General features: G+C 65.0%; 49 protein-coding genes and 4 pseudogenes (1 of these 53 cut by a window edge). 27 read left to right on the top strand and 26 right to left on the bottom strand.

The window, feature by feature from the left end:
• From QGN32_RS21500 to QGN32_RS21445, 12 genes and pseudogenes are all read right to left on the bottom strand, one after another.
• Window positions 1-512 carry the start of a YVTN family beta-propeller repeat protein gene (locus tag QGN32_RS21500; RefSeq protein ID WP_326546233.1) on the bottom strand. It extends 565 nt beyond the left edge of the window, so the window shows 512 of its 1,077 coding nt (coding positions 1-512); it begins with the start codon at window positions 510-512; its stop codon lies off the left edge, out of view.
• Window positions 513-659: 147 nt separating this feature from the next.
• The gene (locus tag QGN32_RS21495) at window positions 660-938 is read right to left on the bottom strand and encodes an SHOCT domain-containing protein (RefSeq protein WP_326546232.1); all 279 of its coding nucleotides are present in this window, start codon (window positions 936-938) and stop codon (window positions 660-662) included.
• 313 nt (window positions 939-1,251) lie between these two features.
• Complete coding sequence (locus QGN32_RS21490; RefSeq protein ID WP_067393767.1) at window positions 1,252-1,812, bottom strand: DUF1942 domain-containing protein; 561 nt, start codon at window positions 1,810-1,812, stop codon at window positions 1,252-1,254.
• Between the two features lie 629 nt (window positions 1,813-2,441).
• A pseudogene (locus QGN32_RS21485) lies at window positions 2,442-2,653 on the bottom strand (heavy-metal-associated domain-containing protein).
• 168 nt (window positions 2,654-2,821) lie between these two features.
• Window positions 2,822-3,229 (bottom strand): four-helix bundle copper-binding protein, encoded by a 408-nt coding sequence (locus QGN32_RS21480; protein ID WP_067393773.1) that lies wholly within the window; start codon window positions 3,227-3,229, stop codon window positions 2,822-2,824.
• 1,061 nt (window positions 3,230-4,290) lie between these two features.
• Window positions 4,291-5,229 carry a M56 family metallopeptidase gene (locus tag QGN32_RS21475; protein ID WP_326546231.1) on the bottom strand — a complete coding sequence of 313 codons (939 nt, stop codon included), beginning with the start codon at window positions 5,227-5,229 and terminating at the stop codon, window positions 4,291-4,293.
• On the bottom strand, window positions 5,226-5,612 hold the full coding sequence (locus QGN32_RS21470) for a BlaI/MecI/CopY family transcriptional regulator (protein ID WP_326546230.1): 387 nt from the start codon (window positions 5,610-5,612) through the stop codon (window positions 5,226-5,228). The genes QGN32_RS21475 and QGN32_RS21470 overlap by 4 nt, the downstream gene beginning before the upstream one ends.
• 149 nt (window positions 5,613-5,761) lie before the next feature.
• Window positions 5,762-6,472: a L,D-transpeptidase gene (locus tag QGN32_RS21465; protein WP_326546229.1), complete on the bottom strand. Its 711-nt coding sequence runs from the start codon at window positions 6,470-6,472 to the stop codon at window positions 5,762-5,764.
• A gap of 786 nt (window positions 6,473-7,258) precedes the next feature.
• Window positions 7,259-8,500, bottom strand: a complete 1,242-nt coding sequence (locus tag QGN32_RS21460; RefSeq protein ID WP_326549196.1) for an MFS transporter — start codon at window positions 8,498-8,500, stop codon at window positions 7,259-7,261.
• Between the two features lie 50 nt (window positions 8,501-8,550).
• A complete protein-coding gene (locus QGN32_RS21455) occupies window positions 8,551-9,663 on the bottom strand; it encodes a PLP-dependent cysteine synthase family protein (protein ID WP_326546228.1) in 1,113 nt (370 codons plus the stop codon).
• 117 nt (window positions 9,664-9,780) lie between these two features.
• A complete protein-coding gene (gene lpqS, locus QGN32_RS21450; protein ID WP_326546227.1) occupies window positions 9,781-10,194 on the bottom strand; it encodes a putative copper homeostasis (lipo)protein LpqS in 414 nt (137 codons plus the stop codon).
• A 381-nt stretch (window positions 10,195-10,575) separates the two neighbouring features.
• Window positions 10,576-12,105: a multicopper oxidase family protein gene (locus tag QGN32_RS21445; RefSeq protein ID WP_326546226.1), complete on the bottom strand. Its 1,530-nt coding sequence runs from the start codon at window positions 12,103-12,105 to the stop codon at window positions 10,576-10,578.
• A 779-nt stretch (window positions 12,106-12,884) separates the two neighbouring features.
• On the opposite strand from QGN32_RS21445, the gene QGN32_RS21440 reads away from it, so the two are divergent.
• The 3 genes and pseudogenes from QGN32_RS21440 (at window position 12,885) to QGN32_RS21430 (ending at window position 14,599) form a co-directional block, all read left to right on the top strand.
• Window positions 12,885-13,319 carry a hypothetical protein gene (locus QGN32_RS21440; protein ID WP_067396623.1) on the top strand — a complete coding sequence of 145 codons (435 nt, stop codon included), beginning with the start codon at window positions 12,885-12,887 and terminating at the stop codon, window positions 13,317-13,319.
• A 379-nt stretch (window positions 13,320-13,698) separates the two neighbouring features.
• A pseudogene (locus QGN32_RS21435) lies at window positions 13,699-14,238 on the top strand (transposase family protein); the annotation flags it as partial.
• A 10-nt stretch (window positions 14,239-14,248) separates the two neighbouring features.
• The gene (locus QGN32_RS21430; RefSeq protein WP_234787830.1) at window positions 14,249-14,599 is read left to right on the top strand and encodes a tyrosine-type recombinase/integrase; all 351 of its coding nucleotides are present in this window, start codon (window positions 14,249-14,251) and stop codon (window positions 14,597-14,599) included.
• A gap of 548 nt (window positions 14,600-15,147) precedes the next feature.
• Here the strand turns inward: QGN32_RS21430 and QGN32_RS21425 are convergent.
• The 4 genes and pseudogenes from QGN32_RS21425 to QGN32_RS21410 form a co-directional block, all read right to left on the bottom strand.
• Complete coding sequence (locus QGN32_RS21425; RefSeq protein WP_326546225.1) at window positions 15,148-15,372, bottom strand: hypothetical protein; 225 nt, start codon at window positions 15,370-15,372, stop codon at window positions 15,148-15,150.
• 213 nt (window positions 15,373-15,585) lie between these two features.
• On the bottom strand, window positions 15,586-16,554 hold the full coding sequence (locus tag QGN32_RS21420) for a tyrosine-type recombinase/integrase (RefSeq protein ID WP_326546224.1): 969 nt from the start codon (window positions 16,552-16,554) through the stop codon (window positions 15,586-15,588).
• A pseudogene (locus QGN32_RS21415) lies at window positions 16,551-17,134 on the bottom strand (tyrosine-type recombinase/integrase). Before QGN32_RS21415 ends, QGN32_RS21420 begins: the two are co-directional and overlap by 4 nt.
• Before the next feature lie 348 nt (window positions 17,135-17,482).
• A complete protein-coding gene (locus QGN32_RS21410; protein WP_326546223.1) occupies window positions 17,483-18,592 on the bottom strand; it encodes a PLP-dependent cysteine synthase family protein in 1,110 nt (369 codons plus the stop codon).
• Window positions 18,593-18,980: 388 nt separating this feature from the next.
• Here QGN32_RS21410 and QGN32_RS21405 point away from each other — a divergent pair, with 388 nt between their 5' ends.
• Together QGN32_RS21405 and QGN32_RS21400 are read left to right on the top strand one after the other, a co-directional pair.
• A complete protein-coding gene (locus QGN32_RS21405; RefSeq protein WP_326546222.1) occupies window positions 18,981-19,721 on the top strand; it encodes a response regulator transcription factor in 741 nt (246 codons plus the stop codon).
• Window positions 19,722-19,780: 59 nt separating this feature from the next.
• Window positions 19,781-20,917, top strand: coding sequence for a sensor histidine kinase (locus tag QGN32_RS21400; protein ID WP_326549195.1), 1,137 nt, complete (start codon window positions 19,781-19,783; stop codon window positions 20,915-20,917).
• Between the two features lie 38 nt (window positions 20,918-20,955).
• Here QGN32_RS21400 and QGN32_RS21395 read toward each other — a convergent pair whose 3' ends face one another.
• On the bottom strand, window positions 20,956-22,950 hold the full coding sequence (locus QGN32_RS21395) for a heavy metal translocating P-type ATPase (RefSeq protein WP_442791859.1): 1,995 nt from the start codon (window positions 22,948-22,950) through the stop codon (window positions 20,956-20,958).
• Between the two features lie 102 nt (window positions 22,951-23,052).
• On the opposite strand from QGN32_RS21395, the gene QGN32_RS21390 reads away from it, so the two are divergent.
• A complete protein-coding gene (locus QGN32_RS21390; RefSeq protein ID WP_064415696.1) occupies window positions 23,053-23,424 on the top strand; it encodes an ArsR/SmtB family transcription factor in 372 nt (123 codons plus the stop codon).
• A gap of 17 nt (window positions 23,425-23,441) precedes the next feature.
• On the opposite strand, the gene QGN32_RS21385 is transcribed toward QGN32_RS21390, so the two are convergent.
• Window positions 23,442-23,690, bottom strand: a complete 249-nt coding sequence (locus QGN32_RS21385; RefSeq protein ID WP_326546220.1) for an ATP-binding protein — start codon at window positions 23,688-23,690, stop codon at window positions 23,442-23,444.
• A 389-nt stretch (window positions 23,691-24,079) separates the two neighbouring features.
• Window positions 24,080-24,736 carry a DUF305 domain-containing protein gene (locus QGN32_RS21380; protein ID WP_326549194.1) on the bottom strand — a complete coding sequence of 219 codons (657 nt, stop codon included), beginning with the start codon at window positions 24,734-24,736 and terminating at the stop codon, window positions 24,080-24,082.
• A 261-nt stretch (window positions 24,737-24,997) separates the two neighbouring features.
• On the opposite strand from QGN32_RS21380, the gene QGN32_RS21375 reads away from it, so the two are divergent.
• Window positions 24,998-25,129, top strand: coding sequence for a hypothetical protein (locus QGN32_RS21375; protein ID WP_326546219.1), 132 nt, complete (start codon window positions 24,998-25,000; stop codon window positions 25,127-25,129).
• Window positions 25,130-25,762: 633 nt separating this feature from the next.
• Window positions 25,763-26,980: a L,D-transpeptidase gene (locus QGN32_RS21370; protein ID WP_442791858.1), complete on the top strand. Its 1,218-nt coding sequence runs from the start codon at window positions 25,763-25,765 to the stop codon at window positions 26,978-26,980.
• A gap of 767 nt (window positions 26,981-27,747) precedes the next feature.
• Here the strand turns inward: QGN32_RS21370 and QGN32_RS21365 are convergent.
• Window positions 27,748-28,251: a hypothetical protein gene (locus tag QGN32_RS21365; protein ID WP_326546217.1), complete on the bottom strand. Its 504-nt coding sequence runs from the start codon at window positions 28,249-28,251 to the stop codon at window positions 27,748-27,750.
• Between the two features lie 235 nt (window positions 28,252-28,486).
• Here QGN32_RS21365 and QGN32_RS21360 point away from each other — a divergent pair, with 235 nt between their 5' ends.
• Window positions 28,487-28,612 (top strand): hypothetical protein, encoded by a 126-nt coding sequence (locus QGN32_RS21360; RefSeq protein WP_263987531.1) that lies wholly within the window; start codon window positions 28,487-28,489, stop codon window positions 28,610-28,612.
• A 60-nt stretch (window positions 28,613-28,672) separates the two neighbouring features.
• Here the strand turns inward: QGN32_RS21360 and QGN32_RS21355 are convergent, their stop codons facing one another.
• Window positions 28,673-29,044 carry a hypothetical protein gene (locus QGN32_RS21355; RefSeq protein ID WP_326546216.1) on the bottom strand — a complete coding sequence of 124 codons (372 nt, stop codon included), beginning with the start codon at window positions 29,042-29,044 and terminating at the stop codon, window positions 28,673-28,675.
• A 395-nt stretch (window positions 29,045-29,439) separates the two neighbouring features.
• On the opposite strand from QGN32_RS21355, the gene QGN32_RS21350 reads away from it, so the two are divergent.
• From QGN32_RS21350 to QGN32_RS21320, 7 genes are all read left to right on the top strand, one after another.
• Window positions 29,440-30,585 carry a tyrosine-type recombinase/integrase gene (locus QGN32_RS21350; RefSeq protein ID WP_326546215.1) on the top strand — a complete coding sequence of 382 codons (1,146 nt, stop codon included), beginning with the start codon at window positions 29,440-29,442 and terminating at the stop codon, window positions 30,583-30,585.
• Window positions 30,545-31,651, top strand: coding sequence for a tyrosine-type recombinase/integrase (locus tag QGN32_RS21345; protein ID WP_326546214.1), 1,107 nt, complete (start codon window positions 30,545-30,547; stop codon window positions 31,649-31,651). The genes QGN32_RS21350 and QGN32_RS21345 overlap by 41 nt, the downstream gene beginning before the upstream one ends.
• Entirely contained in the window at window positions 31,648-33,897 is a 2,250-nt protein-coding gene (locus QGN32_RS21340) for a tyrosine-type recombinase/integrase (RefSeq protein ID WP_326546213.1), read from the top strand. The genes QGN32_RS21345 and QGN32_RS21340 overlap by 4 nt, the downstream gene beginning before the upstream one ends.
• On the top strand, window positions 33,887-34,324 hold the full coding sequence (locus tag QGN32_RS21335) for a DUF6262 family protein (RefSeq protein WP_326546212.1): 438 nt from the start codon (window positions 33,887-33,889) through the stop codon (window positions 34,322-34,324). The genes QGN32_RS21340 and QGN32_RS21335 overlap by 11 nt, the downstream gene beginning before the upstream one ends.
• 95 nt (window positions 34,325-34,419) lie before the next feature.
• The gene (locus QGN32_RS21330; protein ID WP_442791745.1) at window positions 34,420-34,569 is read left to right on the top strand and encodes a hypothetical protein; all 150 of its coding nucleotides are present in this window, start codon (window positions 34,420-34,422) and stop codon (window positions 34,567-34,569) included.
• Entirely contained in the window at window positions 34,559-34,891 is a 333-nt protein-coding gene (locus QGN32_RS21325; protein WP_024449211.1) for a helix-turn-helix domain-containing protein, read from the top strand. Before QGN32_RS21330 ends, QGN32_RS21325 begins: the two co-directional genes overlap by 11 nt.
• A gap of 128 nt (window positions 34,892-35,019) precedes the next feature.
• The gene (locus QGN32_RS21320; protein ID WP_011856875.1) at window positions 35,020-36,354 is read left to right on the top strand and encodes a hypothetical protein; all 1,335 of its coding nucleotides are present in this window, start codon (window positions 35,020-35,022) and stop codon (window positions 36,352-36,354) included.
• A gap of 349 nt (window positions 36,355-36,703) precedes the next feature.
• On the opposite strand, the gene QGN32_RS21315 is transcribed toward QGN32_RS21320, so the two are convergent.
• The gene (locus tag QGN32_RS21315; protein ID WP_011856876.1) at window positions 36,704-37,396 is read right to left on the bottom strand and encodes a TetR/AcrR family transcriptional regulator; all 693 of its coding nucleotides are present in this window, start codon (window positions 37,394-37,396) and stop codon (window positions 36,704-36,706) included.
• Between the two features lie 102 nt (window positions 37,397-37,498).
• Here QGN32_RS21315 and QGN32_RS21310 point away from each other — a divergent pair, with 102 nt between their 5' ends.
• The 3 genes from QGN32_RS21310 (at window position 37,499) to QGN32_RS21300 (ending at window position 39,222) form a co-directional block, all read left to right on the top strand.
• Window positions 37,499-38,011, top strand: a complete 513-nt coding sequence (locus QGN32_RS21310; RefSeq protein ID WP_011856877.1) for a PaaI family thioesterase — start codon at window positions 37,499-37,501, stop codon at window positions 38,009-38,011.
• Window positions 38,008-38,679, top strand: a complete 672-nt coding sequence (locus QGN32_RS21305; RefSeq protein WP_011856878.1) for a TetR family transcriptional regulator — start codon at window positions 38,008-38,010, stop codon at window positions 38,677-38,679. The genes QGN32_RS21310 and QGN32_RS21305 overlap by 4 nt, the downstream gene beginning before the upstream one ends.
• Before the next feature lie 78 nt (window positions 38,680-38,757).
• Window positions 38,758-39,222, top strand: coding sequence for a DUF6188 family protein (locus QGN32_RS21300; protein ID WP_024449209.1), 465 nt, complete (start codon window positions 38,758-38,760; stop codon window positions 39,220-39,222).
• Window positions 39,223-39,270: 48 nt separating this feature from the next.
• Here QGN32_RS21300 and QGN32_RS21295 read toward each other — a convergent pair whose 3' ends face one another.
• Complete coding sequence (locus QGN32_RS21295; protein ID WP_011856880.1) at window positions 39,271-40,320, bottom strand: LLM class flavin-dependent oxidoreductase; 1,050 nt, start codon at window positions 40,318-40,320, stop codon at window positions 39,271-39,273.
• Window positions 40,317-40,913, bottom strand: a complete 597-nt coding sequence (locus QGN32_RS21290; protein ID WP_011856881.1) for a TetR/AcrR family transcriptional regulator — start codon at window positions 40,911-40,913, stop codon at window positions 40,317-40,319. Before QGN32_RS21290 ends, QGN32_RS21295 begins: the two co-directional genes overlap by 4 nt.
• A 73-nt stretch (window positions 40,914-40,986) precedes the next feature.
• On the opposite strand from QGN32_RS21290, the gene QGN32_RS21285 reads away from it, so the two are divergent.
• The 4 genes from QGN32_RS21285 to QGN32_RS21270 are packed head-to-tail and all read left to right on the top strand — an operon-like array spanning window position 40,987 to window position 43,759.
• On the top strand, window positions 40,987-42,183 hold the full coding sequence (locus QGN32_RS21285) for a cytochrome P450 (RefSeq protein ID WP_011856882.1): 1,197 nt from the start codon (window positions 40,987-40,989) through the stop codon (window positions 42,181-42,183).
• A gap of 28 nt (window positions 42,184-42,211) precedes the next feature.
• The gene (locus QGN32_RS21280; RefSeq protein WP_156442342.1) at window positions 42,212-42,373 is read left to right on the top strand and encodes a hypothetical protein; all 162 of its coding nucleotides are present in this window, start codon (window positions 42,212-42,214) and stop codon (window positions 42,371-42,373) included.
• On the top strand, window positions 42,358-42,810 hold the full coding sequence (locus tag QGN32_RS21275) for a PaaI family thioesterase (RefSeq protein WP_011856883.1): 453 nt from the start codon (window positions 42,358-42,360) through the stop codon (window positions 42,808-42,810). Before QGN32_RS21280 ends, QGN32_RS21275 begins: the two co-directional genes overlap by 16 nt.
• A 58-nt stretch (window positions 42,811-42,868) precedes the next feature.
• A complete protein-coding gene (locus QGN32_RS21270) occupies window positions 42,869-43,759 on the top strand; it encodes an alpha/beta fold hydrolase (protein ID WP_011856884.1) in 891 nt (296 codons plus the stop codon).
• Window positions 43,760-43,892: 133 nt separating this feature from the next.
• Here the strand turns inward: QGN32_RS21270 and QGN32_RS21265 are convergent, their stop codons facing one another.
• Window positions 43,893-44,762, bottom strand: coding sequence for a metal-dependent hydrolase (locus tag QGN32_RS21265; RefSeq protein WP_011856885.1), 870 nt, complete (start codon window positions 44,760-44,762; stop codon window positions 43,893-43,895).
• 104 nt (window positions 44,763-44,866) lie between these two features.
• Here QGN32_RS21265 and QGN32_RS21260 point away from each other — a divergent pair, with 104 nt between their 5' ends.
• The 4 genes and pseudogenes from QGN32_RS21260 (at window position 44,867) to QGN32_RS21245 (ending at window position 56,031) form a co-directional block, all read left to right on the top strand.
• A complete protein-coding gene (locus QGN32_RS21260; RefSeq protein ID WP_011856886.1) occupies window positions 44,867-45,502 on the top strand; it encodes a TetR/AcrR family transcriptional regulator in 636 nt (211 codons plus the stop codon).
• Between the two features lie 330 nt (window positions 45,503-45,832).
• Complete coding sequence (locus QGN32_RS21255) at window positions 45,833-48,955, top strand: MMPL/RND family transporter (RefSeq protein ID WP_011856887.1); 3,123 nt, start codon at window positions 45,833-45,835, stop codon at window positions 48,953-48,955.
• Window positions 48,956-49,142: 187 nt separating this feature from the next.
• Window positions 49,143-54,980, top strand: a pseudogene (gene mobF, locus QGN32_RS21250) (MobF family relaxase).
• A 727-nt stretch (window positions 54,981-55,707) separates the two neighbouring features.
• Window positions 55,708-56,031: a hypothetical protein gene (locus QGN32_RS21245; RefSeq protein ID WP_326546211.1), complete on the top strand. Its 324-nt coding sequence runs from the start codon at window positions 55,708-55,710 to the stop codon at window positions 56,029-56,031.
• Between the two features lie 199 nt (window positions 56,032-56,230).
• Here the strand turns inward: QGN32_RS21245 and QGN32_RS21240 are convergent, their stop codons facing one another.
• Window positions 56,231-57,637 (bottom strand): IS1380 family transposase, encoded by a 1,407-nt coding sequence (locus QGN32_RS21240; protein WP_326546210.1) that lies wholly within the window; start codon window positions 57,635-57,637, stop codon window positions 56,231-56,233.
• Window positions 57,638-57,671 lie beyond the last annotated feature (34 nt).

The following is a 57,671-nucleotide window of genomic DNA, read 5'->3' as shown; positions in this document are numbered from 1 at the left end:
ATCAGATCGAGCGCACCGGCCATGGTGTTGGCCACGACGATGACCGAGCCGTCGCCGGCGGGACGCAGACCGTGCGGCATTCCGCCAAGCGTGATGCGGCCGGTCGGCTGCAGTTCAGGAGACCGGTACACCGACACCGTGCCATCTGCTGCACTGGTCACGTAGACCTTGCCGTTGGCTTCGATGACATGCGCAGGGTCTGCACCGGTTGGGGCGGTTGCCCTGACCGCAAATGTCGCTGCGTCGATCGCCACCAATAGATTTTCGCTGCCGCTGACCGCGTACACGGTGTCCCCGCCAGCGCCCACTTGAACGTTGTGCGGCTCCTCGATCCCGTCGAGCGTGGCGATCACAGCGTTCGTCGACGCATCGATGACCGTGATGCTGTCGCCGTCCTCATCTGCCACCCACACCGAGCCGGTTACGCTGCCAGCTGGCTCGGGCGATGCGCCTTCCTGTCTCGCGGGTCCATCCGCTTCGCCTGAGCAACCCGTCAACGCCATTGCCAGCATCACGACTAGGGCTATCGGATGTAGCGGAACTCCCCTTTTACTCATGGTTGAAATTGGCTTCAGCCGATGCGGCACATAGTGAGTCCATCCGAAGACAGCCGGTCTCGCCGAAGGCAAAAGACTCCCCCAGCGCCAGACGAAAGCCGTTCATGGGGCTGCTCGATGGTTCCTGAGCACGCTGAGGCGCCGACGGTACTCGTCGTGATCCAATTCACCCTGCGCGTAGCGTTCGGCGAGCACATCTTCGGCCCGGCCAAAGGGTGAGTAACCAGGCGGCGAGGAAGTGCTGTTACGAGTCAGAAAGCGCATGGCCAGCACCACGACCGTGAGGATCGCCGCCAACACCAACACCATCGCGAAAACCATTAACGCCCAGCCGCCCCAGCCCCAGCCGTCATACCACATCCACCCGTCATCGCCATGCATTCTGCGGCCACCTCTCCTACTGTCTTGTTTCCTTGTGCGTTCGCGTGCTCGCTACCACGCTGTTCCGTAGTCCGATGGTCGTGGGAGTGTTGAGCTCGCCAGGTCGCGCCCCGATACGCGACCACTGCTCTCGTTGCCGGCGCTTCGATGGGCGGGCACGTGGATACTCCACCACGTAGAAGACGCTTGAGGCCGGGTCAGGCCCTGCTGATATAAAGGCCTCGGGCATTCGAGCTCGCGAATAATTCGACACGGTCCCCGATCGTCCTTGGGACTCCTCGTTTCTGGCCAGACGACGAAATGTTCCATGCGGCTAGGTCGCCTGGAGTTCGCAGCACGCACACGGCGTTGCCGATTCCTTACACTGGCAATCGCCCATCTGCATGCCCGGCCCCATTTGCATGTCGAGCATGGGTCCGCTGCAGCACCACATCATCACAGGTCGTGGCGTGCCGGTGGTATAGATCAGGGCAACAGGGTCGTCAGCGGTGACGTCGAAGTACAGTTTGCCCGTCGAGGTCTGTCCGTCTGCAAGGGTCGTACTGGGGATTCCGTTGGGGCTGGGCACCTGCCAGAGCGCCGGATACCGGACGCCGGAACGCGATACGGCCTGAAAATTGGGGATGATCGGTGTGACCGCTCCGTTCATGGCGCTCACCGACACGCCTGCCTCCCACAGCTTGCCGACTGCCGAATATCCAGGCAGGAGGTCGGCGCCTCGCTGCAGATCGATGGCTGTCCACTCTTGCACCACCGGCGCACCGGCGTCAGCCACTCGCTGTTGGGAGCCGAACATGTGAGGACACTTCGCCGCTGCAAACGCGGCTGGTATGCCGGTGCCCACCAACAGCATCATCGCTGCGGCCGCCGCCATCACAATCACGATATTTCGCACTGCCTGTCCATTCTTTACGCCGCCGCAGGCATACGCAGCTGCTACGTACTTCTACGACCATGCTTACCAGATGCGGCACCGCACGCGGAAGGCGTCCAGTAATCGGTCGCATGAACTTCGAGGCGAAGGGACCCGGTTCAGATTTGCACCGACAGGCAAGAGCGACAATGCTTCTCGTGACCTCGACGGCCCTCGCATCAGCGCCGGCTGGCATGTAAGGAACGACTGAGGCGCCACCCGAGCTAGGGAGATCGGACCGGCGCCCCAGCCGCCCCGACACATACTAACCTAAATAGTAGATAGCGAAAGTACTTCCTGAGACAGATACCGAAAGTTCGCGTATAGCCGTGTCGTTCGTGGCAAACTGCCACGGCTGCAGATACCGAGGCGGCTTTCGAAGGGCGCTGGAAGCGTCCGGAGCGTCACCCGCCCCCGGCGCCATTCGAGCGGTTGCAGCCTCCCTGAATCGCCATGGGGAGCCGTGCCAGAGAGCTGCCGTTCTCGACGCTTGTCAATAAGTAAGCGCCACCCGCGTCAGCACCTGGGCTGGTTTCGGCTGAGTGTGCCATCGTGGCGTGCCGCCGCTGTGGACACTACCTGGACGGTACTCATGTCATCCGCACGGCGGTATATCCGGACTCGTCTACGGCCGCCATTATGGCCGCATCGGCGATGGGCTCCTCACTGGTGACGACCAGTTCGCCGGTGGCAGCGCTCACCTCGACATGCTTGACGCCGCCGAGGGATCTGACTTCCTCGCGGACCGACATCTCACAGTGACCGCATGTCATCCCGGAGACGCGTATTCCGCTGTGGCCATTGGTGTATTCCTCCTCATGGGGACGATCGGCCAGCTCACTTCGTTTAGGAAACCGGGGCAGGTCAGGCTCTGCGTGTCATGCCGCAGAAGCGGGCCGGGCCCATACTGAATCACAGAAGCCAACGATGCCATCGGCAGGCTGGCTACCCTCGGGAGGCTTCGCAGCGATCAGCCCAGCGATGAGAGCAGCTGTTCGCACGCCTGCCCGCAACGCCGACACACCTCGGAGCAGATTCGGCAGTGCTCGTGGTGCTCGGCATGCCTAGCGCATTCATCGCCACAGGACTGACACGCCGTGGCGCAGGCCTGCAACACCGAACGGGTCAGATTGGCATCGTAGCCGGTGTGGCGCGAAAGCACCCGACCCGTCGTCTCACACAGATCTGCACAATCGAGGTTGGTGCGAATGCAGGTGGTCAGCTCTTGGACCGATTGTTCACTCAGACAGGCATCTGCGCATGCGGTACATGCCTGTGCGCATTCGATACACGCCTCGATGCACGCCGTCAATGCCGCACGGTCGATGCCGCCGAGATCCTGCGGGTAGGTTTCCAGCATTTCAGCCGCGGTGCTCATTTGCCTCACTCCATCACTGTTGTCAGGTGTTGTGCCGCGAGGTTTCATCAAGACGCGGCTATCCGTGTGACCGCGGCCAGCCTGACGGCACAGCCACAACTCATGGACGACAGGCGCATACCCCACACATCTACGGTGAAACTCCGTAGGCCAAGCGTAGGGCAAGGGCGTGCCGTCGACAAGTACCCCGCGCGCCGCATCGGCCTGCATCGAACGCCGGCGGCTTGGATACCGGGACGCGATACGCCAGTTAGCCTGCACCACACCGACGCGATGAACGCGACGCTGACGCGATACCGATCAGCAGCATCATCCCCGGGCGACGGACTTCAGCTCGGGCCCACCCGCCGGTGAGATAAAGGCATACCGCCGGAGACGGATAAGCGTGCCCCAGATTCGGTGCGATCCACGCGACACCACGCTGCCCGCCATCCGAGGTAGCCGAACAGTTCGGCGACCATGTGGCTGAACAGCACCACCGGTACGGACAAAATCAGGCTGCCCCAGAGAACCTGCCGCGCAACACATCCCCGGACGTCCCCGTGCCGCCATGGCGGTCATGGCCCGAGCCCGGGCTATCTTAAGCGACGTAGGCCAAGTGTTCGCCGTGTCCGGACTGGGGGTCGTGTTCGCTCGGGATAGGACTCTGTATCTGAGGGGCGTGGTGTCCGAGCCGTTCGAGGTGTCGGTCAGCATGTCCGTGCTCCGGGCGAGAGATCACAACTCCTTCTGTGGGCCGCCGTGTGGCCGGTGGCGCTGTCGCCAGCCCGTTCGCGGTCGCGTGTCCGGCGGTCGAGTCGGATACCGTGATCTTCTACTGGCCGTCTTAGTAGGACAATGTCGGACTCCGCAGAGTTCTAACTTGTCTGCATCCGAGTTGGCGATGATGTCGGCTGAACAACGCTTGACAGAGCTAAAATCGGTTGCGGGCCTGCGTCGGACGGGCCGCACATGTTCGCCGGAGCAGCCACCGGCCACGCGGTTTGCCCTACTACCAGGCCAGCGCGCGGTCGGCGGCCACACCGATCCTCTGGTCTCATGCTTGCGCGACATTCCTGGAGCTAACCGCACATCAGCGTGCCCGATGCCATCAACGCAAGAATAAGCAACGGTCCGCCGGCCATCAGCGTCGATGCGCTAGTCAACGCTGCCCGGGCGCGTATCTGCGTCGGCGGTGTTGCAGGAACCGCCAGACGTTCGGCCCTGCTGAGCACCGCCACATCGGCCGCCCCCAGTGACCCTGCCGGCGCTGCTCCGGCCAGTGACATCAATCCCAACAGCAGCGCGCGGTGACCGAATCGACGGGCCGCCGCGTCGTCGGCACACATCTCCAGTATCCGCGAGACCTCAGTGGCACCCTGTGTCATCAGCGAGAGTTTCGGGAAGACCACCGCCAGACTGCGGAGGGCGGCTATCACTTGATGATGGCGTCCCGCCAGATGAGCGCGCTCGTGTGCGAGCACGGCGCCCAGCTGATCGTCGTCCAGGGCCGCCAGCGCACCGGTCGTCACCACAATGACCGGTGGGCGACCCGATACGCAGTAGGCGGCACGCTCGGAAGCATCGATCACGAACACGTCCTGGCCAACCGGCCGACCTACCAACCGCACCCCGTCAGCGTGCTCGAGCGCCCCTGCCCGCAGGCGAGCAAGAGCGCGGGCAATTCGGGCACCGGCGAGCGACGCGGCGATGACACCGGCGGCTGCAGCGGCGAGCAACAGTACTTGAGGGATGCGACCGGCATACCCAGTCAGCACGTCGCACAACACGGCAAGACACGACGCCACCACACCGTTGCGGTGTTCGCCGCCGGTGACAAGGTCCCCGACGATGAGCACTGCGGCCATCAACCAGCTGATAAGCACACTGCCGATGGCAGTCAGCCATGCCGCCACACCGTAGCGAGGAGCATGCCCTTCACGGGTGAGCCGACGCAAAATCGGCGGGCCGACCACGCACACCACGAAGCTGTAGAGCAGCAGACACGCAGCGACGCTCACCGTTTACCTGTCCGCTTCTTGGGCAGCCGCCGCAACGCCGTGCGCAGCCGCTCAGATTCCCGGGGACCGATCTGCTCGATGAAGTGGCTCAGCACCAGGTCAGACCGCCCCCCGCCCTTGAGGGCATCGCGCATCAACCGTGCCGTGTGCTGCTCGCGCGACAGTGTTGCCCAGTAGCGATACGCCCTACCGTCGCGTTCGCGGGCCAGCCAGCCTTTGGTATACAGATTGTCCATGGTGGACATCACCGTGGTGTAGGCGATTTGCCGTTCGGCGGCCAGTTGCTCGAAAATCTCGCGAACCGTCATCGACGCCTCAGGACCGTAGTCCCACACGCGTTCCATGATGACCGCTTCCAACTCACCGAAACCGCGCACCCGCACCGTTGAACCTCCACTGTTCGACGATGAGCTTACCGGCCACCATGGCATACGCGCGATTCAACAAGCGCTGAAGCAGGGCGCACAGAAATGCGCAGGGGTGGCCGCTGTCGCCGAAACGGCGTCAACTCACGCTGGATCGGCGCGACCCGCTACGCCTGAACGGTGACGGGATCCCCTACTCGCACCATGTCGAAATACCACTCGGCGTTTTCCGGGCTGAGGTTGATGCAGCCGTGGCTGACATTGGCCGCTCCCTGCGCATCGACCGACCAGGGGGCCGAGTGCACGTAGACACCTCCCCATGTCACCCGCACGCCGAATTCGCCGTCGATAAGGTAGCCCTCCGGGTCGTCAACCGGAATACCGATGGTGCGTGAGTCGAACACGACGTTGCGCTGCTTCTCCAACACCGTGAAGTCACCGACAGGTGTTTCGAAACCGGGTTTACCCAGTGACGCCGGCATTTCACGGACCACCTCGCCGTCGACTTCGACGGTGAATGTGTGCGCATCGATGTCAGCGATACTGACCACCGCAGCACCGGTGCTGAACTCGGTCTTCAACCCGCCAGCCCGCACTTCGATCCTATCGTGGGCCGGCCAATAGCCGGTCGGCATCCACTCCAACGTTGCATCGTCGAGCCATGTGAATTCACCGGTCATCGACTGCGAAGTGGTGATTGCAACCGTGCGTTCGGCGGCCTTCCTATTGACGACGGGCGCAATGAACTCCACCACCACTGGGTGGGCGACCCCGACCACCTCACCGGGACCCGGAAGGACGCGAATCACGCCGAAAGTCTCGGTGGCCGCAGCTTCGGCGGCTGGCGTGCCCGCCGACGGCGTCAGGAAAGCAGCCACCACGGCTGCCGTGGTTAGGAGCCATCGCAACTAACCTTCACCACCTTCGTTCAACCGCGGCGTGCGCCACAAACGGTACTCTACGTACGTACTACGTATAGTAGCTCTAAACGGTCCGCGACGAACCTCCCCTGCCACACGGTTGGACCACGCGCTCGAACGTCATACATCCTTGCGTTGATCTCACGGGTCAGCCCGGCCACGACACCCTTGTGTGCATTGGTCGATCGGCCGCTAGCCACGTCGCCGCAGCGCGGCCTCTCCTAGCAGGTGACGTCGACGTACATTGTCCTGTACACCACCCGCTGCACGGTGCGGTCGCGCATGTCTCTGCGCATCTCGGTGACGTCACGTCCCGGCCGAATCGAGCTCACGGCACACTTGGTGAGGGGCGCGGATCCCGACTTGCTCACAATGACCTTATATCCGCTGTCCTCAAGGCTTTTCACTGTATCTTGCGCGGATCCAGGACCGGCGGGGGCAGCGGGTGCCGGCGCGGCGACCAACATGGCCGCGGTGGTGATACCGGCGACTATTGTTGCCGTCTTTGCCAATGTAGCCATGCCCACTCCCAATTCGCCGCTGGACCAGCCATCATGATCTACTACGTAGTAGATCAGTAGTTACTAGTCAACGTACCTCAAAGATTGACAGCCATACTGGGCCTGCGGGCACGGTTGGATCACGATGAGAATGCTTTTGAAACAGCTACTTCCAACTTTTCTGAGAAGATCCGCGATGGCGGCGGAAGTTCACGCAAGGGCCCGCACCGTGACGCCCGGTCAGTCACTGCGCAGGAGGGTGGTCCGGCGAGGTCACTCGACCCGGATCCGCGGCGGCTTTGACCGGCACCGGCTGCAGTCGCCCGCTGCGATTAAGGTAGAAGAGCGCTGATGCCGTCAGCCCGCCAATTAGGCTCAGCGCTACCCAGATCAGCTCTGGCGCGCCGGCATCGCGCGCGGCTTGCATCAGCGCACCGGTACCCAAGTTGCCGGCGAGTATACCGACACCGATGATGGTGTTATAGAAGCCGTAATGCGTTGCGACCAACCGGTTCTGGGCGAGTGATACCACGGTGTCCATTTCGAAGGGAAATACCGCTGCTGATCCGACTGCCAGCAGCGCAGCGGCAGAGAGCAAGGCGATCGCGGACGCCACCAGGCCGAACCGGCCACTATCGGGAACGACGGCTAGCGGGACGAACGCGATGGCCAAAATGAGCGTTCCAATGATTAGTGAGCGTCCCGCGCCCCATCGTGCACCGAACACGCGAGTGATGCGCAGTTGTCCGCCCACGGCGACCAGTCCAGAAACCACGAACACCGCGGCGACCAAGAGCGTTTCGGCGTCTGGCGCCAGAATCGCTGCGTGCAGCGGCAGTGCGAGATATACCTGGAAGGACAACACGTAGGAGCCGATCATGGCCGCCGCGAACAGCAGAAAGGATCGGTTGGCCACCACGGCGCGCCAGTCATCGAGTACGGACGCCTTCTCGGCGTTGAGTGTGGCGCTGTGCTGGGGAAGGGCGAACAACTGGGCAACGGTCAGTAGCGCGAACACTGTCGCCGCCGCTGCCGCGGTGACGCGGAAGTCGAGCGCCATCAGCGCCAGTCCCGCCAGCGGACCGGCCAGAATGCCCGCCTGGTAAAAGATGTTGAACACTGCGAACGCCTCGACGCGCCGATCACCGGAATCGGCTGCCAAATAAGCGCGTACCGCCGGGTTGAACAATGCCCCGGCGAAGCCCGTGGCCGCCGAGGCGATCAACACCATCGGCAGTGACTCGGCCACGACCAGCAACCCGAACCCTGCGGTACGCAGCAGGCATCCGGCCACGATCAGCGGTTTGTAGCCCAACCGGTCAGCAAGCGTGCCTCCGATGATGAACATGCCCTGCTGTGAGAAATTACGCACGCCCAGCACCAGACCGACGGCCCATGCTGCGAGCCCCAACGGGCCGGCCAGATATCCCGCCAAGTAAGGCATCAGCATGTAGAAGCCCAGGTTGATACCGAACTGGTTGATCATCAGCAGCCGGCTCGGCCAACCAAAACTCCTGAACTGTGCGGCCACTGCCCTCACCGCGCCACCGCCACGGGGTCAACCACCCGCGCGCACCGCGTCCACGACTGCACGACGCACTCTGTGGGCTCCGCGACGACCGCGGGCTCTGCGCTTGGAGGGCCTGCCAGGATTCCGTGTGCCCGGCAGTAGTCGTCGTTGTAGACGGTGTCGAAGTAGCGTTGCGGGCCGTCGGGAAACACCGCGGCGATCTTTGTACCCTGCGGGTAGGTGCGCGCCGCCCAACCGGCCACCAGCGCGACCGCCCCCACACTCCACCCACCGCTGGCGTAGTGGGTGGCGGCCAAGGTTCGGCACGCCCACACCGCCTCCGCGGGCGCCACCCAGTGCACCTCGTTGAATGCGCGGTAATCCACATTGCGGGGGTAGATGCTCGAGCCCAGGCCGCGCATCAACCGCGTGCTTGCCGGCTGGCCAAAAATCGTCGAACCAACGGTGTCCACGCCGATCAGCTGCAAGTCGGGATTAAACTCGCGCAACACCCGCGCCACGCCGGCCGAATGCCCGCCGGTGCCCACGGAGCACACCAAGACGTCAATGGACCCCAGCTGATTCTGCAACTCCAGCGCTAAGCCCCGATACGCGTCGACATTGTCGGGATTGTTGTACTGATCCGGATACCAGGCGGTCGGATCACCGGCCAAGATCTCGGCCACCCGATCGCGCCGCGCCTGCTGCCAACCGCCCCGCGGGTGCGGCTCGGTCACCAGATCCACCTGCCCACCGTATGCCGAAAGCATTCGTTGAACAATCGGTTCCATACCGGGATCAGCGACCAGCGTCACCGGATGCCCGTATACGGTGCCCGCCAGCGTAAGCCCCAGCCCGAGTGTGCCGCTGGTGGATTCGACGATCCGGCCACCCGGCTGCAGATCGCCACGGGCGAGGGCACGCTCCACCATGTGCATGGCTGGACGGTCCTTCATCCCGCCGGGGTTGAAGCCCTCGAGTTTGGCCCAAAAGCCCCGCTCTTCGGAGCTGAACGGAGCACCGATCCACAGCACTGGAGTGCGGCCGACCAGCGTGGCAGGCCGGCGGTGATACCGGCCGACGGCGCGGCGACGTGAGGCGGACAGGTCGGGCGTGTGTACGGATAGGACATGGTTCATAGGGTTTCCACGCTTCTGCGTCGGAGCCGCAGCGCTGAAAGGGCGCCGGCTATGGATGGTGGGCAGCAGACATCGACCCGAGTCCGCTGCAGGGCGGACAGGTCATGCGCCGCCCACTCAGCAGCGTGTGATACAGAACCGGGTGAGCCGATCACGACCCCAGAGCACAGCCCGGGCCGCCCGCGGTGGGCCACGCATGGATGTGCCGACCGCGGCGCCCCACCAGCCCAGCGCCAAAGCCACGGCGGTGACCAATCCAAGCGCAAGGGGCAGGGTCATGACCCGGGGCAGCACAGCCGCGGCAATACCGTGGTGCAGGTCGATGATGGACCCGTCCAGACAATGTGGGTGATCGACGACTTCAGCGAACTGAGGCCCGAGTGCCGATACCACAGCATGGGGTCCGTGCGGCGCCGGAGGATCCACACAGGTGGCTGCCCACCCGGTGACAGCGACCAGCATCCACGAGATCACTGCCAGCCCGATCAGTCGGCGCAGCAGTATCGTGGTTCGCGAGCCATCGTGTTTCACAACGTTGCCCACAGTAACAGCGCGCACGCACGCCACGGCCCGCGCGCGAAGTTGATTCCGTGTTGTTACCGGGTCGCGATTCTTCAATCTGCCTGACCAGACCCCGTCTGACGCACGGCCATCAGAGTTTGCAATCTGCCTGCCCGCCACCGGATCTCTTCATCCGGCGCCACCCACCCGGCCACTTCTTGAGGAATCCTGCCTGCATGTACGTACTATTTGCTTACGTACACAGTTTGGCCGCTTTGGGTGCCCATTGGTATTCGACGCGTCAGCGCTCGTCGCACGGCTCCCAACCCGAGGCGTGCGTAAACGAGTTACCGACCCCGGGAGCGTTACGGATATCACTGAGTCGGTCCGGCTAACGCCGACGCGTGGCCCTCAGGTCCTGTAGTTCAGGCTGGTCATCATGCCGGCCTCCTGGTGATAGGTGTTATGGCAGTGCAGCATCCATATCCCCGGGTTATCGGCATCGAAGACCACCGTGAGTTTCTGCATCGGAAGCACATTGACGGTGTCCTTGCGGGGGCCTGGCCGCCGCTGGTCGGCTGTCACTACTTCGAAGGTGTGGCCGTGCAGGTGCATCGGGTGCCACATCATGGACATGTTGTTGAACGTCACCGCGACGCGCTGGCCCTGCTGCACGTTCAGCGGTTCGGTAGCGGCGAACGGCCGACCATTGATCGTCCAATCGTAGGTGGCCATTGATCCTGCGAGGTCGGCGGGCAGTGCCACGTCGGCGGTGCGGCTCGGCAGCGTCACGCTGGGCGCCGCGCTCACCTGCTCTGCCGTGCCGACGCGGCCAGACAACTCCGGTGGCCGGAAATCCGGCGCAGCAGGCGCACCGGCTCCGGTGACCAGCAGCGCTCGCGCCACGGCGTTCTTACCTTCAGCGGCGGCGACGAGGGGGAAGACCCCGTCACCGGCGGTGACCACCACGTCATAACGCTCCCCCATCCCGACCAACACAGCGTCAAACTCAGTCGGAACCACCGGGAAGCCGTCGGTATGTGTGACCATCATCGAGTGGCCGGCCAGCGCTACCCGAAACGCGGTATCCGAGCCGGCGTTGATGAGCCGGATACGAACGCGTTGGCCAGGTATTGCGCGAAACGTGCTCGGAGCTTGCGGGATTCGGCCGTTCATCAGGTAGTACGGGTAGGTGATATCTCCGGCGTCGCCACCGAGCAGTTCGCTGCCGCCCGTGCCGCCCACCCCGGGCACCGTCGCTGATCCGCGCATGTCGCCCATGTCTCCCATCCCCGGCATATCGTGCGCAGGCGGGCCCATGGCGCGAAGCCCCTCATAGAGCTGTTGAGGGCTCGAACCCACACCGTCGGTCCAGTCGTCCAGCATCACCACCCATTCGGCGTCATAATCGCCGGGCTCGGTCGGGTCGTCGACGATCACCGGAAGGTACAGGCCGGTGTCGGCCTGTAGGCCGGTATGGGGATGCGCCCAATAGGTTCCCGGGTGCGGAACCGAGAATCGGTAGATGAAGTCGCGTCCGGCATCGATGTTGGGCGTCGCCGGAGCGGCACCGTCCATATCGTTGCGCAGCGCAATGCCATGCCAGTGAACCGACGTCGGCTCGCTCAATCGGTTACGAACGGTGACCGCCAACTCGTCGCCGACGCTGGCCCGCAGCAGAGGCCCCGGCACGGTGTCGTTGTAGGACAGCGTCTCGGCAATCACCCCGCCGAGGTCGGCGCGGGTGCGTTGGGCGGTCAGTGTTGTGCTGACCGTGCGTCCGCTGTGCGGGCGACGCGACTCAGCGACCGCCACCGGATCCGGTTGCGCGGTCCTGTCGGTTGAGCGCGTGCAACCCGCTAACACCATCCCAGCCGCAGCGGTGGCCCCTAGAAACCGCCGTCTGCTTAAACCGCCGCCCGATGCCACGAACTCGCTCATCACACGCTGGCTTCCCGGAGCCCGGGTTCACACTCATTTGGGCGTCCACCGCCCGCCCACCGGTACCACATCATGTCGGATCCGGTCTCCTTCCCGTCTTCACCGTGCGCCGCGATACCCACCGAATTGATGAAGAGGATGTGAAGATTCGTTAAAGACGCCATCGGCGTTCAATACACGACTGGATGATAGACGTAGAGCGCTGTTGTCGTGGGTGCCCCGATGTGTAGCCTATTAGCACCAGTCCCCCCCGGGCCGGGGCGCCAAACGACCAATACCGTTGGTCCTATCGATGACCATGTGGCAAACGTTTGGCATTGCAAACGAACGATGTTGTGCTCGAGCACTATCCATTATTCCGCGAACATGTGGGTCACTGTGAACAGCCCACCCGCATCCTGAATGTCGCGACACTCTTAGCAGCGTTGCGAGGGGTGCCGGCGACCATCGGGTCGGACACCTCACCCGACCACCGTCCGCAACCGGCCTGCCCGCACCAGGCCGCTTACACAGTCTCCCCACTGTTGATGGCACCCGGTGCGCGCCAGCCACATACCGGCTCCAGGCACAGCGCTCGACGCCCAAAAACTCATCGAGTCTTTAACGCCGATCGGGTCTTCAACGAATCTTCATAGGAACTCGATCGATTCGGTGCATATCGCGGCGCACGATGAAGTCGGGTAGAGGAGATCGAACCCGACATTAAGCCGGCACTGGCAAGTGCTCGCTTACATCAGATGGCTGGAACGCTAGCCAACGATCACTGACAGGATCCGCTCGTGACGGTCAAGATCAACGTTATGGCAGGTGCAGCCGCCGCTGCCGTTGCGGCAAGTGCCCTGTTCTCTTTGCCGGGAATTGCGTCGGCCGCGGCCCACCTGGAGGGCCAAACCTACGCCGAGGTCACGGGGGTCATCGCGCAGGAGGGCGGCACGGCAATCATCGCGACCCGGGTCGGCGACAGGCTTCCCCTGAGCAAGTGCATCGTCACTGGCGTTTCGAAATCGACATTCGTGAGACCTCCGGTCGTCCAGGCTGTCCCCGGCCGTGACGGGCGGTACGGACGTCAAGGAGTCCGCTACCGAGTGGTCTCCAACGAATACCGGCTTAGCCTGAACTGTAATGCCCCCGCTGCGACAGCCAACACCCCGGGCAACTCGGCGGCAAGCCCTGAAGGCCGGGAAGCCAAGAGAGAGCAGCAAGCTCAGGAATGAAGACGTACTGCGGAAGGTCGGCATTGGTGCAGGCAGGCAGAAAACGAACACGCTGAATGGTTTCCTCGTCGAATGTGAGGTGGATAACTAATACACGGACCCCAGGCGCGGCGACACCACTATCCTGGGTAACCGCGTTAGCCCGCAGCATCACCAGACGAGGGCTGACACTCACGTCGAACTGGTTCAAAGTTCTTGGCGCGAAGCCGGGCCGGAACGGACGACCAAGACTGGGGCCGGTCGGAAGCGCCAATGCGCGGAGGACACTGGGGCAAGCTGTGCCCCGCCGACGCACTGGCCGACGGGGCAATCTCCCTGGGGAGGCCGACCGCCCAGCCACCCAGAGAAACGCGCAGCTCGCTTCCTGATGCCGTTGGCGCTGGCCGACAAGGTCCATATTGCCGAGCCGCGGATCGCGTCCGGGTCGGCGAAACTGGCCACGCTCATTGCGGGGATGTGCGCTGGGGCCGACAGCAACGACGACATCGATGTGCGGGTGGCATGAAGACCGTGTTCGGTGGCGAATACGCCCCGTCGACGGTGGGAACGTTGTTGCGGAAGTTCACCTTCGGTCACGCCCGGCAACACGAGTCGGTGCTGCGCAACCATTTGGTGGCGTTGTGCGGGCGAGTCGAGTTGATGCCCGGGGCCGATGGGCAGGTGTTTCATCGACATCAACTCGCTGCTGCGCCTGGTCTACGGTCACGCCAAGCAAGGCGTTTCTTACGGACACAGCAAGATCGCCGGCAAGCAGATCCTGCGCAAAGGTCTCTCGCCGTTGGCAGCCACGACAAGCACCGCAGGCGTCGCGCCGGTGAGCGCCGAGATGCGGTTGCGCGCCGGAAAGACCGGCTCGGGAAAGGGCGCCGGGCGGATGGTCGCCTCCGCGATCAGCACCGCCCGCGCCGCGGGAGCCAGCAGACATCGACGTGGCCGGCGCGATCCAAACCTATCTGCTGGCTGAGCGCCCCGAGACCGACGCTGATGCACTATTCGTGGTCGCCAAAGGTGCCCACCGCGGACAGCCACTGACCCGGCGGGAACTGCGTACCGTGTTCCGCTATCACCGCGAGCGCTCCGGCGTCGCCGCGGGCCACCCCCACGCATTGCGGCATACGTTCGGGACCGCGCTGGCCGAGGCGGGAGTCGACCTGTCGGTGATTCAGGCGCTGATGGGTCAAGATCATGTCGACTCCGCTGCCGCCTACATCCATTTGGCCTCATCGTTTTTGCGGGCGGAGTTCGATGCCGCCCGCGCTCGGCTACGCGCCCGCCCCTGAGGCCGACCTGCTCGCCGCCTACGCCGAGCATTGCGACCGGCTCGGGTTGATTAGTGTGAACCTTCGTCCGGCCGCGCGCACGTTCCTGCGGCACTGGCCCGACCCGCAGCGGTGGGCCGGCGAGCCGCTCCAGACGCGGTTGGCGATGTCTGATCTCACCCGGTCGTTCGTGATGTACTTGATGCTGGCCGGGCATCTGCGGCCGGGTTATGACTACCTGATCCGCCGCAAGCTGCGCGTGTTCTGGTGTCACCTGCCACCGGGACCGTTGGGAGGACCTAGCCAGATTCCTCGCCGCCGCCGAACTCGGTTTCACCGAACACACCCGCAGCACCACCGCATCCCAGGTGATCGGCCGACTACTCATCCAGACCGGAAAGCGACTCGATACATTGACCGACAACAACTTCGACGACTTGTTGGCCGCCAGCGCGGCGCGACATGGCCGAGAAAGGCCAGCCGCCATTACAGCAGCGCGGCGCACACTGCCCCAAGTGATGTTCCATCTCGGCGTATTCGCCGAGCAGCCGGTGAACGCAACCAGCCTGCTACGACAAAGCTTTACCCAGCGTATGCGGGATGCCACCCCCGCCCTGCGGGACTCGTTCGTGGCCGACCTCGACCGGCTCACCGCCACCCATACCCGCAGCACCGTCACCGGCACCGCGAGCCGACTCAACCACTTCGCCGCGCACTTGGCCGCGATCGACCCAGCATGCAGCCGGGTCCTCGACGTCGGCTCCGCTGCGATACCAGCCCCAGCGGGTGTACACGGCAAAGCTGTGCCGGTTATGTGGATTCCGCATAACGGGCATCAAGTGGACGGCCGGGTTATGCGCCCGGTCGGATCGTTTCTGGTGGCTAGGGGTTGCTGCGGGCCGTTCTGTCCGCATAACACGGGCGCGGCGTCAACGGCCCAGCGAGTCGAACCAGCCGATCAACGCCGCATCCGAGGTCCAGTCCGGCAGCACGTCCGGGGTCAGTGGCTAGGCGTTCTCGATCGCCTTGCATTTGGTCTCGGCGTCGGCGCGGGCGTAGATCTCGGTAGTGGACACGTCGGCGTGGCCGAGCAGGTCGCGAATGTAGTTCAGGTTGACGCCGGCCTGGATCAGGTGCATCGCCCGGCTGCGCCGCAGGGTGTGGGGCGTGACCGACAGTCCGGGCGCCCAGCCGGGGTCGTCGGCCCGGACGGCTCGCACGTGGCGGGCGAGGATCTTGGCGATGCCGGATCTGGTCAGTCTGGAGTGGTTGGGCCCGTGGAATAGCGGGTCGGTGTCGGCGCCGAGCCCGGGGTGCGGTTTGCGGTGCTCGAGGTAGTCGGCGATGAGCCCGGCGGTCGGGCCCATCAGGGGCACGTATCGGATCGTGGAATCCTTCCCGTGGATCGTCACGGTGACCGGGTTGGCGGGGCGGATGTCGGCAACGTTGAGGTCGCAGACTTCTTGTGCGCGGGCGGCGGTGTCGTAGGCCAGGGCGAGCAGCACGGTGTCGCGGATGGCGCGTGTACTGGCGGTGCCGGGCTGGGCGAGCAGTACCTTGATCTCGTCGCCGGTCAGGTGTCCCGCATCCGGGGCGGGGGTCTTCTTCCGCCGGATCGCCAGGATCTGGGTGATTTGGTCGAGCCGGTCGGGCTGCTCGACGGCGGTGTAGCGGCAAAACGACTTGATCACCGCCAGGCGCTGGTTGCGGGTGGCTGCCGAGCAGTTGCGCTCGGTTTCCAGCCAGTCTAGGAACCGCAGGATGTGGGGCCGGTCGATGTCGGCGAGGCGCAGTTTCTCTGGAGGTATGCGCTCTGCGGTTTTGAACCAGATCAGCAGGAGTTTGATCGCGCCCCGGTAGGAGGCGATGGTTCTCGGCGAGGCCGCGCGTTCCACCGCCAGGTGATCGGTGAAGAATTTCGCGAGCTGGCGCCCGGCCAGGTCCGGGGGCGGCGCCGGCCGCTGCTGCGGTGTCATGACTGGTCCTCGGCCGGTGCGGGGATGACGTAGCCGAACCGGATTTGATGGGCTATCACCTCGGGATAGGCATCGGCGGTCAGCCGCAGGTAGTACTGGGTGCCGCGCAGGTCGGCGTGGCCCAGGTAGCAGGCCAGGTAGGGCAACATCGCGGCCACATCGGTGCCGGCTTCGGCCCAGCGCCGCAGGTTGGCGACGGGGAATCCGTGACGCAGCGAGTGCCGATGCGGGCCGCCGGTGAAATGCGGGATTTCGGCGTCGGCCAAATAGCTGCGGAACCGGACGTAGACGCTCGCCTGGTTGATCGGGCTGCCCGGCGCCCTGCTGTAGAAGATGTGAGCGTCGGGTTCGGGCACCGGGTGCGCGGCCCCGATGTAGGAACCCACAGTCGCGGCCAGCCGGCGGGTGATCGGGATGGTCCTGACCGCACCGTTTTCGAGTCCCGGATCTTCAGCGTCCCGGACTGCGTGTCCACGTCCGAGACGGTCAGGTTCAGCGCCTCGGAGATGCGCAGCCCGGCGCCATACAGCACCCGAAACAACACCGGGTCGACCATCGCCTTGTTCGAATATGAGGACATCGGCTGGGAATCGATTACAGCGAACGATCGGCGCACCTCGTCGTCGGTGAACACTTAGGGCACCTGATGACGGGCACGGACCAGGGTTGCCGCGGCCGGCATGCAGGCCTGCCAGCCGGCGGCTTGGGCATGAGCGGCCAGTTGGCGCAGGACCAACTCGTTGCGCCGCAGGGTGCTCGGCCGCAGGTGACGGTCGTAGAGGAACCCCGTCGACCGCTTCTTTGGTGATCGGCCCGTCCGAATAGCCTTCCCTCCGGCAATGGTCGGAGAATTGGCGCAGCACCCGTTCCGGGACTTTGAACCGGTATCCGCCGGCGTGACGCACAACGACCAGGCCGCGCAGTGTCATTAGCCCACTGTTTGCATGGGATCGATCACCGTAGCGCAGCGGGTCCATGATGTGACGACCTCGTGGGTGGGATCGTCGATCACGTTCGGCTGCTCGGGCGGCTGTGCTAGCAACAAGTCATGGCGACGGCAGTAGTCGTCGTTGTAGACAGTGTCGAAATAGCGTTGTGGCCCATCGGGGAAAACCGCGGCGATCGTCGTGTCACTTGAGAAGGTGCGTGCCGCCCAACCCGCGACCAGCGCGACCGCGCCGACACTCCAACCGCCCGTTGCGTAATGGGTGCCCGCCAAGGTACGGCAGGCCCACACCGCCTCCGCCGGCGCCACCCAGTGCACCTCGTCGAATGCGGCGTAGTCCACGTTGCGTGGATAGATACTCGAGCCCAGCCCTCGCATCAGCCGGTTCGCGGCGGGTTGACCGAAAATCGTTGAGCCGATGGTGTCCACGCCGATCAGGTGTAAGTGCGGATTGAACTGACGCAGTACCCGCGCGATGCCAGCGGAATGGCCTCCGGTTCCGACCGAGCACACCAGCACGTCGACCGTGCCCAGCTGAGCTTGGAGCTCCAGGGCCAGCGGCCGGTATGCGTCGACGTTGTCGGGGTTGTTGTACTGGTCGGGACACCACGCCTCGAGGTCTTCGGCCAGCAGTTCAGCGACGCGGTCTTTGCGCGCCTGCTGCCATCCGCCCGTCGGGTGCGCCTCGGTGACCATTTCGACGTCGGCGCCATAGGCCCGCAACATCGACACGATGATGGGCTCCATACCCGGATCGGTGACCAACGTCACCGGATGGTGGTACACGATGCCGGCCAACGCCAACCCTAAGCCCAGTGTGCCACTTGTGGATTCGACGATGCGCGCACCCGGGCGCAGGTCGCCGCGCGCTCGGGCGCACTCCACCATGTGCGTTGCGGGGCGGTCTTTCAAACCACCCGGATTGACGCCTTCGAGCTTGGCCCAAAATCCGCGGTCCGCGCTGCTGAACGGCGAAGAAACCCGCAGCACCGGCGTGCGACCCACGAGGTTGTCCGGTCGCTCGTAGCGGCCCAACCCGCGGTACCGCGCCGAATGCAGTTCGGGCGCATGGATAGACAAGGCATGACTCATGTGATCGTCGCTTCTCCATCGATCGGTGACGAGCCTCGGGGCCCGTCGGCTCGGGTCTTATCGGCCGAGTCAATCGACATGTCGCGCGTCGCCACACCCATGCTGCGGGTATTCCGGTCGCTGGAAAAAGCACCAAACCACGCGACCGCCATGGCGACGACAGCGGTCCAGGATGCGGCCAGCGTGCCCGTAACCACCAGCCAATTCTCCCAACCCCAGTACGGCACCATGTATCGACCCGGCCTCCTTTCGATCTCCAAGGTGCCCGCCCATGTCCGCGGATTCAGTGGAGGTTTTGTGAAGATTTACTCAAGACCTGAATCGGCTGGCGCCAGGGTTCCGCTGCAAGCGCAGTGTCGGTGTAGTTGGTGCGTTTTCACGGGGCACTATGGACGCTATGGATGCCACGTCAGCTCAGGGAGGTCTAGGCGCGCCGGGCTACCGCGCATTGATCGTCGACGACGAGGCGGCGATCGCCGATGTGGTGGCCAGCTATCTTCAGCGTGACCAGTTTGAAACCCGCACCGCCGTTGACGGCTCGGAAGCGGTGGCTTTGGCGCGCGAGTTTGATCCCGACGTGGTGGTGCTCGACTTGGGGTTGCCCGGTGCCGACGGGTTGGAGGTGTGCCGGCAGCTGCGCACCTTCTCCGATGCCTACGTGGTGATGCTCACCGCCCGCGACACGGAAATGGACACCATCGTAGGGCTGACCGTCGGCGCCGACGACTACATCACCAAGCCGTTCAGTCCACGCGAGTTGGTGGCCCGTATCCGCGCTCTGCTGCGCCGGCCGCGCCCGGTGACCGGCGGCGACCAGGCTGCGCCGCCGCGGCGCTTCGGGAAGCTGCAAGTCGACATCGCCGCCCGAGAGGTACACCTCGATGGTGAGCCGATCCGGTTGACTCGCACCGAGTTCGACTTGCTGAGCGCGTTGTCTGCGCGACCAGGCGTGGTCTTGACCCGCCGCCAGCTACTCGAAACGGTGCGGGAGGGACCGTGGGTCGGTGACGAGCACGTCGTAGACGTCCACATCGGCCATTTAAGACGCAAGCTGGGCGACAACGCGAGCACCCCACGCTACGTGCTGACCGTGCGCGGCGTGGGATACAGGATGGGAGGCGGACAGTGAGCACGCCCGTGAACGCCCAACGAGCGCCGGCGCGCGCCTGGAGGCGCCCGGGGATCGGCATGCGACTACTGGTAGCCCAAACCATGGTGTTACTGGCCGGTGCGGTGACCACCTGGATGGTCGCCGCCATCGTAGGGCCACCATTGTTTCGTGACCACCTACGCCAGGCCGGCGTCGCGGCTCATTCGGCCGAGCAGCATCATGCCGAGGAGGCCTACCAGTACGCCATGGTCGCCGCGGTGGGCGGCGCATTGGCGGTCTCGGCACTGGCGGCCTTCGCGGTCAGCTGGTACATCAGCCGGCGCCTGCAGCGCTCCGTCACAGAAGTAGCCTCAGCGGCGACCGCGGTCGCCGACGGCCGCTACACCGTGCGGGTAGCTCCACCGCACCTCGGGCAGGACTTCGACGCGCTGGCGACTGCGTTCAACCAAATGGCTGGGCGCCTGCAGGCCGTGGACGCCACCCGCCGCCACCTCTTCGCTGACCTGGCCCACGAAATCCGCACCCCGGTCGCGGTGCTGGAAGCCTACATGGAAGCGGTCGAAGACGGTGTCGAGTCACTGACTCCGACCACCACTGCCATGCTGCGGGACCAGACGCGCCGACTGGTGCGTTTCGCCCAAGATGCCGCCGCTCTTGCACAAGCTGAAGAAAGCTCCGCATCAATGACCACGACTGACACCGACATCGGCGAGCTGGTCACGACCGCGGTCAGCGCCGCAGCCAAACGCTACCGAGCCAAACAGGTAACCCTGGCCACACACCTGCCACCCCGCGTTCCTGCAGTTTCAGGCGACCCGCAGCGACTCGCTCAGGTACTGGCCAACCTGCTTGACAACGCATTGCGGCACACACCCCCGCACGGCCACGTCGACGTCCGCGTCCACATAGACCGTCACCAGCTCGAAGTCAGCATCTCCGACACCGGCGAAGGCATTCCCGCCCAACACCTCCCGCACGTATTCGAGCGGTTCTACCGCGTGGAAGCAGAACGCACCCACGACAAGAGCGGGGCCGGCATCGGATTAGCAATCGCAAAAGCACTCGTCGAGGCACACGGCGGCTCCATCACAGCACGCAGCCAAGGCCCGGGCACCGGGGCCACGTTCATCATCACACTTCCGGTCGCCACCTCCGAGCGCCGCCGACCAGACTTGCCGAAGCCAGCGTCTCAAGACCTGCACGTCCGACCGTAGTTGGACAATCGATCCACGTCCGCGGCCGGGCTATGTAGTTAGCGGCGTGTCGTGTCAGATCGGTCCGCCTGTCTGGGTTTCCCGCGGCGTTTGGCAACGGTGGGCCAGGCGTTGGCGCGCAGAAGTCGTAACCCGTTGAGGCCGACGAGGATAGTGGAGCCTTCATGGCCTGCCACACCCAGCGGCAGCGGGAGATGCCCGACGAGATCCCAGGTGACCAGGACCACGATGAACGTGGCAGCAATGAGCAGGTTGGCGACCACGACACGGCGAGCACGGCGCGCGAGCTCGACAACAGCGGGCAAGCTGGCCAGGTCCTCTCGGGTGATGACGACGTCGGAGGTTTCCAGCGCGAGGTCAGAGCCGCTGCGGCCCATCGCGACAGCAACCTGGGCGGCGGCCATGGCCGGGGCGTCATTGACCCCGTCACCGACCAGCATGACGTTGGCGCCGCTGGCTTCCAGCTCGCGGACGGCGCTGACTTTGTCCGCGGGCAGCAGCCCGGCCCGGACATCGGTGACGCCCAGATCGGCGGCCAGGCGGGCCGCTGCCCGCGGGTTATCGCCGGTAAGCAGGGTCGGCTGGGCGCCGGTGAGCGTGGCGAGGTGAGCAACGGCGTCGGCCGCCTGCTCGCGAGGACGATCGGATAATCCGAGAACCCCGGCGGGCGTCTCGTTGACGCGCACGACCACGGCGGTATGGCCGGTGGCTTCCAATTCGCGGACGGTTGCGTGGGCGGCGGTGTCGTGATCTTGCAGTAGAGCGGGGCGGCCGACTTCAACGATGTTCTCAGCGATGCGGGCACGCACTCCGCGCCCGGGGTTCGATGTGAAGTCGCTGGCCGCGACCATGGCGAGCTCTGGGTGGTGGGCGGCGGCCACGATGGCCCGTGCCAGCGGATGCTCGGAGGGATGTTCGGCGGAGGCCGCCAACCTTAACAGCGCGGTGTCGTCGAGGTGACTGGCGGGCAGGGGGCGGATGTGGGTGAGCCGCGGCGTTCCCTCCGTGAGGGTGCCGGTCTTATCGAAAGCCACGTGGGTGATGCCGGCAAGTTTTTCCAGTACGACCGCGGATTTGACCAGCACGCCGTGGCGGCCGGCGTTGGCGATCGCGGCTAGCAGCGGCGGCATGGTGGACAGCACCAGGGCGCACGGTGACGCCACGATCATGAATGTCATGGCCCGCAGCAGCGCTGATTGCAGGTCGGCGCCCGCCAGCATGGGGATGACGAACAACGCGATCGTGGCGGCCACCATGGCCACCGAGTAGCGCTGTTCGACCTTTTCGATGAGCAGCTGGGTGCGGGCCTTTCTGGCGCTGGCCTGGTCGACCATGGCGACGATGCGGGCGATGACGGTGTCGGCGGCCGGGCGCCAAACTCGCACCCGCAGGCTGCCGGTGCCGTTGACGGTGCCGGCGAACACCTCGTCACCGACGTTCTTGTCGACGGGCAGGGCTTCACCGGTGACGGTGGCCTGGTCGACCTCGCTGGCACCCTCGAGGACCACGCCGTCGCCGCCAACGCGTTCACCGGGACGGATCAACAGCACGTCGCCGATATCAAGGATCGCGGTATCAACTATCTCCTCACCCGAATCGGTGATACGGGTGGCGGTTTCGGGCGCCAGATCGAGCAGTCCGCGCACGGAATCTTCGGTACGTTTGGTCGCCACCGCCTCCAGCGCCCCGGAGGTGGCGAAGATAACGATCAGCAGGGCGCCGTCGAAGACTTGGCCGATGGCGGCCGCACCGACGGCCGCGACCACCATCAGCAAATCGACGTCAAGTGTCTTGTCCAACAGGGCTTTCAGCCCTGCCAGCCCAGGTTTCCAGCCGCCGGCGGCATAACAGGCTAGATAGAGCGCCCAGTACAGCCAGACCGGCCCGCCGGCCAGCTGCGCCAGCGACCCCATCCCGAACAGTGCGGTCGCCGCCACCGCCCACCGCACCTCCGGTAACGACCAGGCGATGGATCGGCGCGGACGCCAGGAATCAATCGGGCAGCGCTGCAGCGCGGCGGCGGTGTCCTGCACCTCAGTGGTCACCGGGTAGATCATAGCTGCGCATTCGTGCACATACGCAACCGCAAGCACAGAAGAATGCACGCTCACACAGGCCAGCGCTATACTTCCGCCGTGCACTCGTCCATTGCGGACTTCTCAATGCCCACCCAGGAGCAGGTCACCCGGGCCGCGGAGACATTCCGCATGCTCAGCGACCCGACCCGAATCAAGGTGTTGTGGGCACTGCTGCAAGGCGAAACGTCGGTGGCGTGCCTGGCCGAACTCGCCGACGCCGCGCCCACAGTAGTCAGTCAGCACCTGGCCAAGCTGCGCCTGGCTGGCCTGGTCAAAAGTCGCCGCGAGGGAACGTTCGTCTACTACTCGCCCGCTGACACCGACGTGCTACGGGTGCTCAGCCAAGCTCTCTTCGGCGCCGACACCATCACCGCCGACCCCGCCACCACAAAACCGGTTAGCCGACGCCGCCCGTCATCGCGACGCTAGGTCATTCACGTCAATGCCTAAGCATGACATGAACTTTCGCGATCGAACGTACTGAACGGGCAGCAGTCATTTTGTGCGGCATCAGCGTTGATCGTCGGCGGCGCGGTTCTCTTTGGCGAGGAATCGGCGGTGTTGACGGAGCGGTACGACTCGCCGGTAAGGGTGAGCACATCGGCGTCATGCACGAGGCGATCGATCATGACCGCGGCTACCACAGCGTCGGACAACCTTTTCCCCAGCGCCGAACGCAGACTTGAGGTCACCATGACCGAGCCCAGCTCCTAGCGGCGGATCTTCTCAGCTCGGCCTCCAGCAGATCACGTGATGCGCGTCGACAGCCGCGCAAACCAGTTGCTGGCGGTGTCGAAGAGTACCGAGTACCCAGCGTGGGCAGCTTTCACGCCTGAGCCCGATCGCCCAGTGTCTAGCACGATGCCCGGGTCGTCCGAACAGGATCACGTTTTCGGCTTTCGGCACGAAAATTTCCGGTGACCCAAGTGGGCCAACACATCCCGCCGCAGCGAAGACGGGCGACAGAGGTTGAAGTCCACCAAGGTCTTTCATCTGCGGATCGCTGCAAGGTTCCCCGCGCCGGCAGAAATCACCGGCACGGGGACATCGAGGAGAGCTCGACGCTCCTAGATTTCTGGCACCCCTACAGCGAGCCGAGGATCTTCTCCATGGTCTCGATCTCTTTTTGTTGCGAGGCGATGATCGAACGTGCCATCTCGATCGCCGGAGTGAACTGGCCGTTGTCGACCTCAGTCTGCGCCATCGCGACCGCACCCCGGTGATGCTCGATCATCTGCGTCAAAAACAGCCTGCTCGCCTCGACACCCTGCGCGTTACGAAGCGCGGCCATGTCTTCCTCGGTCATCATGCCGCCGCCGCCCATATTGCCCATGTCATGGCCGGGCATGCCCGGCATACCAGCACCCGGAGACATCGTGGAAGACACGCCCCATTCTGATAGCCAGCCTTGCAATTGCTGAATTTCCGGGCCCTGAGCCGCCTTGATCTCATTGGCCAACGACACCACCCGCCCATCGATGCCCTGCTTTGCCAACAGCATGTCGCTCATCTCAATCGCCTGCTGATGGTGCGGGATCATCCCTCGGGCGAAGGTCACATCGGCGTCGTTGTGCGCTTGCGCTTGGGCGCCCTCGCTTGCAGAAGCGGATGACGACGGGGTGGCCACCGCCGAGGTAGTCACCGACGACATGTCTTGTTCGCTTTGTGAGCTGTTACTGCAGGCGCTCAATGCGAGCGCTGCGGCCACTGCAGCGGCGGCGATGCCAATTAACCGGTTCATTTGCACGCGAATTCCTTTCATTGCGCAGCTAGTCAGCCTGCAGGCAGAACCTAAAGGGTCGGTTCCATATTCGATGAAGAATCGGTAAAGACCCCGACCGCCGGACCTAGTGTTTCAGTCGCCCATCCCCTAGTCGCGATGGCCCGCCATGTATCCGGAGGAAAACATATGCACCCTGGCCAGCACTCGGCCAACCCTCAGATCGGGAACGAAACGAGCCAGGTGGGTCCAGGATGCCTCAAACCCCTCCAACGTAGTCACATGACGACGGACGAAGGCTTCAACGATCATGTCGACCGGCATAGCCATCCGGTGGGTGGCGAGCATAGCGCCGAAGGCCACCACCCGAGCGACTGGACCTTCAGCGGCTCGGGCATGTTCAAACAGCCGTAGGGCGCGCGTCAAGTCGTGTACGAGGAGTAACAAGACAGCATCGACCTCGTTGGGAAGCGGGACCACCCCAGCATCCCCTGGCCACGACCTCAAGCCACCCACCACTTCATAACAGCCCAAGCGTCGCGACAATCGGCCGCGATCACCGGGCTCTGCGCCCGCCGCAACCGAGTACCGAAGCAACTCTGCAAGCGTCAGTCTGTGCCCGCACGCCGCCGCGCCGGCGGTTTGCAAAGCCACGATCGCCGGCTGACCTCAATACATACGTAGCAACTACGCGTACCCAGTAGCAGCTGAGGATTTGTCTCTGACGCGCCAGACCCTCCCATCGCCGAATGTGAAGTGTGACGGGTGCCCTCGGCCCGCTCGCGCCGCGCAGTCAACCCCACCTTTGCGCCGACGGGTAGGTACGATGTACGTACCGATGCAGTAGCCGCTTCGGTAACACGCACGCTCGTGTTGGTAGGTCAATGGCGACGTTCGAGCCTTCAACGAAGGACTAGGAAAGCAAAACAACGAGCGGCGACCATGAAGGCGGTCACATGTGCAACGCGGCGCAACGGCGCCGGACATCAATGCTTGCAGCCGTCGCACCTGCGTTGAGACGACGGCAGAGAAGGGGTAGCCATGCTGCTGCGGCGGCGAACTTCACGGATCGGTCGGCCGAACACTCGGCTCGGGCCCATCGCCGGGGCGGTGGCGGCGTTGACGGTGCTGCTCATGGGATGCAGCGGCAACGCGGCCGCGCCGGCACCTCAGGTGATTGCAGACAAGGGCGACCCGTATAGCGAATTACTGGTACCGACGCTGCAGTCCTCAGTGGCAGACGGTGCTGTCGGTGTGGCGGTGGACTCTCCTGTCACGGTGACCGCCGGTGACGGCGTACTCGGCCCGGTCACCATGGTCAATGAAGACGGCATTCCAGTCGACGGGCAACTCAGTCCAGATGAAGTGACGTGGGCGACGACCAAGCCACTGGGCTACAACAAGCAGTACACGTTGCGCGCCGAAGCACTTGGACTCGGCGGCATCACACGCAACAGCATGACATTCCAAACGCAGTCGCCGGAGAACCTGACGATGCCTTACGTCATGCCCAACGACGGCGAAGTCGTCGGCGTCGGTCAACCCATCGCCGTCCGCTTCGATGAGGACATCCCGAACCGGCTGGAGGCCCAGAAGGCGATTACGGTCGTCACTACTCCCCCGGTAGAAGGAGCGTTCTACTGGCTCAGCAGCCGTGAGGTCCGATGGCGCCCGGCCGAATACTGGAAACCCGGCACTACCGTTGAGGTTTCGGTCAAGACGTATGGTGTCGACCTCGGGAACGGATTGTTCGGCCAGGACGATGTCAGCACCCGGTTCACCATCGGTGATCAGGTCATCGCCACCGCCGACGACAACACCAAGACATTGAGCGTTAGGCGCAACGGCGAACTGATCAAGACCATGCCGCTGTCCATGGGTAAAGACAGCGCACCCACTGACAACGGCGCCTACATCATCGGCGACAGGTACCCGAATCTGATCATGGACTCGTCGACCTACGGCGTGCCGGTCAATTCGCCAGACGGTTACCGGCTCGACGTCGATTGGGCGACCCAGATGTCCTACAGCGGCATCTATGTCCATTCAGCACCATGGTCGGTCAACAGTCAGGGGCGTGCCAACGTAAGCCACGGCTGCCTCAACGTCAGTCCCGCGAACGCCGTCTGGTTCTACGAGAACACCAAGCGCGGCGACATCGTCGAAGTCGTCAACACCGTGGGTCCAACACTGTCCGGTACCGACGGTCTCGGCGATTGGAACATCCCGTGGAAACAGTGGCGAGCAGGAAATGCGAACCTCTGAGGACGGCCAGCCAAGATTCGGGGCGACGTGGCAAGCGCGGCGCGATCTGTCTGGCTGAGCACCCGCGTGCTGTGGAGGCAGCGGGGCGAGGCCTGGTGTTCGTTGCGACCGAGAAGGGCATCCGCCGCTCGACCGACAGTGGAACCACCTGCGAAACACTCTACACCTTCGACGCCCCATGAACGGGCTTACTCGCACCCCGCTGCGACGTTGACCCACGCTGCACACCGCAACCAACAGCGCGCACACAAAGCGCATCGGCCGAAAGCAGCACGGGATCCGATTCGCCCTACTGCTTATGTACGTACATAGAGTTCAGTGCGAAACGCACGGTAATTCGCTCACCTTCATGGATGACATTCGTTTTCCATGAAGACTGCCCGTGAAACGCGTCCTTCTGGTCCTCCGATCCCAGCCGGATAATCGTCGATCACGTTTTTCGCGACACTGTTGCAAGCTCCTGAGCTACAGCGACCCGCTGCGCGTCTACATCAGCGGTCATGGACACCGCGAAACGATCGGTCAGCACCGCATCTGCTGGGCCCGCACAGCCGGCGTGTCTGCGGTGCCTGTGTGGTTCGACGCCAGAACTGTGCTTCCGTCGCGCGACGCGGTGCTCCTGCGGCGTGGCTAAGCGCCCGCGCGCAACCGCCACTGCCGCACGCCTTCTCAGCGCCTCCAGCTCGCCGCTGCGACACCGTGCCCCACACCGCCCAGCTCGCACATCCGGCCACATGCTCAGGAAATTTGACGGGCACTGGCGGATCTCACCACAGGGTGGGCTGGTTAACCAGCGGCGCCGCCTGGACCGCAGCGTCGTCCCAGCCGTGGCGCATCGCTTCGCGCAACGCGACCGACCGTTCGCGCCGCAGGCCCCGACTGTCGAAGCGTCGCACCGCGTATCGGCCGCCGCCGCGGCGCATCCGCGCCATGCAGTCCATGTTGTCGCCCTGCGAGCCCGAAACGACGTGCGGGTGGGGATCTGTCGGCGCCGCGAACTTGACGCACACCGGGTTGTGGCACTCGTGTAGCCCGAGCACCCCGGCGGCCACCACACCGGACACGATTGCCAACGCGTAGCGGTGCGGGCGAACGGACAAACCCGCTTCCTCGCGGGTGAGGTAGAAACGGCCGTAGTCATCGGCGCCGATCGCGCCGGCCCAGATGTTGCAGTCCGAAGCCGTTGGCCCGCAGTCGACGTGGCTGTGAAAGCGGGCGATTTCCGCAGCGTGCGCACGCCGATCAACGATCAACAGCTCCGCGCTTCTCATAGCCGTTGAACCTAGCCGTCAGAACTGACATTCAGAGCGCTCAGCGCGGCGAGCTCCCACCGGCGTTGTGAACGCACTCCCAAGGTCCTGTGTGGTCCTGCAACCGCCGCCACACCGGGCACGCTGAGTAGAGCTGGCCAGACGCGTTGCGGGCGCGCCGGTCGAGCGCTTGCACCGCACGATGCTGAACCGGCTCGTGCGCCCACGTCCCCGACCTGCGTAGCGGCGGGCTGGCATGACACCGCACGCACGCGCCGACCAACGCCGCCCGGCGCCACTGATTCCGCACGCCGACGACCACGCCTCAACGCCCGCCGCACATCACGCCGACGCGGCGTCGGCCGGCGGCTCACTGATGTAAGGGTCAACAACTCCCATCGGTCCACCGGCCACGCCACCCGCACCTAGTGCATGCGAATCGTCACTGGCCGTGGGCTTCAGTCCGCGGTCCGTGCCGCAGCATGGTACGAACTATTCCGATCCCCAGATCGGTGCGCGCGGCGATCGTCGTCAGCGTCTCGCCACGGCTCTGCATACGCACGACCGCCGCGCCGCCCCTGGCGCGCTGCGCAACCACCTTCTTGGCGACTTCGACGTCGAGCTGCTGGCGCAGCTGGGCCAGGCGCTCCTTCTTCCAGGTTTCGATTTCGGCGATCTTGCCGACAGCGACGAGAATCTCCGCGGCATCGTCGATGTTCGCCTTCTCCTTCGCGGCGCGGGCCTCGTTGGCCCGGCGAGACGCTTCATGGGCGCGCTTGCGGGCCTCAAGCTTCGATATCCGTGGTGTTGTCATGGTCGGGACCCTAGAGGCCTGCGAGCCGATCCGGCCACCACCACAGCCACATTCGTCGTTCACCAATTTTTTCGCCGCCGCTCCTGCCGCACCACCGTCTCTGCCCACACCCCACCGCTGCCCACTCCTCTCACCACCGCGCACAGCTCCCCAGCTACCTGTCCCACGACCCCCTTTCGTAGCCCAACGACAGACCACACACCTCTTGCACTCAGGAGAAGAAGGTCGCGAATCAACCTGAAGTTGACGCGTATATCTGGCGCATGGGACCAGCGCCGGATGCGCTTCATTGAACCACTTTCGTGTTCCTCCTGGTAGACGGATTTCGCTCGCAGGTGTGGTAACTTGCGGTTGTCATTGACAACTCTAAGTTGACGATAGATGGAGGTTCTCTTGTGAGCGTTCCGGGGTCGGCGCACTTGGTTCTTGCCTCGGGCGTGGTTCACCTGGACGAGGCCAGCGCAGTCTTCGAAGCGATGCTGTCTGGGTGGGGTCGTCAACAGGCGTCTCGGCTACTCGCTGCTGAGGCCACGATCGAGCCGCGGCTGGCGTTGGTGCGGCGGTTCGCAGAGTTCGCCGGGGCGCCTCCGTGGGACTGGACTGCCGGCGATGTCGAAGACTTCACGGCCGCTTTGATGTCGGGCCCGGAACGCAAAGCACCGTCGACCATTCGCGGCTATCACATGTCGTTGCGGATGTTCTGCGACTACCTACTCGATAGCCGCTACGGTTGGATCGCGCAATGCGAGAACAGGTTCGGACGGATCCCATCGCAGGTCTGTCACGACTACAACACCGCCGCGCATCTGGTCGACTACGAGGGCAAGCCCGCGCGTCGCCCGTTCACCTACGACGAACTGGAAACATTGTTCGATTTCCTCGATGATCGCGTCGATGTTCTCGCTCGGTCCAGGAACAAAGGCGCGTTCGCGGCGCTGCGCGACGCACAGATGATCAAGACGGCCTACGCCTTCGGTTTACGCCGCCGCGAGCTGTGCTATCTCGATCTCGCCGACCTGCGTCCGAACTCGCGGATGCCGGCCTGGGGCACGTTCGGCGCCGTCCACGTTCGCTACGCCAAATCACGTCGCGGCAGCTCTCCCAGGCGTCGCACCGTGCTCGCCGTTCCGGAGTTCGACTGGGTGATCGACGGACTGCGCCAATGGGTCGACCACGGCCGCCCACTCCTCAGCCCCGGGAACCGTCAAGAGCTCTGGCTGACCGAGCGTCGACGGCGCGTGGCGACCAAGACCATGGATAGGCGATTCGCCGTCGCACGGGTGCAAGCGGGACTGCCTGCCGAGCTCACCTTGCACTGCCTGCGGCACTCCTATGTCACCCATCTGATCGAGTTCGGTTATCCGGAGCGGTTCGTCACCGCTATCTACAGCCCCTGGAAGGGTGTCCGCGACGTGCACCACGCATCGAAGAAGGGGGTGAATCCGTGTGGTGGAGGTGGTTATCTTCTGCCGTCCATCACGCAGATTCTTCGGAGGTTCGATGCTCGTACAGCGGGTGCTGACGCCCGGCTCGTCGCTTGAATCCTGGACCGTCCTCGGCGACGGCGGGCCGGTGGAGCCGATCGAGCGCTACCTGGCCTACATGACCGATATCGAGCGGTCCCCGAACACGATCAAGGCTTACGCCCACGATCTGAAGGACTGGTTCGTCTACCTCGATATCCGCGGCCTGGACTGGCGTGAGGTGCGGCTGGAGGACCTCGGCGAGTTCGTCTCGTGGTTGCGGCTGCCGCCCGCCGGCCGCGCGGGCGGGGTGTCGATGCTGCCGTCGGCGGACCATCATTGCTCGGCGGTGACGGTCAACCGAAAGCTCTCCGCTGTCGGTGGTCTGTATACCTTCCATGCCCGTCACGGTGTCGATCTGGGAGATCTGGTCACCGAGTTGCAGCCGGCCCGGCGGCGCCGGTCGGGGTGGAAGCCGTTCCTCTACCACCTCAGCGGCGGCAAGCCCGAGCGGCGGCGCACGATCAAGCTCGCTGCTGCCCGCAAGCGGCCGACCTTGATCACGGCCACCCAGATGCAGGCCATTCTGGATTCCTGCACACGGCTGCGGGATCGCTTCTTGTGGGCGCTGTTGTGGGACAGCGGCATTCGGATCGGTGAAGCCCTCGGCTTGCGGCACGAGGATCTGGCGGTGGCCGAACGGGAGCTGACCGTCACCCGCCGGATCAACGACAACCGGGCCCGCGCGAAATCGCCGCAGCAACGCACTGTCCCTATCAGTGCCGAGTTGGTCCGGCTCTACGGGGACTATCTGCATGCCGAATACGGAGACCTGGATTCGGACTACATCTTCGTCAACCTTTGGGGCGGGGCATTCGGGCATCCGTGGACCTACGCCGCGGTCTACGACCTGGTGCTGCGGTTACGCAAGACGCTCGGGTTCGATTTCGATCCGCACTGGTGCCGCCACGCCTACGCCACCCGGCTGTTGCGAAACAAGACCCCAATCGAGGTCGTGAGCAGCCTTTTAGGGCATTCCTCGCTGGCCACGACCCTGGATATTTACGGTCACCTGTCGGTCGAGGACGCACGCCGAACGCTGGCGGAGGCCGGCATCCTGACGGGGCGGGAGGTGCGGTGGTGACCGCAGTCGAGGTTACCGAGACCTTTGGGGCAGCACCAGGATTGCTCGGCAAGTTGATGGCGGTGGTGCGGCCGGAGTTCCGCGCCGACATCGTTGTCCCCGTGCGCGGCGCGCTGGTGTTCGACGCGTCCGGCTGCCGGGTGCCCGGCTGTGTTCGCCAGCCCCGCACCCGCGGCCTCTGCAAGGGCCACTACTACACCTGGAAAGACCAGGGCCGCCCCGACATCGAGGTCTTCGCCGCGACTGCGTCGCCGGTCGGGCTCGGCCGCAAGGAACTGACGGTCTGCGCCGTGTCCGGCTGTCGTTTCGGCGGCACCCGGCGCGGCTTATGCGTTCGCCACCACGGGATTTGGGAACGAGCCGGACAGCCGGACAAGAACTCCTGGCTGGCCACCGCTGCCCCGGAGCACGATCCTGATCACCCGGTCTGCGCACTGTCGTATTGCACGCTCTGGACGCAGGGACGGTCGCAGTTCTGCGTCAACCACCGGTCACGTTGGGAGGCCGTGGGCCGACCCACGCTCGCCGATTTCATCGTGCTGTGTGAGTCCTACGGTGACGACCGTTTCGACTTCCGCGCCTTCGGTGACCGCCGCCAGATCAAGCTGGAGATGCAGTATGCGCTGCAATGCCGTCACGACGAACGCCAGATCAAGACCCCGTCCGCGGTTGCGCGGCCGGTGATCGCGCTGGTCGCCGCGAGCGATGTGGTGTCGCTGCTGGACTGGCCGCTCGAACGGTGGAGCGAGTTCTTCGACGCCCGGCACAAGGCCCAACACGGTCAGAACGGGCAGCTGGCGTTCCTGCGCTACGCCCACCGCTGCGCCGAGGACCTGCATGTCGGCACCGGCTGGGAGGCCGAGTTCCCCAGGGACGTCTGGGAATTGCGGCGCGTCGGCATGGAAGGCAACAAGCGGCTGCGATTCGTCGACATCGGCCAGCCCTGGCTACGGCTCCTGGCGAAACGGTTCGCCCGCTGGCGGCTCAGCGTCGGCCGCAGCCACAACCAGACCTACATCGACGTCCAGGCCATCACCCGGCTCGCCGGGTTCCTGACCACCTCGGCAGCCGAGGTCACAGGCTTGGCCGGCATCACCCGGCCGCTACTGGAACGCTATCTCGCCGACCTGGCCACCGATCCCCGTGCACAGCACTCCCGCAGCCGCGACATCGGGTCACTCAGCGCGTTCCTCGACGCGATCCGCCGCCACGAATGGGATCCGGCCCTGCCAACAGCCGCGGTGTTCTACCCCGACGACTTTCCCAAGCCCGACAAGCGGCTACCCCGCGGGCTGGCCGAGCACATCATGGCCCAGGTCGAACAGCCGGCCAACCTCGATCGCTGGAACCATCCCGAAAGCCGCCTGCTCACGCTCATTCTCGTGCGCTGCGGGCTTCGCCTCGGGGACGCCTGCGCGATCGGATTCGACTGTGTCGTCCGTGACGGTGACGGCGCGCCCTACCTGCACTACACCAACCGCAAGATGAAACGCGAAGCCCTGGTCCCGATCGACGAGGAAGTCGAACAGGCCATCGCCGTTCAGCAGCAACGGATCCTGCGACGCTGGACCGAGGGCAGCCCGTGGCTGTTCCCGGCGCCGAGGATGAACCCCGACGGGCGCAAACCACTGACCACGCACTCCTACCGCGGGCAACTGCGAGACTGGTTGGAACGCTGCGAAGTTCGCGACGAGCACGGCAGACCCGTGCATCTCACTCCCCACCAATGGCGTCACACTTTCGCGACCAGGCTCATCAACCGTGACGTCCCGCAGGAAGTGGTGCGGGTCTTGCTCGACCACTCCAGCGGTGATATGACCGCTCACTACGCTCGGCTGCACGATCGCACCGTCCGCCGCCACTGGGAGGACGCCCGCAAAGTCAACACCAAGGGCGAGACCATCACCATAGACCCGAACGGTCCACTGGCCGAAGCGAATTGGGCCAAGCAGCGGCTCGGCCGTGTCACCCAGGCCCTACCCAACGGCTACTGCGGACTGCCGGTGCAAAAGAGCTGCCCGCATGCCAATTCGTGTTTAACGTGCCCGATGTTCGTCACGACCGCGGAGTTCCTGCCACAACACCACCAGCACCGTCAGCAAGTACTGCAGATCATCTCTGCCGCCGAGGCCCGGGGCCAACAGCGCCTGGTCGAGATGAACCAACAGGTCCTCGACAACCTCGACACCATCATCACCTCGCTCGAAAACGACGATGGCACAAAGGAATCTGCCGATGCGAGCTGACAACAGTCGTCACATCGTCGCCGCCGCGAAGAACCGTCGTGAACTTACCCGGGCCAAAGCGATCCAGGCGTTGAAGACGCTCGACAACAACGGCGCCACCATCACCTTCGAGTCCGTGGCCACCGCCGCGAACGTCTCGCGGTCCTGGCTCTACGCCCAGCCGGACGTCCGCGCGGAGATCGAACGCCTCCGCGACGCCGGCCGCCGCGCGCCTTCGACACCGGTCCCGGCTCGGCAACGCAGCTCCGACGCCTCCCTGCTCAAGCGCCTGGAAGCCGCGCACGAACGCAACCGCAAACTCGCCGAGGAGAACGAGGGTCTGCGCCGTCAGCTCGCCGAAGCGCTCGGCCAGCTGCGGGCCGCCACCAGAAACACCCCGAGACCCCGGAGAAACCATTCCAACCCGGTAACAATCGGCCCCTGCTGAAAGGCATGACGATGCACTCACCAACAGCGTCAACAACACCGTCGTCGAAAAGAAACCACTGGTCAGAGCGTCGGGTGAGCCCGGAGCTCAAGATAATGCAGCAACAGGTGGGGCACTCGTATGCCTCGACCACCGCGATCTATACCTCGGTGTCCGACGACTTCAAGACCAAAACACTGCAGGCGGCGCTGCGCCGCGTCTACGGATCATCCACGACGACAGGTGAAGGCGGAGATGAGCACTAGGACCGTGCTGCGGTGGAACCTGCGTCAGCTGATGGCCCAGAACGGAATGTTCGCCACCACCGACCTTGTCGCACCGCTGCACGAGCGTGGCGTGGAGATCTCCCGACAGATGGTGCACCGGATCGCGACCAAGCCCCCGCAGCGCATCAATCTCGACCTGCTCGCCGCCCTCTGCGACATCTTGTCGTGCACGCCCAACGACCTGCTCGAGCTCGTCGCCGAACAAGTCCGTGAGGCGCCCGCGGTCAACGACAGCGGACCCGGCATCGGCGACCTGCGACCCATCCGCGCCACCATCCGCCGCCCCCACGACAACCAGTGACTCAGCGGGCCTGCTGGGAGTGTGCAAGCACCATCCGGCTAACCCCACTGACGCACGGGCGTCGCATCTGTGTCGCATGCCGTCGCAGACGGCACTATCACCCCGAGAAATGCCCGCGGTGTGAGACCGTGCGGCCACTGGCGTGGCAGCTCGACGATGCCATCGTGTGCGCCTCCTGCGCCGGTGTCGCATCGATCTTCACCTGCAGCGAATGCGGCCGCGAAGAACACCCCTACGGGTTCTACCGATGCGCCCGCTGCTTCCTACGCGAGCGCCTCACCGAGCTGCTCACCGACCCGATCAGCGGCACGATTCATCACCGACTACGGCCCGTGTTCGACGAACTGATCAACGCCGACCGCCCACAGACGGTGCTCTGGTGGCTGCGAAAGAAGCCCGGTACCGGCCCGCAGCTCCTTCGCGACATGGCCTGCGGAACGCGTGAAATCAGCCACGACACCTTCAGCGATCTTCCCTCGGACCGAGCCCACGATTACTTGCGCAGCCTCCTGGTCGCGGTCGGCGTTCTGGGCCCGATCGACATCCGCGTCGAACGGATGCTGCCCTGGATCGAGGACGTTGTAGCCGAGCTTCCGGCCGAAGACGCCGCCATCGTTCGCCGATTCGCGCATTGGCATGTACTGCGCCAGATGCGCAAGGCCTCCCACGAGAACCGGCTGACGAGATCGATGACCGATGCCTGCCGTCGTCGCGTCCGCGTGGCGATTCAGTTCATGGCGTTTCTGCACACCCACGACGCCACTCCGGCGACAGCGACACAGGAGATGCTGGAGCGCTACCAGGCGCTCCACCGGAGGCCGCTCACTGCCGAGTACGCCTTCCTCGTCTGGCTACGCCAATCCCGCATCAACACCACACTGAGGGTCACCGATCCGCCACGGTCACCTCCCTCGGTAACCGTCTCGGATTCCCAGCGGTGGGCCGCCGTCGGGCGGCTGCTGCACGACGACACAATCCGCCGCAAAACCCGCATCGCGGGACTGCTCACATTGTTGTTCGCCCAACCTCTTTCGCGCATCGTCGCCCTGCGATCAAGCCAAATCTCGATCTCCGACGATCACGCCGTGCATGTCGTCTTCGCCGCCATCCCCATCCAAATGCCTCCCCTACTCGACGACCTCATCCGCGAGCATCTGGAGCAGCAATGCGAAAGCCGCTACACCCCATCCCATACGGGCTGGCTGTTCCCCGGCCGACTTCCCGGCACCCACCTGTCCACCGAGAACATCCGCACCCAGCTCGTCGCGGTCGGGGTGAAACCCTACGAACATCGCAAAGCCGCCCTCTTCCAGCTCGCCAGCGACATGCCCGCACCCGTGCTGGCCGAACTGCTCGCGATCACCACCAAGAACGCAGCCGCCTGGGCCAAACTCGCCGCCCGCGACTGGACCGATTACGTCACCGAACGCGGCAGATCAATGCCGCATCGAAGGCGGAGCTAACTCGCAACAGCGATGTCGTAACCACTCCATGCCGCCGAGGCCACGATTCGCCTGCTCTCGTCAAAGTTGTTCTTTGTCAATCCTCCTCGCCACAAGTCAAGCAATCGAGAAACGGGTTCAAGCAGTTGCGCGCCCTCAAGCGTCTGAGACGCCGAACCGCGGGTGACCTGCACTTCGGGTAGCTCACTACCCTGCTGCGAGTCTCCGCACCTCGCTGTGGAACGGAAACCAGCGTACGGCCTCGCCGATGATGGCGACGAATGGTCCTTCGATGCCATCACCGACGCGATTTGCGAGAGGCGAAAAGGGCCCGAAGACCAGCCGGCTCGACATTGTGATTTCGTTGTGCCTAGCGAGCTGAGCGCGCCGGGCGGCCCGTCTTCTTGGTGGCGATGTTCGATTTTATGGCGTCGCTGTCGGTGTTGCGGTGGGCGGCGAGAAAGTCATCGACGATGTTCGCGCAGTCATTGTGAGTGATAGTGCGAAGCCCGGTCATTCGGGCGAAGGCGAGTGGTCCGACGAGTTGGCAAAGCGCCAGTTCCTGGTCGAAGTCGTTGAGTTCGGCTTGAGCTTTTGGGCTGGTGAGTACGGCGTCAAATGGTTGACGATATTGATCGACAACTCGGGTCCGTAGCGCCCCGGATGTGTGGCGGTCTTCCGCTTGGGCATTGGAGCCGGTGGGCCCCAATGAGAGCCACGCGAGTGTCGTGACATGCAGCGGTGCGTCGTTGAAAAGGGCGGCTTGGCGGCTGAGCAATTCGATCAGCTGCTCACGGAGGGGTCCGCTGGTCGGTGCCGGAGTGGTCACTTGTGGAAGTAGGCGTTCGAACGTGGCTGCCAGTAAATGCGACGAACTGTGGAAGTGGCGGTACAGCGTGGTTCGGGCCACTTTGGATGCTTTGGTGACGGCATCGATAGTGACCGCTTCCACCCCACCGGTGCTCAGTAGCGTTGCCGCAGCATCCAGCAGCCGGGTGCGTGACCGGATGAGCCGAGGGTCCACGTCGTCGTCAGGGACGGGCACTGCCTGACTGTCGCTCACTCGTTCACCTCGGCGGTCGATCTTCACGCGATGCTGTCACGGCAGTCTAGCAGTGTGGTACTAACGGTAGCGCAGCGAAACCGATCGTATTGGAGGGTGACGGTGCCCGAAAGCCTGTTGCCGCCCGAGCGGCTGCCCTCGCACACCACGACATGCATGGGTTGCGGCCCGGACAACCCCCACGGACTGCGGTTGGTGGTGCATCGTAGCGGCGACGCGGTGTACACCGATGTGACGTTCGATGAGCGCCATATCGGGGCCCCGGGCCTGGCCCATGGCGGGGCAGTGGCCGCGGCATGTGATGACGTCCTGGGCTTCACGTTGTGGATCGCCGGAACCCCGGCGGTGACCCGCACCCTGACGGTCGAATATTTGCGGCCGGTGCCGCTGCATCAGACCCACCGGATTACTGCCCACATCGTCTCTCGTGAAGGGCGGGCGCTGCATGTCACGGCGACAGGCACGGGTGAGGGTGGGATCGCCCGCTTCACCGCCAGTGCAGTGTTCATTGTCGTCAGCCCTGAGCACTTCGCCGCACACGGCGATGTCAGCGCTTTCGGCGATCTTCTGGAGCAGTTCTCGCGCCGCGGCGGCCTCGACCCGGAGCCGTCATGACTGTCCCTCAGGCGCGCAGCCACGGGAAAACCCCGCCTTCGGAAGCGAACTCGGTCGCTGCAGAGAAGCGAGCCGCTAACGCGTCGCGTTCACGCGCGTCCGCACGGCGCCGGGAGACCATTCTTGATGCAGCTTTGGTCGTGGCCGCGGCGGGTGGTTACGAGGCGGTTCAGATGCGGACAGTTGCCGAGCGGGTCGGCATCGCCGTCGGCACGCTTTACCGCTATTTCCCGGCGAAAACCCACTTGCTGGTGGCAGCGCTGACGCGCGAGTTCCGTCGACTCGACTCGGCCGGGGACTGGGCGAGTGGTGAGGGCACACCGCTGGAACGGCTCGAACGGCTCACCGCACATCTGCATGACCGCTGGCAGCGCGACCCATGGCTGACGACGGCCATGACACGGGCCTTCGCAGTCGCAGATACCCGCGCCGCCGCGGAACTCGACCGCGCGGCCGATGAGATCCAGATCCTGCTGGCCCGCACGCTCAGGGGCGGCGAGCCCACTCCTACCGATCTGCACGTGGCTGGGATCATCTCCGACATCTGGCTGGCCAACCTCGTGGCCTTCAGCGGCCACCGCGCGACAGCCGCCGACACCCGCGACCGCATTGACCGAGCCACCAGGCGCGTCGTGACCAGCGCTGCTAGGCCAGCCGTCTACCGGTAACGATACTGCTGGTATCGCAGCGATACTTGGCGTACTCTTTGGGGATACGGCTCAACGATGCGTCGAAAAGAGACTGCCATGTACACCCAATGGATCGAAAACCTTGTCGTACAACGCCTCTCGCTGCACGGCGGCCTGGTTCTGGATTTCGATGATTACAACGAAATCGTCATCTCCTGCCCCCTACTATTGACGCTTCCTGCCGTCGGCACCTACCCCATCGAGGCGGTGCGTATTGACCCCCTCAGGATCGCGACCCACGAACGCCCGCTGCTGAACCTCGCCGGCGCACTGTGCACCCAGGCCTGGTCCAGCGACGATGGAGGGCTACACCTGAGCTTCTCGCGCGGACATCGCATCGATGTCGATCCCGACGCTGAACAGACAGCGTGGGAGCTCTATGGCATGCGCCACGGCTACATGGCCTGTCTACCTCAAGGACGGGTACGCGTGGTCCGCCATGACCTCCCCGACACCGACGACGCCAACATCGTCAACAGCGTCAGGCAATCATCGGCGGGGTCGGCGCGGCAGACCCACTAATCCGGCCGCGGACACTGCGACGGGTCGACTTGGGCGGCAATACGTGGATCAGGTTGAACGTGGACAGGACCGCCCTGGCGACATCGAGGCGGGCGAGCATTCCCGGATGATGCTGTCGAGGTTTTGTTGCACGCGTTCGGCAGTGATGCCGACCGATGGTGAATACAGCATGATGTGGTCGAGGACGCCGTTGTACCGTCTCAATTGTTCACGGACCTCGTGCGCCGTCCCGGCGACACCCATGGCGTCGATCATCTCCTCGGACACAGCGGCGAACATCGCCGGGAAATCGCGCTGGGCGAATGCTTGCCGGATGGCTCGGCCTTCGCTGGCGAAGCCGTTCACATCGAGTACCGTCTCGTAGGATTTGACCGAGGAGTAGAACGCAATCTGCTGCGCCAGTTCGCGCCTGGCGACCTCGGCGTCGTCGTGGATGGCGCACATCACCATGGAAATGATTTCCACGTCATTGGGGTCGCGGCCGGTGTGCGCGGCGCCCCTGGCGATAGCGGGCCGGACGACCTCTTCGACGTAGGTGGTTGTGAACAGCGGATGTCCGGCTAGGCCGTCGGCCACCCGCCCGGCCGCCTCGCACATCCGGGGCCGGACACCGGCAGTGACGATCGGGATCGGCCTGCTGGAGGGTCCCACGTCGCCGGTCGGGGTGAGATTCATTCTGTAGAAACGGCCCTCGTGATGGATCGGGCCTTCATGCAGGTTCCATATCCGGCGCAGCAGCATCACGAGTTCTTCCATCCGCAGGGCGGGTGCGGAGGTGTCGGGCACGCCGTGCCAGTCGCCCATCATCCGTTTGGTGCCGTTGCCGATGCCGAGTACCAGTCGTCCGTTGGAGAGTTCGTCGAGGTCGCGCGCCTCGGTGGCCAGCACCAGGGGGCTTCGGCCGACGCCGTAGAGAATGGAGGAACCGATCCGACAGTTCTGGGTGCTGTTGGCCATCGCGGCCATGGAGATCGATCCGGACCGAGAATAGAACTCCGAGGCCCATACGGCGTCGAACCCGGCCGCATCAGCGGCCTGGGCGGTCTGGGCCAGTGACTTCAGATCCGCGCCGAGAACCGACAGGCCGTAGGTGCTCATGACTGGTCTCCTGTGCGCGGGCGCAGCCCGTCGAACATGACGGCGCTGAGGGTGCTGGCGACCACCGTCTCGTCGAGGTGGTTATCGGTGACCAGGTACATGAGTGCATTGATGGTGACCGCGCCGAACAGCGCAATCGACGTCGATCGCGCATCGGGCTGAGCGACGAGGGATCCGTCGCGGGCCCCTTCGATGAGCAGGGTTTCGACGGGTTGTTGGTAGGCGGTATTGATCATCTCGGCGATAGCCGGCATGCGGGCCGCTCGTCCCAATTCGCCGATGAGTGCACGGCATACCGCTGGCCGCTGCGCCATTGCCCGCAGTTGTGCGCGGATCACGAGTTCGAGGCGTTCGGCACCGGTGCCGCCGGTGTGCACGATCGCGGTCACAGCATCGAAGATGTCCTTGAGGAGGTCTTCGAGCAGGAAAGCAAGGATGTCCTCTTTACCGGCGAAGTAGTAGTACAGCGTCGCTTTCGGCACACCGGTCACCGCGGCGACGTCTTCGATCTTGGAGTCGTTGAGCCCCTTCTCGGCGAACAAGTCCGCCGCGGCGGGAAGCCGGTCAGAGATCTGACGTGGAATCTTGCGCATTGCCCCCCTGTCCCGTTCGGCCGGTTTAGACTGCGAGTCTAAACCGTCGTTACTTTGGTGGTCGGAGGTCTTGGTGGTCTCGGTGCAAATTCGTTACGACCCGTTCGACGCCTCGATTCTCAACGACCCCTATCCGACGTATCGGTCGTTGCGTGACACGGCTCCGGTGTACCGCGCCGAGGAATCCCATACCTGGGTGTTGAGCCGGCACGCCGACGTCCAGGCCGCAGCACTGGATCACGGCACGTACTCCTCGGTGGACGGCATCTTCCCCACCCCACCGGGATCGGACTTCATCGGCTCGTTCCTGCCGATGATGATCGTGATGGACCCTCCGCGCCACGACCAGTTGCGTGCCCTGGTGAGCCGGGCGTTCACTCCCCGGCGGGTGGCCGGGCTGCAGGGCGCCATCACACAGATGGCCGCGGAGTTGTTCGAGCGCCTCGACGAGGGCTCTGGTTCGGCGGACTTCGTGACCGACTTCGCCGCGATCCTGCCCGCCGCGGTGATCGCCGATCTACTGGGCATTCCCGCCACCGATCGTGATCAGTTCCGATTGTGGTCGAGCCAACTGGTCCAGGTCGACGTCAACCACGGACAAACCACCGACGCACTGACCGCCGCCACCTCGATCTACGCCTACTTCACCGACTTCCTCGCCGACCGCCGCCAAACCCCCCGCGAGGACATGATGTCGGCGTTGGCGAACGCCACAGTCGACGGGATCAGACTGACCGACGAGGAAGTCCTCGGCTTCTGCGCGCTGCTGCTCGTCGCGGGCTACGAGACCACCACCAATCTGCTGGGGAACTCCGCGGTCGTGCTGGCCCAGCATCGGCAGACCCGCCGACGCCTGGCCGCCGATCGAACACTATTGGGGCCGGCAGTTGAGGAGTTGCTGCGCTACGACTCACCGGCACAGGGACTTTCACGAACCCTGACCCGCGACGTCACACTGCACGACACGACCATGCGTCAAGGTGAGAAGGTGCTGCTGCTGTTCGGGTCGGCCAACCGCGACGAGCGCGCCTTCCCCGATCCTGACGTGTTCGACATCGAGCGCACCAGTGAGCACCAGGTCGCCTTCGGTCGCGGCATCCACTTCTGTCTGGGCGCGGCACTGGCGCGGATGGAGGCCCGCATCGCTCTGGATGCTCTGTTGGACAAGGTGCCCGACTGGGAGGTCGATCTTGAATCGGCGCGGCGGCTGCGGTCCGGACCGATCCGCGGCTACACATCGCTGCCCATCACTTGGACCACACCGGTCTAGCCCGTGCCCCTCCTCGACGACGCGTCGTGTGCATCACCGCGCGGCCAGGTTCTTCATCGCCGTCGATATCGAGCACTCCGCCGCGCACGGCGACCTCGGCGCATTCGGCGACATGCTCAAACGATTCGCGGGCTCGAACGGTGATCGACCCATGACCGGACAGGAGAAAGGGGCATGGTGGTGGCAGTGACATTCGCGCACTTCGATGAGCAGATCGCCGACCAGCTGCTCAGATCGCCGAACACAGCAGGTGGACTGTCGAGGTTTCTGAGCTTTCGGCACACCGAACTCGCCGCCGGTCGGCTGGTGGCAGAGATGGAAACCCGTGCCGAACTGCTCACACCCTTCGGCACCCTGCACGGCGGATGTCTATCGGCGATGGTCGACCACTGTCTCGGAGTCGTGTTCTACCCCGTCATTCCGGCCGGATCATGGGTCGCCACCACCGAATTCAAGCTAAACCTGCTGCGACCCGTGTCCACCGGTGTGTGTGTCGCCGTCACCGACATCGTGTCGCTGGGCAAGCGCAGTGGAGTGGCGCGCATCGACATTAGCAACGGCGACAAAGCCGTCTGCGTAGCCCAGGGCACGGTCACGATCGTGAACGCCGCGGGCAACGCACTATGAAGGCGCTTGCTGCCGGGCCCACGCTTCGGGCGGACGACGATCTCGCCAGGAAGGTGTCATGACCTCCGCCGTGCAGCATCGGGTCCGAACCCAGGACGGGATCGCCCTGGCTGCGGACTGCTACGGCCACGATGACGCCCGTCCCGTCGTGCTGCTCCTGCACGGCGGCGGCCAGAACCGGCACGCGTGGAGCACTTCAGCGCGTCGCCTCCACGCATGCGGATACACAGTCGTCGCCTACGACACCCGCGGTCACGGCGACAGCGACTGGGACCCAGCCGGCAGGTACGACATCGAGCGACTCGCGACCGATCTTCTCGCCGTGCGCGAGCACTTCAGCGCCTATACCGCCCCTGCGGTCGTAGGTGCATCCCTTGGGGGCATGACCGTGCTCGGCACGCATCTGTTGACATCCGGGGCGTCGTGGGCGGCGGTCGTCCTGGTCGACGTCACCCCGCGACTTGAATTCCAGGGCGCCCGTCGCGTGGTGACGTTCATGGCCGCACATCCCGATGGCTTTAGCACCCTCTCTGACGCCGCAGAGGTGATCGCCGCGTACAACCCCCATCGCTCGCGCCCGGCCAACGTCGACGGCCTGCGCAAGGTGCTACGGCAGCGTCACGACGGCCGCTGGATCTGGCGGTGGGACCCGGCATTCATTCACTCCAACTTCGACTTTCTCCGCGACGAATCGACCACGGGAACGGAGCAATTCGACGCAATCAGCCACCTGCTGATCGACGGAGCCCGACGGGTCAATGCCCCAACACTTCTCGTAAGGGGCCTCTTGTCCGACGTGGTCTCCCAAGCCACCGTCGACGAGTTCAAGCAACTGGTTCCCCACGCCGAGACCGTCGACGTATCCGGCACCGGACACATGATCGCCGGCGACGACAACGACGCCTTCGGCTGCGCCGTCACCGAGTTCCTCGGCCGGAACCTCCTGTAGGTCGCGACGTTGGTCGAGCACCATCGATCGGCCAGTAGTCAGAACCGATCTTGACTTCACAGCGCGCGAAGCGGAGCCCATGAAGTGTTCTTCGGTTAAGGCCGACTTTGAACTGTGCCGGGCTCTGGTCGAGCTAGACGCCACTACGCACTTGCTGGCCACCATCGGCGTCGAAGAGTTCCTTGGTCCAGCGTTCGAGGATTTCTGCGCTGTCCCAGTCGTCGGGATGAAATCCGGCGCGGGTGTAGGAGCGAAAGCGCGCAATTGCTGCTGGGCTGAATAGCGGGTTATGACGGAAGGCTCGAAGGCTGCGCAGCAAGCGCACCGGGTTGTAGGCGGAGCGGTCACCAGCCAGAGAGCGGGTGGTCTGGATGACCAACTCGCTGAACAAGAGGAGGCTGGCGATCCGCATCCCCCAGACCCTGGTGCGTTCGCTTCCACCGACCGTCTCGTAGACATCGAAAGCAACGGCCTTATGCTCGCATTCTTCCAGTGCGTGCCAGAGCAGAATAGGCCGCACTTCGGTGTCGCCGATCAGTTCTTGAGCTTCGTCGCTGGTGAGAATGATCTCGGCGAATGTCGCCGTGTAGTGCTCGAGGGCGGCCGTCACAGCCAGGCGCATCTTGGGAGAAAAACGCTTCTCAAGTCGGCCAACCAGCTTCTTGACATGCCGATCGATCCCCTCGGTGGGATAGCCCATTGCTTGAAGCCGATCGTTGAGCAGCCGATGCTGGTGTCGGTGGGTGGCCTCTTGTGCGATAAACCCCTTGACCGCCTCCTTGAGGTCAGCGTCGCTGATGTGGTCCCGGTACTCGCGGACTGACCGGATAAAGAAGTCTTCGCCTTCGGGGAACGTGGCCGACAAGGTGGACACAAAGTGGCTCATCACCAAGTCGCCATCAACGAAGTGCTGCCGACTGGTCCCAGCAGGCATATCGAATCGAACACGGCGGGGCTTCGGGACGACCCGTGCGGTGGGCCGTGTGGACGAATCGTCGCTCATGTTGTTCTCCCATTCGCCAAGGACGCGCTGTCAATCTGACTCTAAGCCTTGTCAGAATTAGATGGCAAGCTATCCACGTGGTTTCGGCGCGGGTGTATAGCGGAATGTCCGCCGAGGAGCGTCACCGGAACCGGCGCACCCGTCTCATCGAGGCCGCAACGGAGTTGATCGGCACGCGCGGCGTTGCCGCCGCCACTGTGACTGCCGTCTGCGCTGAATCGGGTGTCACGTCACGGTACTTCTACCAGCACTTCTCCGACCGAGACGCACTCCTGCGGGCTGTCTACCAGCAGCTCTATGCCACCTTCCAGGAGGTGATAGTCGACGCGATCCCCGATGCCGGCGAGCCACCGGAGGTATTGGCGTACGCGCCAATCCGCAGGCTGGTCGGCATGATCGACAACGACCCGCGGCTGGGTCGGATCCTGTTCGTGGAATCTGCAACCGAGCCGCTGCTCCGAGAGCTACGCAGCGAACTAATGGCAGGTTTCACCGACCTTGTCTTGCGCGAAGCCAGACTTCACCTCGACATCGCCGACTCTGCCGTGGGGGTTGCCCATTTGGCTTCGACCTTGGGCGTGGGAGGGCTATTCGAAGTCTTGCGCCGCCGACTCGACGGAGAACTGGAATTCACCACAGATGAACTCGTTCAGCACTGCGCAGGTTTCCTGGGCAGCCTAGGCAATTACGTGCTGCTGCAGAACACGGGCCAGTCGGCCACAACCGAAGCGCAAACCTAGAGCTAGCGGCCCCGCTACGCGATGTGGCCGTGCGTGCGCCCGACGACCAACGTCCGAGAACAGCAACAGCAAGACCCTGAACGGCATCCAAGGCCAGTGTCGTCGACTTACAGCGTCAGCCCTGGCTTCCAGAAACCCACTGAGTGTTCGATCATTCCTCTGCCCACTGCGACCGTCGGCCCGGTCCCGACTCGATAGCGGTCGCCGGCCCCTTCGCCAGCCGCGCGCTTTGCGCGGCCTGGCGACGACGGCCCCGCCACCACTTGCACTACATGCGGTAGCGTAGCGATACCGATAGTATCGCTACGATTCGCTACTAGTGGAGGCCCAGTGACCGACGGCACTGCAGATTCCCCAGGCCAGGCCACGCGCCGTGGCCAGCGGGACAACGGATCCCCCAACCCGGCCGAAACCCGCGAGTACAGCGAACGGTTGGCAGCGCTAGCCCGATTCACCCTCCGACACAAAGCGCTGGTCATCGGGGTATGGCTAGGCGCCGCGGTCGTCCTCGCGTTGCTGTTCCCCCAGCTAGAAACCGTGGTGCGCCAACAGTCGGTGGACCTCATCCCTCGCGATGCGCCGTCCTTGCAGACGGTTGACCGCATGAGCGCCGCTTTCGGCGAAGAAGGCTCAAAAACCATGGTGTTCGTCGCCATGGAAGACCCCAATGGCTTGACTCCGACTGCACGGCAGCGCTACGGCGAACTCGTGCGCCGGTTGCAGGGCGAAGGCAACCACGTCCTGCTGGTGCAGGACCTACTGTCCGATCCGATTACCGAAGCCCAGGCAGTCAGCGCCGACCGCAAAGCTTGGTACCTGCCCGTAGGTGTCACCGGCACCCTCGGAGACCCCACGGCCGCCGAATCGGTAAACGCGGTGCGCAACATCGCCGCCGAGGTCTTCACCGGCTCGACCACGACTGTGCAAGTGACGGGACCACCGGCAACCTTCAGCGACATGATCGCATCCGCCGAGCACGACCTGCTGCTGATCTCAATCGCTACCGCGGGCGTGATCGCCCTGATCCTGCTGATCGTCTACCGGTCGGTGTTCACCGCGCTGTTACCGCTGCTAGTAATCGGGTTGAGCCTGGCAGTCGGGCGCGGCGTGCTGTCCGCCCTCGGCGAGATGGGCATGCCCGTCTCCCAGTTCACCGTCGCCTTCATGACTGCGATCCTGCTCGGCGCGGGAACCGACTACACCGTATTTCTGATCAGCCGATACCACGAACAGCGCCGCGCCCAAGTACCCGCCGATCAGGCCGTCATCCACGCCACCGCCAGCATCGGGCGCGTCATCCTCGCCTCCGCCGCCACCGTCGCACTCGCGTTCCTGGCCATGGTCTTCGCGCGGCTCAGCGTCTTCGCCGCCCTTGGCCCCGCGTGTGCCATCGCCGTACTGTTCGGATTTCTGGCCACCGTAACCCTGCTGCCACCGGTGCTGTCGCTAGCCGCCAAACGCGGCATCGGTGAACCCAAACCCGATCGCACCCGCCGCTACTGGAACAGCGTCGCCGTCGCCGTGGTCCGCCGTCCCGTGCCACTACTCATCGTCAGCCTGGTCATCTTGCTCGCCCTGTCGGCAGCGGCAGCAACCATCAAAATCAGCTACGACGACCGCAAGGGCCAACCAGACACCACGGCCAGCAACCTGGGCTACCACCTGCTGGACCGCCACTTCCGCAAAGACGTCGTCATCAGCGAATTCCTCGTCGTGGAAAATCCGACCGACATGCGGACCGGCAAAGGACTGGCCGATCTTGACGAGATGGCCTCCCGCGTCTCCCAGATCCCCGGCGTCACCAAGGTTTCCGGAGTCACCCGCCCCACCGGAGAGCGCCTCGACCAAGCAGAACTGGCCTGGCAGAACGGCCAGATCGGCGACAAAATGGCCGGCGCCGTCGCCGAGGGCAACTCCCGCAAGGACGACCTCACCAAACTCACCGACGGCGCCGACCAGCTCGCCGACGGCCTCGCCCAACTCGACAGCACCGTGCGCACCGCCTTCACACCACTAGCCGGAATCCTCACCCAAGCCCAATCCGCAGGAACTCAGGTCAACCAATTCCGGCCGCTGCTGCAACAACTTTCCGCCACTGCCCCCGCCGTCGACCAAGCCATCCAATCCGGCCCAGGACTACGACCGCTGGCCAACCAAGCCCAAAACGCAATCACTCAACTCGACCCACTCGTCGGCGCCCTCAACACCTCACCCTGGTGCGCCACCACCCCACAATGCGCCCAAATCCGCAACCAGGTCCAGATCCTGGTCACTCTGCGCGACAACGGATTCTTCAACCAAATCGCCGACCTCGGGGACCGCTACGATCCCGCCACCAATGCCACCGTTGGTGGCACCCTCGCCAACGTCCAGAACGCAGTCGCCTCACTGGACAAGGCATTCGGAGCCCTGGGTGACCCCGCCGACCTGACCACAAATCTCCGCCGATTGCAGGACGGAATCGGACAGCTGGCCTCCGGCGCCCAAGCACTCGCCACCGGCGTCCGCACCCTCGCCGACAGCAACATCGAAATGCTGTCCGGCATGAGCCAGATCGCCACCCAACTACAGAACTCCTCGCGCGCAGCGGCCGACTCCGACTCCTCGAGCGGTTTCTACCTGCCCGCCAACGCATTCGAGAACCGGCAATTCACCGACGTCGCCGAACAATTCCTCTCACCGGACGGCAAAACAGCGCGGTTCATGATCGAAAGCAGCCACGACCCATACAGCGTTGAAGCCATGGACCTCGCCAGCCGCATCACCGACACCGCCAACACCGCACGACCCAACACGTCACTCGCCGACGCCACCGTGTCCGTAGCCGGCTTCCCCGCCGTCAACTCCGATATCCAACGACTCCTCTGGGCCGACTTCGCACAACTAGCCATCGCCACCATCATCATCGTCGGCGTCATCCTGGTCCTACTACTGCGCGCACTCCTAGCACCGCTCTACCTACTAGGCACCGTCGTGCTCAACTACCTCGCATCACTCGGCATCGGCGTCGTAGTCTTCCAATGGGGACTGGGCCACGAAATCGCCTGGCCCGTACCGCTGCTGGCGTTCATCATCCTCGTCGCCGTCGGCGCCGACTACAACATGCTGCTCGTCTCACGGCTCCGCGAAGAATCCGGAACCAACATCCGCGTCGGCGTCCTGCGCACCGTGGCAAACACCGGAGCCGTCATCACCTCCGCTGGCCTCATATTCGCCGCCAGCATGTTCGGCCTCATGGTCGGCTCAGTCGCCATCATGATCCAAGCCGGCCTCATCATCGGCTTCGGGCTGCTGCTCGACACCTTCCTCGTGCGCACCCTCACCGTGCCCGCCATCGCCACACTCCTACGCGAAGCCAGCTGGTGGCCCACCAAAGCAACAAACCCGCGACCCGGTCAGACCAACCCAGGAGGCATTAAGGACGCACCTCACGTGCTGGTCCAGGAGAGGTGAAAAGCGAACAGAGCAATACCCGGCGCTACATGCCGACCAGCGTGAAGGCGTATTCACCCCGAATGAATACGACCCCTGCGCCGGTACCCGCCGGCTGAGACTTTTCTAAGAACCTCCGGTTTGGTGGTGGCTTCGCCAACCGCCAAGTTCGTAGCGTGCGGCGCATGCGGACGCCTGCGTGCGCGTCATGGTGATGACGCTGCACAAGCTGACCGCTGGGGACGGATACCTGTACCTGGTGCGGCAGGTCGCTGCCGCCGACAGCACCGAGCGCGGCCGCTCCACGCTGGCCGACTACTACTCAGCCAAAGGTGAATCGCCCGGTCGGTGAATGGGTCGCGGCTTGGCCGCTCTGTCTGACGCCGGCCGCTGCGAAGCCAGTCCGCAAGCCCGCGAGGCGATTTGGACCGTCGATGAGGGATCAGGCGTCAGCGAGGCGCAGATGCGCGCCCTATACGGATTGGGTCTGCACCCCAACGCCGAGCGCATCGAGACCTACGTCATCGGCCGGAGCATGGGCTCGGGGCGGGCGGCCAGCCGACTCGGTCGTGAGTTCCTGGTACGCGACGGCGAACCGGAGTACGCGCGGCGTCTGGCGGTGGCCTTCCGCGACCACAACGCCGAGAACGGCGCACACTGGAACGCCACCATCGCCCCGGAGATCCGCGCACAGATCCGCACCCGCGTGGCTGTGGAGCTGTTCGTCGAGGAGTACGGCCGCCCACCGGCCGATGACCGCGAACTGTCCGGATTCATCGCTCGCAACACCCGCGCCCGCACGACCGCCGTCGCCGGATACGACCTGACGTTCTCGCCGGTGAAATCAGTGTCGGCGTTGTGGGCCATCGCCCCGCTATCGGTGGCCGAGCAGATTGAGGCTGCCCATGATGCGGCCGTCGCCGACGTATTGGAGTGGCTGCAAGATCAAGCCACCTTCACCCGCACCGGCGCCGGCGGCGTCGCCCAGGTCGACGCCGAAGGACTCATCGCCGCAGCGTTCACCCACCGCGACTCTCGCGCCGGCGACCCCGACTTACACACCCACGTCGCGATCTCCAACAAGGTGTCCCACGTGGACGCCAACGGCGTGCGCCGATGGCTCGCCCTAGACGGTCAACCGCTGCACCGGGTGACGGTCGCGGCCTCGGAGTTGTACAACACCCGCCTCGAAGCTCACATGATCGACAGGCTCGCGGTGCTGTTCGTGGAGCAGTCCCGCGGACGAGGGAAACGACCGGTCCGCGAGATCGACGGAATGTCACCAGAATTGATGTCACGGTGGTCGAGCCGGCGGGCCGCAATCACGGCGCGCACAGCCGAGCTGGCCAAGCAGTTTCAGGCCGATCACGGCCGCGAACCAACCAACACCGAAATCATCGCGTTGGCCCAGCAGGCGACGCTGGAATCGCGCGAGGCCAAACACGAGCCGCGATCGCTGGCTGAGCAGCGCCACGTGTGGCGCACCCAAGCCGTGGAAGTCCTCGGGCGAGACGGGCTGCACCGCATGTTGGCCGGTCCCGACCGGTCCCAACCGAGCCCGCACCACGCCCGTCGTCGACCATGAATGGGTCGCGTCGCGTGCTGGCGAACTGATTGCCACGGTGTCGGAATCGCGGGCCACTTGGCAGCGTCACCACGTGCGCGCAGAAGCGCTGCGAATCGCTCGATCGCACGGCGTGGCGCACGATGTCGCATTGGTCGAACGACTCACCGAGACCGCTCTGTCAGACGCGTTCTCGGTGCCGCACGCCCGCATCGCCGACGCCGAATTCGGCGAGCCTGTCGCCTTGCGTCGCCGCGACGGTGCCAGCGTCTACTCCCGCCACGGCGTTCAGCTCTACACCAGCCGCGACACACTCGCCGCCGAGCGGCGCATTCTGGACGCGGTGCATCGCTGCGACGGCCGCGCCGCCACCGCCGCCGATGTCGAACTGGCGCTGGCAGATTCGGCGGCGCGCGGACGCACACTCAACCCCGGCCAGGCCGCGCTGGTCTCAGAGATGGCGACCACCGGGCGCCGTGTCGCGCTCGCGCTCGCACCCGCTGGAACCGGCAAGACCACGGCCATGGCGGCGCTGGCGCATGCGTGGCGCAGCTCGGGCGGACACGTGATCGGTTTGGCCCCGACCGCCGACGCCGCGATCGTGCTCGGGGCCGACCTGGGCGCCACCACCGACACCCTCGACAAGTACGTCTGGTCAGCCGATCCGGACAAGGCCGCGATCTCCGGCGTCCCCGACTGGTTTCAGCGGGTCGGTCCCGACACGCTCATCATCGTTGACGAGGCCGGCAAGGCCGCCACGGCCGGCCTGGACGCGATGATTACCGACGCGCTGCGCAAGGGCGCCAGCGTGCGCCTGGTCGGTGACGACGGCCAGTTGTCGTCCATCTCGGCCGGCGGTGTTCTGCGCGACATCGCCCGAAGCCACCGACGCGCTCACGTTGAGCGAAGTCGTGCGATTCAAGTCACCGGCCGAAGCCGCCGCCGGGCTCGCGCTGCACGACGCCGACCCGGCAGGCATCGGCTTCTACATCGACCACCACCGCATCCACGTCGGCACCGACGAGACCGCCGCCGACATGGCCTATCACGCATGGCGGGCCGACCTGGCCGCAGGCGCCGATTCCATCCTGCTCGCACCGACCAACGACGTCATCAACGAGCTCAACGCCCGCGCCCGCGCTGACCGGCTGGCCGCCGATCCCGACGCGGCCACCGCGGCCACGGTGGTGCTCGCAGATCAGCTGCACGCCAGCGCAGGAGACACCATCCGCACCCGCAAAAACAACCGCCGAATCACCATCGGGCGCAGCGATTTCGTGCGCAACGGCTACCGCTACACCATCACCGAAGTCCTCACCGATGGCAGCGTGAAAGCCCGCCACCTGCGCAGCGGACGCATCGTCACGCTGCCCGCCGACTACATCGCCGAACATGTCACGCTGGGCTACGCGGCCACCATCGACTCCGCCCAAGGCCTGACCGCAGGACGGCGCGATACCAAGGGCACCTGCCACATCGTCGGCTCCGACATGCTGACCCGCCAGCACCTCTACGTCGCGATGACCCGCGCCACCGACGAAAACCACCTGTACCTGTCCACCGCCGAAGGCGATCCCCACCGGCTGCTCTCCCCCAAGGCCACCCACCCTGACACCGCCGTCGATGTCCTGACCCGCGCCCTGGCCCGCGACGGCGCCCAGGTGTCGGCGACCACCGAATCCCGCCGCGCCGAGGACCCGGCCACGCGGCTACAAGCCGCGGCCGACATGTTCTACGACGCCTTGGGCGTGGCAGCCGAAAACCAGCTGGGAGCCGGTGCGCGGGATCGGTTAGACGCCATCGCTGATGACGTCATCCCCCGGCTGAGCCAGCGCGAGGCCTGGCCGGTGCTGCGGCGCAACCTGTCTGTCCTGGCGCTCGGCGGCGCTGATCCCCGCGAGCTGCTGACCGACGCGTTGGCCAAGGGCAGCATCGACGACGCCGCCGACCCCGCCGCGGTCCTCGATCACCGCATCGACCCCGCCGGCACCCACTCCGCCGGCATCGGGGTGCTGCGCTGGCTTCCGGCCATCCCGCCGGCGCTGGCCGACGATCCGCACTGGGGTGCCTACCTCACCCGCCGCGAGCAACTCGTCCAAGGCCTGGCCGACCAGATCCGCGAGCGCGCGCGGGCCTGGACCAACGCGACCGCCCCCGCCTGGGCGCGGCCGTTGATCACCGTAAACCCGACACTGACCGCCGAAATCGCGGTGTTCCGCGCCGCCACCGGCGTCGAGGACGCCGATACCCGTCTCACCGGCGCACGCCAGTACCCCGTGCGCCGTCCAGGCGACCCTGCAGCGCTACGCCGCTGCCGACATCGGGCGGCGCAGTGCCGACACCACCCGCTGGAACGACCTCATCGACGCCATCGACCCGCGCCTGCGCGCCGATGCCTACTGGCCACAGCTGGCCACCCAACTCGCCCAGGCCACCCGAACCACCGCCGACCTGCGGCAGATCATCACCACCGCTGCCCGCCAAGGACCGCTGCCCGACGAGCTGCCCGCCGCCGCGCTGTGGTGGCGCATCGCCGGCGCACTGTCTCCGACCGCCACCCTGGCCACCACACATTCGCGGCTGCGGCCCGCCTGGATCACCGACGTCGACGCCGCGTTCGGGGCCGCGCTGACCGAAACCATCACCTCCGGCCCGGCCTGGCCCGGCCTGGTCGCCGCCATCAGCGCCGCCGACCCGACCACGTGGACCCCGCGCGACCTGCTCCATGTCGCCGCCGAACACCTCGCCGACGCCGCCGACGCCGACCACCCAATCCCTCCAGCCGACTACGCACGATTAATCACCTACACCGTGGATGCGTTCACCCACCGGCTGCAAGCGCGTCTCGGCATCGACGTCGAAGACCTGCCTACCCCCGAGCACGCCCCACCGCACCCCGACGAAGAGGCACTGTTCCCGCCCGACCCTGAATACCCCTTCGCCGACATCAACCAAGCCCCACCCTTCGACGACCACTTCGACGCCGCCCAACCCGATGGCTCATTCGAATACACCTCCGAAAAATTCGGAGATTTGCAATTCGAAGACCTCTCAGCAAACCGTCCTATACCCGAATTAGGCATCACCATGAATTTGGTCACCACGCTTCAGAAGGAATACCGCGAGGTGTGCGAAACAATCAAAAACTTGGACGCAGAAATTCGCGCGGGAAATGGCCCCGCTATGCGCGATGCGGCCGACGAGCTGTTGCGGATGCGCCGCCAAGTCGACGCCGATCGACCCTACGGCCACGCCGTCGCCACAGTGATGGAGCAGTGGGCCGATGCCGACGCCGCCTACAACGACACCCTGCGCCTGATCGAGCACGCCCGCACTCAGCTCGACCTGCTACAGACCAACCCCGATGCCGACGAACTCGACATCGCCTCAGCGCAAGCCGATCTGGCCTTTCACACCCGCCGCCTGCCCGAACAGCCACCGTCGCATCAGTTTCACCAGGCCTTCGCCGAGGCGCAGGCTGCGCGCACCGCGGCCGCCGGCGGCCACAAGATCGTCACCGAGCACGACATCGCCGCCGCACGCGGCGACGCCGAGCGCGCGGACCTGGCCGCCCGCGCGCTGCTACGCGACCGCCGCCAGGCGCTGCGCCACGAGCTCGACCGCGCTGAGCGCGACGTCGCCGGTGCCTTCGCCGCGGCCCAGACCGCCACCTCCGACACTCTCGAGCAGCTGCTGAAATCGGCCCGCTCCGAAGTTGCCCTGCTCCAAGTGGCCGGCGACGCCGACCTCACCCGCACGCCCATGCCCATCCCCGCGGCGGCCCTCACAGCGCACGAGCCCCACACCGCCGACCGGCTCAAATCCTTGGCCGCGCAGCCCTATCGGCTCGTCGTCGTGCGCGCACACTCCACCGACCGCGAAACCGCCGCGGCGCTCTACACCCTGCGCAGCACCGCCAACGCCAACAACCGCAAAGTGCTCTGGCTCTCGACCACCGACGCCAGCGCGGCGCCCGCCCGCGAGGCCGAGCTGGCCGACACCATCACCACAGTCAGCCATGCGCACCAGCAAGTCAGCGGCCAGCAATGGGCGCTACCACCGGGAGCCATCGTCGTAGTCGACGACCCCGCGGCCGCCGAACCCGACGAGCTCGCCGACATCGCCCGCCACGCCGCAGCCGCAGATGCCCGAGTCATCCTCATCGACCCCAGCAACAGTCGCGGCCCCAGCTCGTCGGCGGTGCGGCTGCTCACCAACTCCCTGCCGTGGAACACCACTCTTACAGCCACCCCGTCAGGTCCCGCAGATCCGCTTCTAGACGCCATCCCAGCCGTCACCTTGGCCGATCGCCTCGGCCGCACCCACCTCAGCGAATCGTGGCGTCACTTGCTCGCCCAGTACGACAATGCCGCCCGCGGTGTGCGCGCCGCCCAGCGCCGCCACCTCGCCCTGGGATGGCGCGATCATTCACGGAGCACTGAAGCGCCCGAACACACACTCGGCGCCAACATCGACGACTGATCCGACGTGCTGGCTGACCAAGACTGGTACCGCCGGCGAAACCGCTCGCGAGCGATTAGCGAGAGTTCGCGAGTTTTTCCACCCGCGCATCCACAGGACGGCCCGTCTTCTTGCTAGCAGTAACTGCAGCGCGTGCCGCGGCCTGCCGCACGGCGAGGCTACGGCCTGATTTCGACTTCGGGGGGTTGCTGTTCGCCGTTGCCACCGAGACTCCCCTCTACGTCGACATCCAAGGCGGTGTGCTCCGCGATTACCTGGACGATATCTGAATCGTCTCGTGTGGCTAGTTTAGATTGCAGCAGCGTATCGAGCATCTTCCAGCCCAAGCGCCGCTTCTGTGTCGTCTGCGCTGAATGTCCGCTCTAACGCCCAGGTGACTCGACGCCACCGTTCACTTCGGCGGTCAGCGACATTCTTCTGCTGCCAGGTGACCAGCACACCGCCGATAGCCACAATCCCGACATCAACCTCACCCACGCCTGTGTAGGCATCTTCAAGTCCTTACCTGTCCGCCTGCCGCGAACGGTAGAAGATTGGACAGACAATGCCGGCTGCGACACGCGGCCGATGTCGGTCGGCCCGTTCTTGAGCCGCGTAGCATGCTCGACGTGGCACCCATGCTGCCTAAGTCTTCGCGCCGCTCTCCCGATCAGTCGCGAGCTCACCGATGATCCGCCGACTGCGATCTCCGCGGTTCCAGCGGATGCGGGCCTGCAATTCCGAGACGATGCCCTTGGGCATCGATCCCGACATCTTGAGCGCTGTGCGCACGGTTTACAGCACCGACCTTGGATTGCCCGACGACTGGACCACCGCTCGACGAGCCGAGTTCATGGCCGCCGAGGCCGAAAAGATCAGCTGGATGGTTCGGGCGTTGGCCAGCACACTCGGCCGCCAGAACGTTGCGAATTGGAGCCGGAGATCACGCGGCAGCGCTCCCGGTGCCGCAGTACGGGCCGAGTTGACAGCGCAGGCTCGTACCCAAGCGTTGGACTCTGTGCTGAGCACGGAGTTATACGAGCTCATCGCTTCTGATGAGTACGAGCTTTGAGCTCTAGACCTGCTGAGCGAGCCACCCGCTAGCCTCGATTTTTCGTCGGGGTTGGCGATGGTCGGCTGCGACCGCTCGGTGGGCGTGGGTAGAACGTTTTCGTGTTCAGTGCGTGTGGAGTCGTCCCGTGTCGCCGGGTGGGGCGGGCTTTCCCAGGGCCAGTGGGTCTTTCGTGATCGGTGGTCAGTGGGGCTGGCGGTTATCCGAAGGCGGTGCGCAGGTGTTGCCAGGCGGTGGCGATCTGGGCGGCCCAGCGCCAGGTGGCGTCGATACGCAGCCGTAGTTGGCGGGCGCCGTGGGTGATGCGGGCGGCCACGTGCAGGACGCGGTAGCGGAAGGTGGTGATCTCGGCGCGGGCCAGTCCCGGGTGGGTGCGGAATCCGATCAGGCGGGTCCAGGTGACCAGGTCGGTTGCAGTGAGCACGATTTCCAGCCAGGCGGCGTTGGCCCAGAAGCCGTGACAGGGCAGGTTGCGCAGGCCGGTGGCTTTGAGCTCGCGGATGCGGTCTTCGACGCGGGCGTGCTGGCGATGCCGCAGTTCCAGGCCGGCGAGTTGACCGGGTATGACACCAGGTGGTGTGTCGGTGATGAACGCGGTGACCCGCATCCCGTCGGCGTCGGTGAACCGCAACTGCGCACCGGGATGGGGTCTTTCCTTGCGCAGGATCAGCCGGGTTCCGGCTGGCCAGCTGTTCAGGTTGACCAGGTCGGTGGCCTCGGCGACCCAGGCGCCGCCGCGGATGCTACCGCCGGAGTCGATCGCCGGATACCAGCACTGTCCGAGGTTGAGGGTGTCCACGGCGTCCTGCACGCGGGCATCGACGGGGTAGCCGAAGGAGTACCCCACTCCGGCAGTGCGGCAGGCGTCGGCGAAGGTGTGGGTGGCTCCGGCGGTGTCGCAGCGCACCAGCACCTTCGGTGCCTCGGGGTCACCGCGACGATCGGGGTCGGGTCGCCACCGCGGCGGCAGGGACTCCAGCGCCCGCCCCAGGACGATGACGTGATCGGAGGCGGTGTTGGAGCCGGCGTTGCCGGTGCGCAGCAGTCCGGCCAGGGCTTCCCCGCCGGCGATCTCGGGGCGGTCCAAAAACGCCAGCAGCGGGTGATGACCGAACGTCTTCTTCCAGGTCGGTGTGGCACCGGTCTTGTTGTCGGAGTGATCGATCACCAGGGTTGCATCGATGTCGATGTGCAGCCAGCCCTGACCCTCGGGGGCCGCTGCGGCTTCCCAGGCCGCCGCGCGCGCACCAGCCGGCGCTGCCCGTACCCCGGGTAGGTGCCCGGCGTCGATGCGCTGATCTATCAGCCGCCACATGGTGGTCGTCGAGGCCTTCGCGCCGAACACATGCTCGCGATCGCCACACAACTGACCGACCCCGTCGATGCAATCGGCACCGTCGGCGACCGCGGCCGCCAGATCGCAGAACACCTCCCCGGGCGCGTACACCCACGGACCCCGGTAAGTGTCAGCCAAAACAGCGGTGACCTGCGCCGACAGGCCGGTGCGGTCGGCGAGTTCACGCAGCAGGCCCATCCCGGCATGCGACAAGACACCATGGCCGTCGGCCGACACTTTCACCCGCGAAGCGGCCGCGATATTCTTCACCTGCGAAGTGCCTTCCCGTGGGAACGATCCGAAC

The organism is Mycolicibacterium sp. ND9-15, from assembly GCF_035918395.1.
Taxonomy (GTDB): domain Bacteria; phylum Actinomycetota; class Actinomycetes; order Mycobacteriales; family Mycobacteriaceae; genus Mycobacterium.
This window is presented reverse-complemented; position numbering and strand designations above follow the sequence as displayed.

Coding starts and splice junctions, on each gene's coding strand:
- QGN32_RS21495 (WP_326546232.1), bottom strand. CDS start 938: ATGCATGGCGATGACGGGTGGATGTGGTATGACGGCTGGGGCTGGGGC.
- QGN32_RS21490 (WP_067393767.1), bottom strand. CDS start 1,812: ATGGCGGCGGCCGCAGCGATGATGCTGTTGGTGGGCACCGGCATACCA.
- QGN32_RS21480 (WP_067393773.1), bottom strand. CDS start 3,229: ATGAGCACCGCGGCTGAAATGCTGGAAACCTACCCGCAGGATCTCGGC.
- QGN32_RS21460 (WP_326549196.1), bottom strand. CDS start 8,500: ATGATCAACCAGTTCGGTATCAACCTGGGCTTCTACATGCTGATGCCT.
- QGN32_RS21455 (WP_326546228.1), bottom strand. CDS start 9,663: ATGAACCATGTCCTATCCGTACACACGCCCGACCTGTCCGCCTCACGT.
- QGN32_RS21445 (WP_326546226.1), bottom strand. CDS start 12,105: ATGAGCGAGTTCGTGGCATCGGGCGGCGGTTTAAGCAGACGGCGGTTT.
- QGN32_RS21420 (WP_326546224.1), bottom strand. CDS start 16,554: ATGACACCGCAGCAGCGGCCGGCGCCGCCCCCGGACCTGGCCGGGCGC.
- QGN32_RS21410 (WP_326546223.1), bottom strand. CDS start 18,592: ATGAGTCATGCCTTGTCTATCCATGCGCCCGAACTGCATTCGGCGCGG.
- QGN32_RS21405 (WP_326546222.1), top strand. CDS start 18,981: ATGGACGCTATGGATGCCACGTCAGCTCAGGGAGGTCTAGGCGCGCCG.
- QGN32_RS21400 (WP_326549195.1), top strand. CDS start 19,781: ATGCGACTACTGGTAGCCCAAACCATGGTGTTACTGGCCGGTGCGGTG.
- QGN32_RS21385 (WP_326546220.1), bottom strand. CDS start 23,690: ATGGTGACCTCAAGTCTGCGTTCGGCGCTGGGGAAAAGGTTGTCCGAC.
- QGN32_RS21380 (WP_326549194.1), bottom strand. CDS start 24,736: ATGAACCGGTTAATTGGCATCGCCGCCGCTGCAGTGGCCGCAGCGCTC.
- QGN32_RS21375 (WP_326546219.1), top strand. CDS start 24,998: ATGACGACGGACGAAGGCTTCAACGATCATGTCGACCGGCATAGCCAT.
- QGN32_RS21365 (WP_326546217.1), bottom strand. CDS start 28,251: ATGAGAAGCGCGGAGCTGTTGATCGTTGATCGGCGTGCGCACGCTGCG.
- QGN32_RS21360 (WP_263987531.1), top strand. CDS start 28,487: ATGACACCGCACGCACGCGCCGACCAACGCCGCCCGGCGCCACTGATT.
- QGN32_RS21355 (WP_326546216.1), bottom strand. CDS start 29,044: ATGACAACACCACGGATATCGAAGCTTGAGGCCCGCAAGCGCGCCCAT.
- QGN32_RS21345 (WP_326546214.1), top strand. CDS start 30,545: ATGCTCGTACAGCGGGTGCTGACGCCCGGCTCGTCGCTTGAATCCTGG.
- QGN32_RS21335 (WP_326546212.1), top strand. CDS start 33,887: ATGCGAGCTGACAACAGTCGTCACATCGTCGCCGCCGCGAAGAACCGT.
- QGN32_RS21330 (WP_442791745.1), top strand. CDS start 34,420: ATGCAGCAACAGGTGGGGCACTCGTATGCCTCGACCACCGCGATCTAT.
- QGN32_RS21325 (WP_024449211.1), top strand. CDS start 34,559: ATGAGCACTAGGACCGTGCTGCGGTGGAACCTGCGTCAGCTGATGGCC.
- QGN32_RS21305 (WP_011856878.1), top strand. CDS start 38,008: ATGACTGTCCCTCAGGCGCGCAGCCACGGGAAAACCCCGCCTTCGGAA.
- QGN32_RS21300 (WP_024449209.1), top strand. CDS start 38,758: ATGTACACCCAATGGATCGAAAACCTTGTCGTACAACGCCTCTCGCTG.
- QGN32_RS21295 (WP_011856880.1), bottom strand. CDS start 40,320: ATGAGCACCTACGGCCTGTCGGTTCTCGGCGCGGATCTGAAGTCACTG.
- QGN32_RS21290 (WP_011856881.1), bottom strand. CDS start 40,913: ATGCGCAAGATTCCACGTCAGATCTCTGACCGGCTTCCCGCCGCGGCG.
- QGN32_RS21275 (WP_011856883.1), top strand. CDS start 42,358: ATGGTGGTGGCAGTGACATTCGCGCACTTCGATGAGCAGATCGCCGAC.
- QGN32_RS21270 (WP_011856884.1), top strand. CDS start 42,869: ATGACCTCCGCCGTGCAGCATCGGGTCCGAACCCAGGACGGGATCGCC.
- QGN32_RS21265 (WP_011856885.1), bottom strand. CDS start 44,762: ATGAGCGACGATTCGTCCACACGGCCCACCGCACGGGTCGTCCCGAAG.
- QGN32_RS21260 (WP_011856886.1), top strand. CDS start 44,867: ATGTCCGCCGAGGAGCGTCACCGGAACCGGCGCACCCGTCTCATCGAG.
- QGN32_RS21245 (WP_326546211.1), top strand. CDS start 55,708: ATGCCCTTGGGCATCGATCCCGACATCTTGAGCGCTGTGCGCACGGTT.